At 41.3% G+C, this 57,671-nt stretch carries 41 protein-coding genes (2 of these 41 running past the window's edge); 24 read left to right on the forward strand and 17 right to left on the reverse strand.

All coding sequences use genetic code 11. The features are described 5' to 3' along the window. Nucleotides 1–1,193 carry the beginning of a DEAD/DEAH box helicase gene (locus tag C2869_RS05225; protein ID WP_199915630.1) on the reverse strand. It extends 3,043 nt beyond the left edge of the window, so the window shows 1,193 of its 4,236 coding nt (coding positions 1–1,193); the start codon lies at nucleotides 1,191–1,193; its stop codon lies off the left edge, out of view. 336 nt (nucleotides 1,194–1,529) lie between these two features. Between C2869_RS05225 and C2869_RS05230 the strand changes: the two genes are divergently transcribed. From C2869_RS05230 to C2869_RS05265, 7 genes are all read left to right on the forward strand, one after another. Continuing rightward, nucleotides 1,530–2,030: a CinA family protein gene (locus C2869_RS05230; protein ID WP_108601952.1), complete on the forward strand. Its 501-nt coding sequence runs from the start codon at nucleotides 1,530–1,532 to the stop codon at nucleotides 2,028–2,030. A gap of 129 nt (nucleotides 2,031–2,159) precedes the next feature. Further along, the gene (gene recA, locus C2869_RS05235; protein WP_108601953.1) at nucleotides 2,160–3,188 is read left to right on the forward strand and encodes a recombinase RecA; all 1,029 of its coding nucleotides are present in this window, start codon (nucleotides 2,160–2,162) and stop codon (nucleotides 3,186–3,188) included. 1,072 nt (nucleotides 3,189–4,260) lie between these two features. Continuing rightward, nucleotides 4,261–5,001, forward strand: coding sequence for an HNH endonuclease (locus tag C2869_RS05245; RefSeq protein WP_108601955.1), 741 nt, complete (start codon nucleotides 4,261–4,263; stop codon nucleotides 4,999–5,001). 326 nt (nucleotides 5,002–5,327) lie between these two features. Then, nucleotides 5,328–8,771 (forward strand): exodeoxyribonuclease V subunit gamma, encoded by a 3,444-nt coding sequence (gene recC / locus C2869_RS05250; RefSeq protein ID WP_159084046.1) that lies wholly within the window; start codon nucleotides 5,328–5,330, stop codon nucleotides 8,769–8,771. Beyond that, nucleotides 8,771–12,664, forward strand: a complete 3,894-nt coding sequence (locus C2869_RS05255; RefSeq protein WP_108601957.1) for a UvrD-helicase domain-containing protein — start codon at nucleotides 8,771–8,773, stop codon at nucleotides 12,662–12,664. The genes recC and C2869_RS05255 overlap by 1 nt, the downstream gene beginning before the upstream one ends. After that, nucleotides 12,664–14,799 (forward strand): exodeoxyribonuclease V subunit alpha, encoded by a 2,136-nt coding sequence (gene recD / locus C2869_RS05260; protein WP_108601958.1) that lies wholly within the window; start codon nucleotides 12,664–12,666, stop codon nucleotides 14,797–14,799. The genes C2869_RS05255 and recD overlap by 1 nt, the downstream gene beginning before the upstream one ends. Before the next feature lie 110 nt (nucleotides 14,800–14,909). After that, nucleotides 14,910–15,908, forward strand: coding sequence for a DUF6807 family protein (locus tag C2869_RS05265; protein WP_108601959.1), 999 nt, complete (start codon nucleotides 14,910–14,912; stop codon nucleotides 15,906–15,908). Here the strand turns inward: C2869_RS05265 and C2869_RS05270 are convergent. After that, nucleotides 15,894–16,616: a ThuA domain-containing protein gene (locus C2869_RS05270; protein WP_108604968.1), complete on the reverse strand. Its 723-nt coding sequence runs from the start codon at nucleotides 16,614–16,616 to the stop codon at nucleotides 15,894–15,896. The genes C2869_RS05265 and C2869_RS05270 overlap by 15 nt on opposite strands. 178 nt (nucleotides 16,617–16,794) lie before the next feature. On the opposite strand from C2869_RS05270, the gene C2869_RS05275 reads away from it, so the two are divergent. The 6 genes from C2869_RS05275 (at nucleotide 16,795) to C2869_RS05300 (ending at nucleotide 24,247) form a co-directional block, all read left to right on the forward strand. Further along, complete coding sequence (locus C2869_RS05275) at nucleotides 16,795–17,808, forward strand: AraC family transcriptional regulator (protein WP_108601960.1); 1,014 nt, start codon at nucleotides 16,795–16,797, stop codon at nucleotides 17,806–17,808. Between the two features lie 108 nt (nucleotides 17,809–17,916). After that, complete coding sequence (locus tag C2869_RS05280; protein ID WP_108601961.1) at nucleotides 17,917–20,643, forward strand: PQQ-dependent sugar dehydrogenase; 2,727 nt, start codon at nucleotides 17,917–17,919, stop codon at nucleotides 20,641–20,643. A 196-nt stretch (nucleotides 20,644–20,839) separates the two neighbouring features. Beyond that, entirely contained in the window at nucleotides 20,840–21,940 is a 1,101-nt protein-coding gene (locus C2869_RS05285) for an SMP-30/gluconolactonase/LRE family protein (RefSeq protein WP_108601962.1), read from the forward strand. Between the two features lie 182 nt (nucleotides 21,941–22,122). Next, nucleotides 22,123–23,004 carry a DMT family transporter gene (locus tag C2869_RS05290; RefSeq protein ID WP_108601963.1) on the forward strand — a complete coding sequence of 294 codons (882 nt, stop codon included), beginning with the start codon at nucleotides 22,123–22,125 and terminating at the stop codon, nucleotides 23,002–23,004. Nucleotides 23,005–23,157: 153 nt separating this feature from the next. Further along, nucleotides 23,158–23,583 carry a cytochrome b562 gene (locus C2869_RS05295; RefSeq protein WP_108601964.1) on the forward strand — a complete coding sequence of 142 codons (426 nt, stop codon included), beginning with the start codon at nucleotides 23,158–23,160 and terminating at the stop codon, nucleotides 23,581–23,583. A gap of 19 nt (nucleotides 23,584–23,602) precedes the next feature. After that, nucleotides 23,603–24,247, forward strand: a complete 645-nt coding sequence (locus tag C2869_RS05300; RefSeq protein ID WP_108601965.1) for a cytochrome b/b6 domain-containing protein — start codon at nucleotides 23,603–23,605, stop codon at nucleotides 24,245–24,247. Nucleotides 24,248–24,297: 50 nt separating this feature from the next. Here the strand turns inward: C2869_RS05300 and C2869_RS05305 are convergent, their stop codons facing one another. Both C2869_RS05305 and C2869_RS05310 read right to left on the reverse strand, forming a co-directional pair. Beyond that, nucleotides 24,298–25,758, reverse strand: coding sequence for a hypothetical protein (locus C2869_RS05305; protein ID WP_108601966.1), 1,461 nt, complete (start codon nucleotides 25,756–25,758; stop codon nucleotides 24,298–24,300). Between the two features lie 5 nt (nucleotides 25,759–25,763). After that, entirely contained in the window at nucleotides 25,764–27,140 is a 1,377-nt protein-coding gene (locus tag C2869_RS05310; protein WP_108601967.1) for a c-type cytochrome, read from the reverse strand. 346 nt (nucleotides 27,141–27,486) lie between these two features. On the opposite strand from C2869_RS05310, the gene C2869_RS05315 reads away from it, so the two are divergent. Continuing rightward, complete coding sequence (locus C2869_RS05315) at nucleotides 27,487–27,897, forward strand: hypothetical protein (RefSeq protein ID WP_159084048.1); 411 nt, start codon at nucleotides 27,487–27,489, stop codon at nucleotides 27,895–27,897. Between the two features lie 45 nt (nucleotides 27,898–27,942). On the opposite strand, the gene C2869_RS05320 is transcribed toward C2869_RS05315, so the two are convergent. The 4 genes from C2869_RS05320 to C2869_RS05335 form a co-directional block, all read right to left on the reverse strand. Then, nucleotides 27,943–28,812, reverse strand: coding sequence for a DMT family transporter (locus C2869_RS05320; RefSeq protein WP_159084049.1), 870 nt, complete (start codon nucleotides 28,810–28,812; stop codon nucleotides 27,943–27,945). Between the two features lie 323 nt (nucleotides 28,813–29,135). Beyond that, nucleotides 29,136–29,774 carry a glutathione S-transferase family protein gene (locus C2869_RS05325; RefSeq protein ID WP_108601970.1) on the reverse strand — a complete coding sequence of 213 codons (639 nt, stop codon included), beginning with the start codon at nucleotides 29,772–29,774 and terminating at the stop codon, nucleotides 29,136–29,138. Between the two features lie 10 nt (nucleotides 29,775–29,784). After that, entirely contained in the window at nucleotides 29,785–29,994 is a 210-nt protein-coding gene (locus tag C2869_RS05330; RefSeq protein ID WP_108601971.1) for a tautomerase family protein, read from the reverse strand. Nucleotides 29,995–30,011: 17 nt separating this feature from the next. Continuing rightward, a complete protein-coding gene (locus C2869_RS05335) occupies nucleotides 30,012–30,431 on the reverse strand; it encodes a nuclear transport factor 2 family protein (RefSeq protein WP_228710769.1) in 420 nt (139 codons plus the stop codon). Between the two features lie 51 nt (nucleotides 30,432–30,482). Between C2869_RS05335 and C2869_RS05340 the strand changes: the two genes are divergently transcribed. Continuing rightward, nucleotides 30,483–31,346 carry a LysR family transcriptional regulator gene (locus C2869_RS05340; protein WP_228710770.1) on the forward strand — a complete coding sequence of 288 codons (864 nt, stop codon included), beginning with the start codon at nucleotides 30,483–30,485 and terminating at the stop codon, nucleotides 31,344–31,346. Between the two features lie 45 nt (nucleotides 31,347–31,391). Here the strand turns inward: C2869_RS05340 and C2869_RS05345 are convergent, their stop codons facing one another. Then, nucleotides 31,392–31,823 (reverse strand): GNAT family N-acetyltransferase, encoded by a 432-nt coding sequence (locus C2869_RS05345; protein ID WP_108601974.1) that lies wholly within the window; start codon nucleotides 31,821–31,823, stop codon nucleotides 31,392–31,394. 123 nt (nucleotides 31,824–31,946) lie between these two features. Here C2869_RS05345 and C2869_RS23115 point away from each other — a divergent pair, with 123 nt between their 5' ends. Then, nucleotides 31,947–32,189: a DUF2986 domain-containing protein gene (locus tag C2869_RS23115; RefSeq protein WP_108601975.1), complete on the forward strand. Its 243-nt coding sequence runs from the start codon at nucleotides 31,947–31,949 to the stop codon at nucleotides 32,187–32,189. 56 nt (nucleotides 32,190–32,245) lie between these two features. On the opposite strand, the gene C2869_RS05355 is transcribed toward C2869_RS23115, so the two are convergent. From C2869_RS05355 to C2869_RS05370, 4 genes are all read right to left on the reverse strand, one after another. Next, the gene (locus C2869_RS05355; RefSeq protein ID WP_108601976.1) at nucleotides 32,246–33,787 is read right to left on the reverse strand and encodes a DUF7133 domain-containing protein; all 1,542 of its coding nucleotides are present in this window, start codon (nucleotides 33,785–33,787) and stop codon (nucleotides 32,246–32,248) included. After that, nucleotides 33,787–35,139 (reverse strand): c-type cytochrome, encoded by a 1,353-nt coding sequence (locus C2869_RS05360; RefSeq protein WP_108601977.1) that lies wholly within the window; start codon nucleotides 35,137–35,139, stop codon nucleotides 33,787–33,789. The genes C2869_RS05355 and C2869_RS05360 overlap by 1 nt, the downstream gene beginning before the upstream one ends. 249 nt (nucleotides 35,140–35,388) lie before the next feature. After that, complete coding sequence (locus C2869_RS05365; protein ID WP_108601978.1) at nucleotides 35,389–36,462, reverse strand: NHL repeat-containing protein; 1,074 nt, start codon at nucleotides 36,460–36,462, stop codon at nucleotides 35,389–35,391. Between the two features lie 715 nt (nucleotides 36,463–37,177). Further along, a complete protein-coding gene (locus tag C2869_RS05370; RefSeq protein WP_108601979.1) occupies nucleotides 37,178–37,954 on the reverse strand; it encodes a phytanoyl-CoA dioxygenase family protein in 777 nt (258 codons plus the stop codon). Nucleotides 37,955–38,498: 544 nt separating this feature from the next. Between C2869_RS05370 and C2869_RS05375 the strand changes: the two genes are divergently transcribed. The 5 genes from C2869_RS05375 to C2869_RS05395 all read left to right on the forward strand — a co-directional run bounded on the left by C2869_RS05375 (nucleotide 38,499) and on the right by C2869_RS05395 (nucleotide 45,308). Next, complete coding sequence (locus C2869_RS05375; RefSeq protein ID WP_159084050.1) at nucleotides 38,499–39,224, forward strand: diguanylate cyclase; 726 nt, start codon at nucleotides 38,499–38,501, stop codon at nucleotides 39,222–39,224. A gap of 135 nt (nucleotides 39,225–39,359) precedes the next feature. Further along, complete coding sequence (locus tag C2869_RS05380) at nucleotides 39,360–40,130, forward strand: IclR family transcriptional regulator (RefSeq protein WP_108601981.1); 771 nt, start codon at nucleotides 39,360–39,362, stop codon at nucleotides 40,128–40,130. 316 nt (nucleotides 40,131–40,446) lie between these two features. After that, on the forward strand, nucleotides 40,447–41,748 hold the full coding sequence (locus tag C2869_RS05385) for a hypothetical protein (protein WP_108601982.1): 1,302 nt from the start codon (nucleotides 40,447–40,449) through the stop codon (nucleotides 41,746–41,748). Nucleotides 41,749–41,988: 240 nt separating this feature from the next. Next, nucleotides 41,989–42,921 carry a cytochrome-c peroxidase gene (locus tag C2869_RS05390; RefSeq protein ID WP_228710771.1) on the forward strand — a complete coding sequence of 311 codons (933 nt, stop codon included), beginning with the start codon at nucleotides 41,989–41,991 and terminating at the stop codon, nucleotides 42,919–42,921. Beyond that, nucleotides 42,921–45,308 carry a hybrid sensor histidine kinase/response regulator gene (locus C2869_RS05395; RefSeq protein ID WP_108601984.1) on the forward strand — a complete coding sequence of 796 codons (2,388 nt, stop codon included), beginning with the start codon at nucleotides 42,921–42,923 and terminating at the stop codon, nucleotides 45,306–45,308. Before C2869_RS05390 ends, C2869_RS05395 begins: the two co-directional genes overlap by 1 nt. A gap of 14 nt (nucleotides 45,309–45,322) precedes the next feature. On the opposite strand, the gene C2869_RS05400 is transcribed toward C2869_RS05395, so the two are convergent. Both C2869_RS05400 and C2869_RS05405 read right to left on the reverse strand, forming a co-directional pair. Then, nucleotides 45,323–45,928, reverse strand: coding sequence for a GntR family transcriptional regulator (locus tag C2869_RS05400; RefSeq protein WP_108601985.1), 606 nt, complete (start codon nucleotides 45,926–45,928; stop codon nucleotides 45,323–45,325). Nucleotides 45,929–46,204: 276 nt separating this feature from the next. After that, complete coding sequence (locus C2869_RS05405; protein ID WP_108601986.1) at nucleotides 46,205–46,882, reverse strand: putative glycoside hydrolase; 678 nt, start codon at nucleotides 46,880–46,882, stop codon at nucleotides 46,205–46,207. 616 nt (nucleotides 46,883–47,498) lie between these two features. On the opposite strand from C2869_RS05405, the gene C2869_RS05410 reads away from it, so the two are divergent. Next, the gene (locus C2869_RS05410) at nucleotides 47,499–48,245 is read left to right on the forward strand and encodes a YbaB/EbfC family nucleoid-associated protein (RefSeq protein ID WP_159084051.1); all 747 of its coding nucleotides are present in this window, start codon (nucleotides 47,499–47,501) and stop codon (nucleotides 48,243–48,245) included. 300 nt (nucleotides 48,246–48,545) lie between these two features. Here C2869_RS05410 and C2869_RS05415 read toward each other — a convergent pair whose 3' ends face one another. Further along, nucleotides 48,546–50,927 carry a 2OG-Fe(II) oxygenase gene (locus C2869_RS05415; RefSeq protein WP_108601988.1) on the reverse strand — a complete coding sequence of 794 codons (2,382 nt, stop codon included), beginning with the start codon at nucleotides 50,925–50,927 and terminating at the stop codon, nucleotides 48,546–48,548. A 431-nt stretch (nucleotides 50,928–51,358) separates the two neighbouring features. Continuing rightward, nucleotides 51,359–53,539 (reverse strand): OsmC domain/YcaO domain-containing protein, encoded by a 2,181-nt coding sequence (locus C2869_RS05420; RefSeq protein WP_108601989.1) that lies wholly within the window; start codon nucleotides 53,537–53,539, stop codon nucleotides 51,359–51,361. 554 nt (nucleotides 53,540–54,093) lie between these two features. Between C2869_RS05420 and C2869_RS05425 the strand changes: the two genes are divergently transcribed. Further along, nucleotides 54,094–55,854, forward strand: a complete 1,761-nt coding sequence (locus tag C2869_RS05425) for an alpha-amylase family glycosyl hydrolase (RefSeq protein WP_108601990.1) — start codon at nucleotides 54,094–54,096, stop codon at nucleotides 55,852–55,854. A gap of 126 nt (nucleotides 55,855–55,980) precedes the next feature. After that, nucleotides 55,981–57,671 carry the beginning of an FG-GAP-like repeat-containing protein gene (locus C2869_RS05430; RefSeq protein ID WP_159084052.1) on the forward strand. It continues 5,329 nt past the right edge of the window, so only the first 1,691 of its 7,020 coding nucleotides appear in the window; it begins with the start codon at nucleotides 55,981–55,983; its stop codon lies beyond the right edge, outside the window.

Consider the following 57,671-nt stretch of genomic DNA (forward strand, 5'->3'; position numbering starts at 1 on the left):
TCTTGGTTGACCCAATAGGCAAGTAAGGAGTTAGTGAGTAAAACCACGGATTCAGCCAATTTATACTGGGTAAGTCTATTATTGTAAGCCCCTTGACGGTCACTATATTTATTACCGTTAGATAAACAAATAATACCTCTCATTAAACTATGGTTAACGGCTGCCCAGCCTCGACTCATATTGCGGTAGTCATCTTCTTCATAATCAATTTGCTTGAGGACTTTTTCGTATAAACTGCCGTCTTGTTGGTTAGCTTGAATGACTAAACACAGCTTATAAAATAAACCCAAGGGGCCGGATAAGTACTGCTTTTTGCGCCGCGAAATTTTGTTTTTCGCTTTAAAGGCGAGTTCAAAGGTTTGCAACGCGTTGGCGAATTGGCCTTGTAAAAACTGCATGCTAGCCCGCAGTTGCAAACCCCAACAAGAGGGATCGTCATCAGTTAATAATTGCTGGCAAGCGTAAATATCGCCGCGTAATAATAGGGTTTCTGCCAATAAATGCTGCAATGCTTGGTTGCTTGGGTTGTGGTTAATAACCTGTCGCATTAGTTGGCAAATGTAATCGCATTCAACTCCAGCATCTTTTTTAGCAATTAGCCAAGTCGCAAAACTTTGATACTGAATGGAGTTGGGTAGCTTTAAAAATGTATCTAAATTGAAGGGAATAAAAAACAAGTGCACCAAAAGTTGGTTTTTGTCGACATTAATTATTTGAGGGTTTTTGTTGAACTCAAGCACTGATTCGAGCTGTTCAAGCGAACCTAAAAAGTACATGTCGCGAAATATACGCTGTTCATTAATTTGCTTGTTTTGCCACTCCAAGGTTGAAGCAACTGGCACAACTTTCTCACCGTAATGCAATATGCTTTTATAACTATCTTCTTCAATACTTATTTGAGTTAAACGATTGGCCAGCAGTAAATTAATACGCAATCCCATCTTGTCATTGGTTATGAACCCCAGTTGCACTAAGTGCTGTTTTTGCTCCTTGGATAGCGGCTTGATACTGGGCTGGGTATTAAAAATGCCTGCGCGCTGCAACTCCTTAAGTAATTCATTAAATTTGCCTGCCCCAACGGGTTTATAGATCACCGCTAATATTTTAATGATTGCTTGAATATCTTCACTCAAGGTTAAGTATTGTTGGAATAAATCTTCTATTTGCTGATGGAGTGATTGGTTAATTAACATGAGGAGCTTTTTGTTACTGTGGTCAACGCGCATAATTAGATGGAAACGCAAACTAGCATTGTCTATGGCAATGAACAAGTTACATTTATAAAAGTACCCAACATGCATAAAGAGGGTTGGCATTTTTGGCGTACGGATTGAGCTTTAAATAACCTTTAGTTATTTAAAGACAGCACTAGGTTTCAGTAAATGTTTTGTTATTTTGCTCAATCGTATGTGCACAAACATTAAGGTTAAAAAGGCTTAAAATCTCAAGGTAAGCAGCAACAAATGATTGAGTCGGCACCATAACCTCACTACAATCGCTGCCAAATAAATATTGTAGGAATTAGCAAAATGGAAAACTGGTCAGCAATTACTATCCTTTCTAGTGAAGTGGGTGAGTTACTAAAGCAAGATAATAAAACCGTGGCAACAGCAGAGTCTTGTACGGGCGGCGGTATTGCGATGGCACTAACAGAAATACCAGGTAGCTCAGCGTATTTTACTCAGTCTTGGGTAACGTATAGCAATGCAGCGAAAGTTAATTTGTTGAATATTCCTGAAACTATCTTGGAACAGCACGGTGCGGTTAGTGAATCTACCGTCAATGCCATGGCAATATCAGCATTAAGTCAAGCGGAAACAGATTATGCTATCGCCGTTAGCGGAGTTGCTGGCCCAGACGGTGGTACAGAAGCAAAGCCAGTGGGATTTGTTATGTTCGCATTTGCCCAAAAAGACAGTGACACCTTAGTTATAGAGAAAAACTTTGCAGGTGATCGCCAATCTGTACGTGGTCAAGCAATAGAATTTGCCCTGCAACAATTAAAAGAAATCGTATCCAGTAAAAAATAACTTGATACTGGATAATTAAACAGTATACTTACTGTTAATTAATACAGTATATAACAAAGCATATACTGATTAAAAACAGACAGAGAAATTAAGCGTTAGCTTTTTAATAGGTTCACAGCGGAGCGAATAATGAGCGATAACAAAAAACAAGCGTTAACGGCTGCCTTAAGCCAAATTGAACGTCAATTCGGTAAAGGTTCTATCATGCGCCTTGGTGATAACACCACTATGGATATCGAAAGTGTTTCAACGGGTTCACTGGGTTTAGATATTGCATTAGGTATAGGTGGTTTACCTTGTGGCCGTATTATCGAAATCTTCGGCCCTGAATCGTCAGGTAAAACAACCTTAACGCTAGAAACAATCGCTCAAGCACAAAAAATGGGTAAAACCTGTGCTTTCGTTGATGCTGAACATGCACTAGACCCTATTTACGCTCAAAAACTTGGGGTTAATGTTGACGAATTATTAGTTTCGCAACCCGATACCGGTGAGCAAGCACTAGAAATTGCTGACATGTTAGTTCGCTCTGGTGCGGTTGATGTGATTATCGTTGACTCCGTTGCCGCATTAACGCCTAAAGCTGAAATTGAAGGCGAAATGGGTGACTCTCACGTTGGTTTGCAAGCTCGCTTAATGTCACAAGCTTTACGTAAGCTAACGGCCAATATTAAAAAATCAAATACCCTGTGTATCTTCATTAACCAAATCCGTATGAAGATAGGTGTTATGTTTGGTAACCCTGAAACCACTACGGGCGGTAACGCACTTAAATTCTATGCATCAGTACGTTTAGATATCCGTCGTATTGGGGCAGTAAAAGATGGCGACGAAGTCACAGGTAACGAAACCCGAGTTAAAGTGGTTAAAAACAAAGTCGCTCCGCCATTTAAACAAGCCGAATTCCAAATTATGTATGGCGCTGGTGTTTGTAAAGAAGCTGAGTTATTAGATTTAGGTGTGAAAAACGGCTTTGTCGAAAAAGCAGGTGCTTGGTATAGCTACAATGGTGATCGCATCGGTCAAGGTAAAGCAAACTGTACTAAGTTTTTACAAGAGAATGTTGAAATTGCCAACGACATTGAAACTAAGCTACGTAACTTATTGTTAGTTAAAGCGGCACCAACAGAAGAAGACGAAGTCGAAACTGAAGCTTAAGTGAGAGCAAGGTTACTGCTACAGTCAGCTATAATTTAAAAAGCCCCGCTTAAAGCGGGGCTTTTTGGTTAACGGCCGAACGTTTATTTCATAGCAAAGTATCAAGCTCTCGTGGGCGAGCATTTATGCTTGCGGAGCCTGCAAACCTTTCTGACCGAAAGAGCAAGATTACCAAAAGAGTTATTACGAAGACTATTAGGAGGACAGGAATCAGAAAATCCTTATACCAGAACGCTCGGCACTTCCTACATCCCTGTAGGTGCAGATTTATCTGCATAACACCTAAGTATCCGCTAACAGAGATTAAACCACCGCCAGCCGAGGTTTGAATTTAGTGCGGGCTGTTGTTGATGTTTACGTCATTGTAAAGGTATGCCTGATTAAGATATTAGAGTTAATTTGTACAAGATTAAGGCCTAAGTTAATGACTTTTAAATATTTATTAATTTACATAATAGGACATTTGACTCTCGATAATTCTAAGACTCGTTTTCTACAATAAAAATTAGTGGTTGACTTTAATTTTAAATTTACTAAGTTGTTGAAATTTAGTTTTTATAGATGGATTTGTGGTTCGGAATGAACCATAGAAACTACGAATCCTGACCAATAAGTTGTTAGCTTTCAATTTGGATGTCACATATGGAAATCATTCTCGGTGTTATATTCGTTTTTTTCTTATTTTACATAGCCTTATTAGGACGTGAGAATAAACAGCTAACTAAAGAGCAAAGTGAATGGGAAGCTATTCCTACATTAGAGGAATATTTACGTAAATATCCATCGTGTAAAACGAATTTCGGTATCAGATGTAATTATTGTAACTCTAATAGATTTAGAGCTTGGGGACGAAGCTCTAAGCATGATCCTCAAAGAGTTATGATATGTTTTCATTGTAACAACGCTGCTTATAAACTTGAAAGCTAACAAACGCATCAATGCAAGGATTTTAAAAATTGGCTTCATTAGCAACACTGACTATTATAGCCAAGTCTTTTTATGCCCGTTATGCGGAGCGTCAAGTACCAAGAGCAATGTGGGAACTGGTTAACATTCAAGGAATGTAGAGTTTATGAAAATTTCAGAATCTAGTGTTCATTTCATTTACAACGCAGCAAAGAACGTATATGACTCAAAGAGAACTTTGGTGTCAGCAGCTAAAGAAGCGTCTGACAAGGGGTTAATGTCTGATGGCTCTGCGAGGATCTACATAAATATTTTTAGAAGCTTAATGAAAGGTGTTGGGCACACCAGAGCAATGAATGAGTATTCTACGATATATTTTCTTGAGTCAATTTATAAAGATTATGGTTTATACCAATTTGAGCTTGCATTGCAGGCTACAGCGCATCATGTCAATTACTATAACTCTCTAGGAAAAGGGCGTAGAACTTCGATTGAAAAAGTTATTGCAGATATGAAAACCAAGCATAATGTTCAATCAAACGCTTATTCAGTGTACCCTGACGAAGTTGAGTTCATAGAAGGTAAAGTAATACAAACTTACATAAACAAATATGAGCGAAGCGCGAGCGCGAGGCAAAAAGCAATAGTTGTACATGGTGTTAACTGTATTGTATGTGATTTTAATTTTGAAGAAATGTATGGTTCTTTAGGTACTGGCTTTATTCATATCCATCACCTAATTGACTTATCGGAAATTGGTTCTGAGTACAGTTTGAACGTAGAAACCGATCTCGTACCAGTATGTCCAAACTGTCATGCAATGTTACACAAAACTAAACCGGCAATGAAACCTGAAAAGTTGAAAGAGCACTTAACAAAGAGAAATAACAGGACAGCCATCATATAATTATTTCTATTTTGGGGCATAGGACTGCAACATGGTCGTGTCGCGATTCGTTGTACTCATGGCGACCTACGGCTTATTTTAACTAAGTTTGTGTTTAATACTTACGGAAAAAATAGACATCCACGATTTAATAAACTCCCTTAACTGATAAACTCTAAAAATGAATTAGCACCTAGCTTTCGTTTTTCGTTAAGTCTCTTTTCAGTCAATTAGATCCACGCTGAAAAATTCAGTTCTTGATTTAGCTATGTTATTTTAGCGACTTATTATTGGCGGCCATTTTGTTTGTTAAATGGTAAATAATTTGCCAAAAAAGGACGCTATTCTTGTTTAATATTTACCTTTCCAATCGCCTTGAAAACTTAAGCCTAATGTTAGGCAAAGTATTACAACACACCTCTGACTCAACTTTCGAAAAACAGCATATTTTAGTGCAGCATAAAGGTATGCAGCATTGGTTGTTAATGCAGTTGGCTGAGCAAAATGGCATTGCCATGAATATTGCGTTTGAACCGCCCGTTGGCGCGATATGGTCAATATTACGCGAGCTTGACCCCAGCTTAACTAAAGATTCCCCTTATAAAGCCAACATACTTAGTTGGCGTATTTATGATTTATTAAGTTCAAAGCAAGTTGTAGCGGATAGTGCTTTTCAGCAAGCGAATGACTACTGGCAAAACGAGCCTATTAACAAGTTGCAAGGACAAAAGCGTTTTCAGTTGGCCAAGGTATTAGCTGATTTATACGAGCAATATCAAATTTATCGTCCTGACTGGATCTTAGCTTGGAGCCAAGGCGAATTTGCGGTGACCGGAAACAGCGAATGGCAAGCCAAATTATGGTATTACCTTATTCAACAAGAGCCGCGTCATCCGGTTGCTGAAATGCAGCGTTTGATCAACGTGATCAAGCAAAAAACTGAATTTAGACCCAAACAACGAGTATTGTTTGGCTTTAATAGCTTACCGCCATTATGGCTAGATTTTTTTGTCACCTTGGCTGAAAAGCAAGAAATGCATTTATTTTTGCTCAGCCCTTGTAACGAATTTTGGCAAGATATTCAAAGTGAAAAACGCATTGCGCGGCAACGGGTTAAACATCTGGATCTTGCCGATGGTATCGACAAACACTTTTATGAGCTGGGCAACCCGTTATTAGCGGCATTAGGTCAACAAGGACAGGCGTTTTTACGCTTACTGTATGATAGACCTCAGTATGAACTCGCGGCATTTGAGCTGACAGAAGCGTCACATTTGTTAAGCCAAGTGCAAAATCATGTTTTACAAATGCAAGAGCCGCAAGCTGGACTGGTGACGGATGTCAACGACCAATCTATCAATGTGGTGTCTTGTCACAGTGCGTTGCGCGAAGTACAGCATTTACACGATTGGTTGTTACAACAAATGGAGCTTGATCCGAGTCTCACGCCAAAAGACGTATTGGTTATGTGCCCGTCAGTGGAGGATTATGCGCCTTACATTGAAGCTGTATTTACCCGCGCCCGTTTTGCTTTGAGTGATAGCCTGCGTATCCCTTGTTCTATCGCTGATCGTAGCTTTTCATCTAACATGACTTTTGTGCAGTTGTTTACCCAAACGTTGCAATTGCCAGACAGCCGTTTTGCGGTTAGCCAAGTGATAGAAATGACCCGTTCGCCATTAGTGCAAGCCAAGTTTGATTGGCAAGAGGCGGATATTGAAACCTTGCTGCCTTGGTTAAAAAATGCGGCGATCCACTGGGGGTTAGACGGTCAACAAAAAGGGATGTTTGCCTTACCTGAAAGCCAGCAGTTCACTTGGTTAGCAGGCTTAGAAAAACTCTTGTTAGGTTTTGCCTATAGCGATGCGACTCATGTATTTGGCGACACAGTCGCTTTGCCAGATGTTGAAGGCGATTTAGGTGTTCTGCTAGGCAAGTTGATGTGGTTTATTGATGTGTTGCGCAACCATATGCAACAACTGTCGCAGCCGCGCGATGCTAAAACTTGGTCGGAGTATTTATTGTCCTTGTTAGACGACCTGTTTGTTGATGAACAACAGGGGTACGAATATCGCGTTGTGCAAAATGCCATTGTTGATTTAGTTAAATGGACGCAAGATGCAGGCTTTGCTGGTGAGTTTGATTTAGGTGTAGTGCAAGCCTATTTTGACATTAGCTTTAACCAGCCTATGCAAAGTCAGCACTTTATGACAGGCCAAGTGACCTTTTGCTCGTTGATCCCCATGCGTAGTATTCCGTTTAAAGTTATCGCCTTGCTAGGCATGAACGACGGTGATTTTCCGCGGCAAAAGTCGGTTAACAGTTTAGATTTATTAGCGCAAGACCAACCTAGGTTAGGTGATCGCTCACGCCGTGGTGACGACAGATACTTGTTTTTAGAATGCTTATTATCAGCCCGCGATAAACTTTATATTAGCTATCAAGGTCGGCAAATCAAAGACAACAGCGAACGTCAGCCTTCCAATGTGGTGATTGAGTTAATTGATTATTTAGAAAAATATCATGCGTGGTCGCCATCACGAATTCAGCAAACACCATTACACCCATTTAGTGCCAGTAATTATGTTAGTAGCTATGTCAGTAGCCATGTCAGTACCCGAGCTCAACAAGCGGCTGATACTAATATTGATATAGCGAGTGACGGCGAGCCGGCGGCTAATTTAGTTGATAAATCAGTCGATAAACCCGTTGGCAAATCACTGCAAAGCTATGAATCGGGTTGGTTAAATTTACTTAAACTGCCTCAGCAAGAGCATGATCAACTTTCAGCAAGCAATATTACCTTGCCAACCGTCAGCGAACCTTGTTTGTATGTTGATCTGGAAGATTTAATTCGTTTTTATGCTGAGCCGAGTCGTTATTTTGCCAACAAGGTGTTAAACCTGTACTTGGCAAACGGCAGTCAAGAACTGCAAGACAGCGAGCCATTTGCCGTTGATTACTTACAACGTTATCAAGTACAAAATGATTTAGTGGCGTTCAATATCAATACGGCGCAAGGCCAAGTTCAACAGGGATATGCCGACGAGTATATACAAATTGTTAAACAAGCTGGCCACTTGCCCGACAATGCGTTAGCGCAACAAGCGGTGAACGATTGGCAAGCCGTCGCTACTGACTTTGCGCAAAGTGTATTGGCGCAGGAGTCATGCGTAACGCAATTGACGGATCTGCAGTTATCCCTCACTAGCCAACAGCAAACTGAGTTTGTGTTAAGCGCGGGTTTACCTTTAGTAAGCGGTGCGCTGCTTAATTTTGAAAACACCCCAGACAGCGGTATAACCGCCGATAGTCGCCAAGTGTTCTGGCGTTTAGCCGATGCCAAAGGTAAAGATAAATTACGCCTGTGGCTGAGCCACTTAATGGCTAACAGCCAACAAAATGTCAGTACCTTAGGCTATTATCGCAGCAGTAAAGATATCGCGACCCGTATTGAATTTGCGCCATTGGATAACGAGGTTGCGCTAGATCAATTGAGCCGATTAATTAATGGCTTTGAGTTAGGCTTAAGCCAGCCTTTGTTAGTGGATGTAGCCATTGCCGAACAGTATTTTACTAAAGATCGCAAAGGTCAGCTTAAAGTCATGACGCAAGAAGCTTGGCAAGCATTGTGGCAAGGCAATCAATTTGTCTCTGGTTTATATGACAGTCCTTATCGTCAACACTTTTGGCCGCAGATCCCAGCGTGGACAGATGAACTGGTTTGGCAGATAGCTGAGCTTTATCAAGACATGTTTGCCTTAATGCAAATTCAACAGGAGGCTTGCTAATGACCTCATCACCCTTAGCTTACTTGCAAGTCGAAAGCCTACCGCTTAGCGGCCGTCATTTAATTGAAGCCAGTGCTGGTACAGGTAAAACCTATAATATTACCCGCTTATATTTGCGCTTGCTGCTTGAAAAGCAGTTAACGGTAGAAGAGATCCTCGTGGTGACTTTTACCCAAGCGGCAACAGAAGAATTAAAAGGGCGTATTGGTAAAGAATTACGCGCTGCGTTAAGTCATTGGCAAAAACCTGTATCTGAGCTAGAACCTGTATTTGCTAAACTGGTGCAAACCGTGCCAGAGCAGGAAGCCAAAGCGCGCATTGAGTTAGCCTTGTTGCATTTGGATGAGGCGGCTATTTATACCATTCATGGCTTTTGTTCAAAAGCATTAGCGGAATATAACCTGTTGGCAGGTTTGTCTTTTGATATGCAATTGGCAACAGATACCCGCAAAATGCTGATCCAAGTCATTGAAGATCAGTACCGGCGTATTAACCTTGAGCCGCAAACCTTGCAACTTTTACTAGAAATGGCACCAGATGCTCAGCGCTTTTTAGCCAAGTTTCAGCGCTTAATATCTGACAATTCGCCAATAGAAAATAATAGCCCAACAACGGTTATTGACGATGCGATAGCCAGACAACAAACCACTTATCAAACCTTGTTGGACAACCAAGCCCTGATTGAACAAGAGTTGGTGAATGGGGTAAAAGATCAAGACAAGCATCAAGCCGCATGGCGTGAACTACTGGCCTATTTTGCCAATAGTACGAATTTAACCGAGTTAAAAACCTCGTTAGATAGACAATCTGTAGCCAGCTTACCGCCTTTGTCTAAAGCGATAAAAGACTTTATGCATGGTCGGCGTTTTACCCGCAAAGCTGACGATATAAAACAAAATTTAAAAGCCTGTTTTGATTTAGTAAAAGAATTTGAAGCTAAGGTAATTAAACGCCTTGGTGATGATATTTGCACCGCACAAAAGAACCAACTTGCCGCCCGCCTTATTTTAGCCATCCGCCAGCAAATGGCAGACAATAAACGGCAGCAAGGGGTGATGGATTTTAACGATTTGATTTTGCACTTGGCGCACAGTTTGGCTTTGCAGCCGGAACCGAACTCGCTGCCAAAAACACAGCAAAACCCACAGCAAAGCTCACAGCGTGTGCAAGATGCGGACAATACATTTGCTCAATTACTAAATCGTCAGTACCCCGCCATTTTAGTTGACGAGTTTCAAGATACGGATCCTGAACAGTATCAAATATTTAATGCGATCCAAGTGGCAAACGAGAGTCATTTACTCTTGATGATAGGTGATCCTAAGCAGGCGATCTATAAGTTCCGCGGTGGTGATATTTTTACTTACTTGGCCGCCCGCGAACAGGCCAACTACCAGTGGTTTATGGATACCAACTATCGCTCGGCACAATCTATGGTTACGGCGTATAACCGAGTGTTTTATGGTCAAACCTTGCCCCACAATTACCAACAAGACAACGGCCAACAAGACAACGGGCAAAAAAACAATGCGCAAAAAGAAAATGAGCAACAAGACAATATCAGCGGCACAGACAAGGTGTTTGGTTACGACATTCAATACACGCCAGTTAAAGCCCATCATCAAGATTTATTTATACAATGTCCACAAACTAATGGGTTAGATTCAAGTATAGAATCGCCGACTCAGCCAAGTAGCAACGCCGCTTTACACCTTGTTTGCTTTGATGACGGCCAGCAAAAAACAGAAACTAAAAACCAATCTTACCGGCAAGTGATGGCGCAGTGGTTTGCTAATGAGATCGCTAACTTGCTAGGCCGACAAGAGAGTCCCGCCGCGCAAATGATCGAAGGTCAGCATACTCAGGTTGTGCGCGAACAAGATATCGCCATTCTAGTGCGTGATTTCGGTGAAGCACAGGACATGCAACAAGCCTTGCGCGAAAAAGGTTTAAGTGCCGTGTACCTAAGTAACCGAGAGAATATTTACCAAACTGCAGAAGCTGGATTTTGGTTGCGTTGTATACAAGGAATATTGCATTTGGAGCGCGACAGTGAATTTGTCGCCGCGTTGGCGACGCCACTATTAGGCGTATCTGATCAAATGTTATACACCTTACAGCATGATGAAACCTTGTGGGAAAGCTGGCGAGAGCGCTTAGTCGAGCTACGTCGTCTTTGGTTAAATCGTAGCTTTATCGCTATGGCGTTTAAAATACTGCATGAATACTGCCAAATAGGCCAAAGTGCTGGTGCAAAGAGCCGCGACAGACAAATAACCAATCTAATGCACTTAGTTGAGTTGATCCAAGCGCAAAGTCAGCAAACGGCTAACCCACAGCAATTGGTTGATTGGTTGCAACGCCAAGTGACGGATCCTGATTTAAATAGCGAAGCTGAACTTAGGTTGGAAAGCGAAGACAATTTGATACGTATTGTTACCTTACATGGCAGTAAAGGCTTGGAGTACCCGATTGTTTTTGTGCCCTTTGCTACGCGAGCCAAGGCGCAAGTCAATATGGCTTATTATCAATATTTTCAAAGTCAGGCGCAGCGTTCAGTTTTTTATTTGGGTAACGATGGCAATATTATTCAACAAGCGCAGCAAGAACAAAATGCCGAAGATGTTCGCTTGCTATACGTGGCACTCACTCGACCTGTATTTCGTTGTTACATTGGGGTGTGCCAATTTAATGGCTATGATTCATCGCCATTAGGTTTAACCTTAGGCTTAAACAAACAAGATGATCTTTTTGCTGCCGTTGCGCAGTTAGCTAACAGTTGCGATGCCATTTGTACGACATCGGTTAACAGCGATGAGTTACTTGAGTTGTCATCCTCTAGCGAGGTTAAGCAACAAGAGAGTCAGCCTGTTGTGTTACAAGCGGCAACCTTTACAGGCCAAATTGAAAAAGATTGGATGCTGCATTCCTTTTCGGCATTAACCAAAAATGCTCATCATCAGCATGTTGACGAGACTAGCTCGGTTATTGATGTTAAGCCTGAAGACGAGCACATTATTCCGGCTGATTTACCCGCTCCAGAGCCTGAAGCACCGACTGATATTAAAACCTGTTTTAGTTTTATTAAAGGGGCGAATGCCGGACTCTTGTTGCATGAAATTCTAGAGCTAATGGATTTTTCCCAACCTGATTTTACGGCGGCTTGGCAATTACTGGAAGCCACCTTAGCCGAAGCGGATAGACCCGATCAAGCCGGTTTTATCGCTTGGTTACAAGATATATTAGCCACCCCGCTAAGCAGTGTAGTGCAACAAACTGAATTGTTAAGTGACGAGGTGTTTTGTTTGGCGGATTTATCAGCAACGCAAATCCTGCGCGAAGTGGCCTTTTATTTTCCAATGCACAAACTGAATAGCCAACAATTGCTGGCCGTGTTGGCGCATCACAGAGGCAAGCCGGTCGATTTGCAGCTGTTTAATCAACAACTGCAAGGCATGATGAACGGGATAATAGATTTAGTCATCGAGTGGCAGGGTAAATACTATGTGGCAGATTATAAGTCTAATCATTTGGGGGGCTCTTACGCCGATTATCATTACGCTGCCATGTTACAAAGTGTGGAGTCTAGCTATTACGACTTACAGTATTTGATTTATAGTTTGGCGCTTCATCGATATTTGCGGCAACGCCTAGACGATTACGATCCTGAACAGCATTTTGGTGGCGCGATTTATTTATATTTACGCGGCTTAGCGGCACCGCAAAAAGCACAATATTGCCCTAGTGATTTTACCGGTGTCTACGGCACTCGGATCAGTGTCCAAATGTTGGACTGGTTAGATGCAACCTTTAATGGTGAAGAAATACCCGAGCTACAGCACAACCCAGCAGATCAGAATGTTGCAGAGATCCGGCAAGGAGATCAAATCTAATGGAAAATCTTGATTTATTTGACGACTTACCGGCAAGCCCGCGTTCGCCGCAAAAAGAACTGAAAGCAGCACAGCAAAATCAGCAACAATCATCAGCGGCAAGTTGTTTAGTGGCACAAAGTTATCGTCATTTTGGCCAAGCACAAGCGATGTTGGAAGCGATTCAGCCAATTGATTATTATTTGGCAGACAAGGTGGTGTTTTGTCAACGCCAGCAAGTGCCACTTAACAACATAAGCCCGGCCGAGTTTGATTTATTGTTTCATACCGTGGTGTTGTTGTCTGAGCAGTTACGTTGTGGTCACACTTGTATTTATTTAAGTGATTACGCACAAACAACGTGTTGGCAAAGTGCCAGTTGGCAGAAAAATAATCAGGATGAGTTAGCAGCAAAGCCGGGTTATACGTTTCCCACTATGGCGATTTGGCAACAGGTTTTGCAACGCCTACAGTTAGATTTACCGGCTTTGTCTACAGAGCAGGAGTCATTAGAAGCGGATAGCCACGGATCACAAGAGAGAGCGCAAGAGAAATCACAAGAGAGATCGCCAGATAAATCGCAAATTAGTTCGCCAGTTAATTCGCAGAGCTCAGAGGCAGTAAAACCACAAAATGGCCAATTGATTGTGCTTGAACAGCAGCGGGTTTATTTACGCCGTTATTGGCAATTTGAAGTTGAACTAGCTCAAGCTTTGCAACAAAAACGCCAGTTAAGCTTTGCGATTGATCTCGCTAAAGCTCAGGCTATTTTACAGGCGCTTTTTCCTCAATCAACACAAGTTATTGATTGGCAACAAGTCGCGGTAGCCAATGCGTTAAACAAAGGGGTGGCTGTGATCTGTGGTGGCCCAGGTACAGGTAAAACCACGACGGTTGTCCGTTTGTTAGCGGCGCTAATTAGCTTACAAACGGCAGATTTAAAAATTGCCATGGCTGCGCCTACTGGTAAAGCGGCACAACGCTTATCTGAATCTATCATTAATGCCAAAGGTAAATTAAGCCAAGTTGATCCGGCAATTGTCAGTCAAATTCCTGAACAAGCCCAAACCTTGCACCGCTTATTGGGGATCCGCCAGCAGCCGCATCTAGTTAAGTACGACCAACAGCGGCAGTTAGACTGTGATCTCGTGTTGCTTGATGAAGCCTCTATGGTCGATTTACCACTAATGGTTAGGCTTTTTCGGGCTTTGCCAACACATTGTCGCGTGATTATGTTAGGCGATGCGGATCAACTTCCTTCGGTTGCCGCAGGCTCGGTATTAGCGGATATCGCCCCGCTACCGCATCAAGGCTATAGTCAAGCTAATGCCAGCTATATTGCGCAACTCACCGGCTCGTCAGTCAGCGGCGTAGCCAATGCATGTGACTATTTAAGCCAATTAAAATTCAGTCATCGTTTTAAAGGTGATGAAGGCGTCGGCCTGCTAGCCAAAGCCGTGATAAATGGCAATGTAAAAGACGCGTGTGCTTTATTAGCCAGCCAACGGCAAGATATTTACAGCAGCCAAACTTTGGATGATCAGCAATTAGCCCATCTTGTACGGACCTATTTAAAACCTGTGTTTAATGCTGACAACGTGCAAACTGCATTTAATGCTTTGAGTCAATTTCGACTATTGGCTGCCGTGCGCCAAGGGGAGCAAGGCGTTGAACAGCTTAATCATAAAGTGGAAAGTCAGCTAAGGCGTCAAGGCTTAATTAAGCGTTTAGCTGGTTACGCAGATAATTTATATGCCGGTAAGCCGGTGATGATCACCGAGAACAGCTATGGTTTAAATTTGTTTAACGGTGACATTGGCCTATTGTGGCTAAATCAAGGCAAATTAATGGTGGCGTTTGAACAAGCCGATGGCATTCGCTGGTTAAGTTTAGCGCGCTTACCTGCCTACGAAACCGTATACGCCATGACCATTCATAAAACTCAAGGCTCAGAGTTCACCCATGTTGCGTTAGTATTGCCAGATAAGGACTCAAAAGTGTTGTCGCGCGAGCTGCTTTACACAGGTATCACCCGCGCCAAACAAACCGTGCAAATCTATGCCAATGATCAGGTATGGCACAATAGTGTTACTCGCAAAGTAGAACGCAGCTCGGGGTTAAGAGATAGGTTGTGTTTAACTGAAAATATGGAATAAACCACCACCGAGGTTTGACTATACTTTCAAATTTACCGTATTAGCTGGGTGGTAAATAATGAAAGTGCTCGCTTTGACTAATTGATACTGTAACGCTTCTGGTTATTCTGGTGGGGTTATTTGTTGTGCGTTGTTATCCGTTTTGGGGTGTAATACTTGGCGGTTCTTTAATCAGTCAGGCTGCTGCTAGTGAGTACACTTGGCTTGAGCGTGACGGGGTTATTGCCTTAATGCAAGGTAAGCGCACCGTTTGGGCATTAAATTATGGTGCTCAAGTTGCTAAGCCGTATTTTCATCCGCTGAGCTTACAAGATGGCTCTGTCATAACGCGGTACGAGCCGCACTCGCCTGAGCACCCTTGGCATAAAGGTTTGTGGTTTAGTTTTAAATATATTAACGGCGTGAATTACTGGGAAGAAAATAAGCAAACAGGCAAATCAGACGGGTTAACTCAAGTTACCTCTCATCATTTTTTTAAGCATCCGGATAACAGTGCTACTTTAATTTTACATTTGCAATATCGACCTCACCATGACGCAGCAGATGCGCTTATTTTTGAACAAAGAACCTTATTTATCTCGGCACAAGATGCGTCAGGGCGGATGAATATTGATTGGCTGTCTCACTTTACCGCCTTAGCCGATGTCACCTTGGATCGCACTCCATTGCCTAGTGAACATAATGGCAAAGTTTGGGGCAAAGCTTGGGGTGGTTACGCTGGTTTATCAATGCGCTTTGCGCCAAAGCTTAAACAAAACAAAGCGGATAATTGGCAATTTTCTGCGCCAATACAAAGCCAATTACTGACTCAAGCTAAGCTAGAGGGGACGCAACTGCACGCAACTCAAAACCAATGGATGTATTATGGCGGTGCTAAAGGTGGCTTGGCGATTTTTGATCATGTTCGTAATTCTTCACAGACGGCAAGCTGGTATGTGGCTCCGAACATGTCTTATTTTAGTCCTGCTTTTTTGTTTAAACGACCGTTGTCCTATGCAGCGGGCCAAACTTGGCAGTTGAGTTACCGAGTCAGTATTTATAGCCAGCCTAGAACACCTGAGCAACTGGCGATGGATGATCGCCAATATCGTTTATTAATCGCTGACTAGAAATGAGAGCCCGTCCAGTAAGTGAGTTTGCATGAGTGGCTCAAAATAGCTGCTACCACTATGGCCAAGTGCAGTATAAAAGGACTTGCCGCCGTCATAATGCTGATACCAAGCAATAGGATGATAATTACCGTGCTTGCCGCCTTGGTAAGATGTTTCATCCAACAATAAAATATCGGTACGATCTGGGTTTAGGTTGGTAAAGTTATACCATTCGTCTGTTAATTGAAACGTCGCGGGTAAGTGATTAAACGCCAAGCCATTAGGTTGCAGATTGATCAGTTTTGCGGCTTGTATTTTGGGGTGGCTGGCAAACGTCCCCCCCACTAATTTAACAAACCATGGCCAATCTAATTCACACCAAGAACTACCGTGGATCCCCATAAAGCCGCCACCTTGCTGAATATACTGTTTAAACGCCTGACGTTGTTGTTGGTTGAGTAACACGCCTGTGGTACTGATAAAGACAACCGCGTCATAGGTATTTAAATTCTGTGGGTTGAAGTCACTGGCTTGTTGGGTTGTGTCGACAACAAAAGCATGCTTAGCTGCCATTTGTTTAAATGCTTGCACCGCGCTGTTTATGGATTTGTGGCGCACTTTGCTTGTTTTCGTAAACAGTAATACACGTTTACCTTGAATAACATCGGCCCGTGTTACATGCTGGTGGTGACTAGAACTAGCTGATGTTTCAGTAAATTGTGTCATGCTGCAGGCGTTTATAAGGCAAGTTACGCCGAGTAACACAGTAAGCTTAATAAGTTTTTTAACCATATCGTTAGTTGTATACCAATAAAATGACCCTAGCTTGGTATGTTTATACCTTACATCTTGAGTGAATTGCATTTAGTATATGCCGATGTGTTTTTAACGGTAAATATTGAACATGTCGAGCGCGTCACAAACGGCTACCTTTTATAGTCAAGGACAACAATACCATGCTGATACTTGTCAGCCTTTAGATGTTGCCGCCCTTAAAAAGCAAATTAGTTTAAAAGCATACTCTCGTGGTAATTATCCAGGACAGAAATTGCCGAATGAATTTTTAACTGAATTATTGTCAGTTGGGGTTTGGGACAGTCGACGCGCGCAAACATGGGGGCTGGCTCGGCACAGAAACGAAGGGATCGAAATTACCTATCTTGCCAAAGGTCATTTAGCGTTTGGGGTTGATGGTGCAAAGTACCAACTTAAAAAAGGCGATTTAACACTGACTCGCCCATGGCAACCCCATTATGTGGGAGAGCCGGTTGTCGGTTATTCAAAACTGTTTTGGCTAATTATCGATGTTAAAGTTCGTCGGCCGGATGATACTTGGCAATGGCCCAGTTGGATTGCCCTAGCGCCCAATGATTTAGCTGATCTGACTAATCGTTTACAACACACAGAAACACACGTTTGGTTATCTGACGAGCCTGTAAGGCAAGCGTTAGAAAATTTAATGAAGATCATTGATGTTCCGCCTGCGCAGCTATGCTTATCGCAATTAGCACTGGCTATCAATTTTTTATTGTTGGCGTTGTTAACTTTGCTGAAAAACAATGCTTATCCGCTTAATCGCCAGTTATCGAGCAAAACGCACACAGTTGAACGTTTTCTGAATGCCTTACCTGAAATTTGCAGTCAGGACTGGCAGCTTGACAATATGGCGGCTGAATGTGGTTTGAAACGCAGTCAATTTAGTGAATATTGCTATGAGATAAAAGGCTTATCGCCAATGGAATATTTAAAACATTGCCGAGTTAATTTAGCAAAGCAGTTATTGTTGCAAACCGCTTTGTCTATTACTGATATTGCCATGCAGGTTGGCTTTGGTAGTAGTCAGTATTTTGCAACTGTTTTTAAAAATACATGCCATTTAACGCCAAAACAATTTAGGCAACAACAGGCCTCGTCATAGGCTAGTCTTGTTTAAAATTTACCGCCTATTTTTGTTGGTAAATAGCAGAAGCAGATATGAAAAAGATCATTTACATTAAGCTTGAAGATAGTCTCAGCGAGAATTTGAATGATGTTAAACCTGATGTGCCGTGGTTTGCAATTTACCGCCTTGTTAACTCTGATGATTGCGTGTTCAGAGCATCAAGAGCCAAATGAAAAAACCAATGAAGATCTAGCTAAGCCTTTAGCCACTAACAACCCAGTTAATAAAAAAGTGGCAACAGCGCCAAAAAAAGTGGATTTAGTGGCAATAGGTAAAGAAGCATTTACCGCATCGGGTTGCATTGAATGTCATGCCACTAAAGAAAATGACAGCGCATTTAAAACCGGCCCCAATTTGTTTGGTTTGTTTCAACAGCCGGCGATCAAGCGAGAGGTTCAGTTATTTAATGGCGAAAGAACCATGGTTGTTGCCGATGCAGGTTACTTGAGTCGTTCGTTAATTGCCCCTGAAAGCGAGTTAGCTATTCGCCAAACCGGTGTTGAAAAAGGGCAAGCTTATTTTCCTGTTATGCCTAAGTTCAAATGGCCATGGAACGATATTCGTAAAAAAGCTATGTATGAATATTTGCGAACGTTAAATCCGCCAGGTAAACAAGGCCCAGCTCAGGTTTGGCATGCAGCCAAAAAGCATCAAGCGCTTAAACCTAAACAAACTTACGATCATCAAATGTGGGTTGGCGAGCAAGCCAGTATTGCGCGTTTTATGATCCCAGGTGTGTCGACACGGGCTATTCATGTTGGTTTAACCAATGGCGTTAACTACAGTTTTGATACGGTTGATATGTCGATCAAGAAAATTTGGTGGGGTGGATTTTTAGACGCTACACGCGAGCGTACGGGTCGTGGTATGGGCTTAAATAGTTTAGGTAAAGAGGCACTAGACTGGCAAATCGATTATTTAGTTAAACCGTTAGACCAACGCCAGCAAGCGATTGATTTAAGTTTTAAGTCATGGCCCGCTTACCCACATAATCATCAACGAGATACACATAGAATTAATCTGGAAAAATCGGTCAACACACCATACTTACAACAAGTGGCTGCGGCTAACGCGCAATACTTGGGCTTGGACACAACAGATAAACAAAATCCGCAACTTAGGTTTGAAATTGAGGGGGTTAAGTATCGACAAACTACCAAAATTAACAACTTAGGTCATGTAGAAATTCAGTTTGCGGCTAGCCAAGTGAAGCGCGATTTACAATTTTTAGTTAATACCCAAGATAACCAAGTGTTAGCCATTAGCGCCGGTTCAATTAACAACGGTATTTGGCGCATTCCTCAAAAGCAATCGCAGCAATTTACTATCAAATTAAAACCTATTGCCTTGCCGATTCAGCCTAAACGTAATCAAGTGAAGCCAGCTTTTAGTCACGACAAGCAAAAGGTTGTTATTAAAAACTATGAGTTGGCGAGCGTGTTACCCGCTGGATATCGCTTAGAGTCAGTGATGGCACCAAAGGATAGATTTGGACGCGATCAATTATTTGAACCCTTGGCGTTAGACTTTGCGCAAAATGGTACGGCTGTGGTGGCTAGCCGCACCTCAGGTATTTGGCAAATTAAAGATCAGCATTGGCATTTTTTTGCAGAAGGCTTTCATGATCCACTCGGGGTGCATATTGAAGATAAACAAGGTAATCAGGTTGTGGTGGCACACAAACCAGAGCTGACTCGCGTAATAGATAAAAACGCTGACGGTTTGGCTGATTTATTTCAAACTATTAACGACGATTGGCGTTTAGCTGGCAATTATTGCGAATACGTACATGGCCCTGTTATTGACGAGCAAGGTAACTATTACTTTAACCTGAACTTGGCACATGGTGCTGACACCGTATCGGGACAAGCTATGGGAACGTATGGTGGATATGACGGCTGGCTAATGCGAGTTACGCAACAAGGTGAGTTACAACCTTGGGCGAGTGGCTTACGCAGCCCTGCCGGTCTTGGCCGAGGTCCACAAGATCTGTTGCTATACACGGACAATCAAGGTTCGTTTGTCGGTACATCGAAAATGCATGTGGTTGATAAGGGTGATTACTTCGGTTACCCAGCCAGCTTAAAAGATCATGATAACTACTTTGGCAAGCCAATTAACTGGCAACAAGTGAATCAATTGGCTGAAAAACCAGCGGTTTATTTTCCGCATGGCATTGTGGCTAACTCGCCGGGAAATCCCACTTTTGATAATACACAAGGGCAATTTGGTCCATTTGCGGGGCAAATTTTAGTGGGTGATCAAACCATGTCAAATATCTCGCGCGTTGATCTGCAAAAGGTAAACGGCCAATGGCAGGGCGTGGTGATACCTTTTATTAAAGGGTTAAGTTCAGGCGCAATGCGCTTGTCTTTTGCGCCGGATAATAGCTTATGGATAGGGCAAACTGGTCGTGGTTGGGCTGCGCGTGGTGGCGAGTATGAAGCGTTACAAAGGTTAAGCTGGGACGGCACAACTGTGCCATTTGAAATGAAAACCGTTAAGCATGTGCACGGCGGCTTTGTGATTAGCTTTACTCAAGATTTGGCTGAGCAAAACATTAAGCTAGAAGATGTGCAATTGGAGTCATGGAACTACTTAAATTCGCCGGTTTATGGTTCGCCACGCTATTTTCATCAAAAGCATCAAACCCAGGACATTATTAAGTTAAATAACAAGCAAATAAAAATAAAGGTGGCGGGCATGGTGGCCGATCGCATTTATCAAATAAAGCTTAAGGGTTTACAGTCCAGTCAAGGTGATAAGCCGAGCAATAATGCCGCGTATTATACGCTGCATGAGTTGTTGTAGCTGGCGGAATATTTTGAATAATGGACGTCAGTGATTTTTGTTGTAGTTTTCGAATAGGTTTATGCAACAAAGGTCACTGAATCTCGATTTGCGTCAAAATGAACTCAAACGTAATACCTTTATGAAAATCAGATCCTTCTTTTTCTATTCAGTCTGCAATATTCTTTTTTGCGAATTAACTAAAAGAAGATCTTATATGCACTCAAATGTCTTAAAAAACCTAGTTAGCGCCTTATTGTTAACGGGTATAGCCGCCTGTAATTCTACATCCAGTACAACTCAGGGCGCTGTCGAGCAAGAGAACCCCTCTGCTTCTGCATCAACCAAGCCAGTCAATTTACAACCCGCTACGCTTTTCGCAAAGCTACCCAATACTTGTACGACGCCAGATGCATTCGACATAGCGCCAGATGGCAGTTTGACCTTGTCTTGCGTTAACTATGCGGGTGGTAAAAACAAACCAACGGGGCGTTTGTTACGTATAACTGAAGACGGCCAAGTAACCGAGTTAGCGCAATTAACTGGGCCCAATGGCAAGGGTTCTGCTCGCCCAATGGGCATTGCTTATGCCCCTGATGGATCTTTATATGTGGCTGATAACCAAGGGCGCAACCAAGGACGATTGCTAAGGTTAACTTTCAATCAGGGTAAATTAGCCAACACTGAAGTGGTTGCGTATGGCATGAGTTCTCCAAATGGCGTACGTTATTTTAATGGCGCGATATATTTAACTCAATTACGTTTGCCTAAGTTTAAAACGAAAAACATGACCAGTGGGGTTTACCGTTTTGCTGAAACAGATCGCAACGTTAAAGTGGCAAGCGATGGCTCGTCTGATAAATTAATTTTTTCGACTCAAACCGAAAACCCTGAGCGTCAGTTTGGCATTGATGGTTTAGTGTTTGATAAACAAGGGCGTTTGTATGTCGGGGATTTTGGCGATGCTGAAATTTATCGTTTAACGTTAAATACCCAAGGTGTTGTGGTTAATCAAGAAATGTTTGCTACGTTACCGAAAACCGTTGGCATCGACGGCATTAATATTGATGAGCAAGGCAATTTATACTTGGCTGGCTTTTTACAAAATGAAATTTATAAAGTGGACACCCAAGGCAAGGCGACATTATTAGCTCAGTACCCAGATAATAATGGCGCTAACGGCGAAATTGATCAGCCAGCCGATTTAATTGTCTATAAAAATAAGTTGATCATTTCTAATTTTGATTTGATGAAAGGCAAAGGTATTGTTAACTCTGGCCATGGTAAACCTTATACGGTTTCGGCTATTGCTTTATAAAGCCTGCAGCTTACTAGCCTGTAATTGAATTAAGCGGTCGGCCTTGAAAGTAGTTGAAAGTAGCTGGGAGTACGAGTCGACCGTGTGTTTAAGGGCAGACTATTTTATTGGTTTGCTCTAATTTTTAGCCGATTTGCTATACACTAGCGCGTTTAGATACAGCGAGAGTCAATCTTCTTTTCATGCTTTTAGGCCTCAAACAAACTATTCCCGTTAGCGTGGGTTACATGGTGTTATCTGCTCTTGGCTTTGCACTTATGGCTGCGTGTGTTAAACAAGTTAGTACTTATGGTATTCCTGTGCTGGAAATTGTCGCGGTGCGAGCGCTAATTTCAGCCTTGTTAAGCTATGCTGATATCAAACGCAAAAATCTCTCGCCTTGGGGTATAAACAAACCATTGCTATTCGCGCGTGGGTTAGTGGGCGCCATTGCTTTATTTTTTGTTTACTACTCTGTTACCACTTTACCCTTGGCAGAAGCCACCTTGTTGCAATACTTACACCCAGTGTTTACTGCCATTTTAGCCTTAGTGTTTTTGAAAGAAGCTATTCAGCGTTCTACCCTCAGTTGTATCACGTTGAGCATGTTAGGGTTAGTGGTGATGGTGGCACCTAACTTTACGATCAATCAGTCGGGTGAACTAGCCTATTCTTGGTTGAGTATTGGTGCAGCGATTTTAGGTGCTTTGGGTAGCGCGGTGGCGTATGTCATTGTGAAAAAGCTAACTAAAACGGACGATAGCTCGGTTATTGTTTTTTACTTTCCATTTATTGCTTTACCAGTGGCTATTATTTTAGGCGGCAGTGAGTTTGTCATGCCATCGCTGCCTGCTATGGGATTATTGCTACTCGTGGGTATTTTTACCCAAGTTGGTCAAGTTGGCCTGACTAAAGCATTAGCCAGTGCCGATGCCAGCAAAGCGACGGGGTATGCCTACGTTCAGGTGATATTTTCTGTATTAATTGGCTGGGCTTATTTTAGTGAAGTGCCAACTTTGACTACCTTAATTGGTGGTGGACTTATTATTGGCGGTGCCCTCGTCAATGTATTGTGGAAGCGTTAAGCGACAGCTTATAAGTTGCAGCTAGCGATAATATAGAAATGGTTTTTGTAAAGATTATATAAAGATGTTTTTTAGCTATTTATCCTAACCTTAAGAGCTGTTATTTTAGCTCCGTTTACAATACTAATAAGCTAACAATAACGAGCGCTAACAATGAAAAAATTACTTTTAACTTGTCTACTTACCTTATGCTTTTTACCTACGACTTATGCGGCGCATCCGCAATGCGGTAAAACTGAATTGTCTTCCGTAATGAAAGACATGAAAGATGCACTTAAAGGCTATAAAACCGCAATGAAAAAGCAGGATGAAGCGGGCATGAAAACCCACTCTCAAGCCCTTTACGACTTGTCGGTTAAATCTAAAGAGTATGTACCACTTAGCATTAGCGATAAAAGCAGCTTATCTGCAGAAGAAAAAGCCAAATATGCTAAGTATCAAAAAGGTATGGATATGATGGCCAAAGCCGTGAAAAAATTAATGAATGCGACCGATGATGCCACGCGTAAAGCGGCGCTAGCAGTAATTGGTAAGGGTAATAAGCAAGGTCACCGCAACTTTAAAATGAAGTGTAAGTAAGGGCATATCTTTGTCTGATATGAAAATCAAGATCTGGGATAACTACACGCGGATCTATCACTTAAGCCAGCTAATATTGCTGGCTTTATTATGGTACAGCGCCGAAGAAGGTGACTTTGAAAGTCATTTTCTGTATGGCTTTATTTTACTGGGCTTAGTTTTTAGCCGCTTGGTTTGGGGCTTTATCGGTAGTCAAAATTCACGCTTTGTTGAGTTTGTAAAAATGCCATGGCAATTACCTAAACTGTATAAACAGAAAAAATTATTTATTAACGACAGTGGGCATGCGCCGCTATCTGGCTATATGGTAGTTGCCTTGTTACTTTCACTTTGTGTACAGTTAGTTACCGGATTATTTGCGACAGACGACGTGCTAGCTGAAGGCCCGTTAATGTATGTGGTTAGTGAAGATTTAGCCTATTTGCTGGACGATATTCACACCATTAACTTTGATATTTTAACGATATTAATCGGCATTCATGTGCTTGCAGCTATCGTACACTTAATGTTTAAGCACCCTGTTATTGTGTCTATTTTCACAGGTAACAGCAAAGCTAAACAAAGTATTGAACGCTATTGGCGCTCATCATATATAGGTATTGCTGTGTGGATTGTGAGTAGCGCACTGGCGTATTTTTTATTGATTGATATGGCGAGCTACTAAAACGGCTAAAATTAAAGCAGGTGATGACTAAATCACCTGCTGGTTTGCAACTACTTGCGTAGCTGATTTAGCGTATAGTAGGCGGTTTTTACGCTTGGTTTGCGTCCCTTTTTGTCGACTAAACCATTAAAGTTTATTTTCAACACTTTTTCAGCGGTTAAAGGTAAATCAAAGGTCAGCGTTTTATTACCGTTCGACCAAGTTAAGTTGCTTCCTTGTAACTTTTGCTCATTCATTTTAGCTGAGCCGTATTTGTTGGAATAATGATAATTCCATTCCTCGACATTCACTTTAACCTTGTTACGACTATTATTGCTAACTGCCTCGGTAAAGTTGACCTTAAAGCCAGTTTTGGTCAGTTTAATGTCTAAGATCTCAAATGGATTTGTGCCGTCCCACACGACTTTTTGTATACCAAAAGGTTTGCCACCTTTCGAGCCCCAACCGCGAGCGGTTTGCCCAACCCAAAGTTGACCTTGATTATCAAACGATAAGCGGATATTGCCACTTTGAAAGCCGCTCATAAAGTTAATAACAGCACCTTGGTATTCGCCATTAACCTTATCTAATACCACCCTAAAAAGGTTGGATTGAGTCACATCGCTGACAAACATTTGTCCGGCAAACGGCCCAAACTTGCCTTGGCTGGTATCCCATTCTGGATTACCGGGTGAGCTTGCTACTTCAATATGCGGAAACCAAACGACAGGTAATTCACGCATTGCGTGCCACATGTCAAAGTTGTAACTATTCTTTTTAATTTTGTCGACGGACCAATCGGGATGATCTCTTAAGCTCACGGGGTGGCCGTAAAATTTGCCTTTTTTAACAAAATGTAATTTAGAGGTTTCTACCCAGTCGCCTTGGTTATCAGTAAAAAACAGCTCGTCGTTTGGGCTAATACCAATACCCGCTGGCGAGCGTAATCCTGATGCATAAGGAACAAACTCCCCGTCTTTGGTGACTTGGTATGTCCAACCACGATAGCCACCGCCTGATCCCATAGTGCCAATAGCGAGTGAGTTTGGTGCACCATGGCCTAAATTTAACGTGCCGTAGTAATTACCTTGCGAGTCGCGAACAGGACCAAAGTTAAATTCATGGTAGTTATCGTGAAAGTTCCAGTTATCAGCTAAGTTAATGTAGTCATCCATAATGCCGTCACCGTCTAAATCGATTAAACGAGTCAGTTCAGGTTTATGACCGACGATCACACTACCGTCTTCATCAACTAATAGGCCGGTGGGTTCGTGTAACCCGTCGGCCACTTTTAACCAGTTTTCTGCCCGCAAACGCCATACGTCACCAAAGCGTGTAGCAACAAAAATATCACCGTTGCTATGTGCATCGACCCCAGTCGCGTGAAATTTGACTTTAGCCGGTGTTTTGACCGTGATCATTTTATAGCCGTCAGGCTGGTAGCCTTTATTGCTCTTAGCTGAGGTTGAAGTCGCAGCAAGAGAAAGGCCAAGGCAAGCTAACATAGCTGTCATTTTTGTGATTTTAAACATGGTTATTAACCTTCCAACTTAACTGAGACTTGCCACGATGGTGTATTTTTCAAAATGATTAATTGATTATTTTTAATCGTGGCGTTGACGGCACTGATGCTAACTTTATTTGAATTGGGTAATTGCCATTGCAAATTGCTGTGTTCACCTTGCAATAGGGTGTAGGTGAAAGTCAGTGTTTTGTTGTTTGTTGTTTCAGCGCTGAGTGAATACTTAGCCTCACCTAATGTGAAATAAAAGGTTGGATTACCTTGGCGATTGTACTTGCTCAAACGGCAATTATTGTCATTTTGCGGTGCCATTTTTTGCGGTTGCTTAAACTTCCATTCGCCGGGGATCAAGCTACCATCTCGTCCGCGCCCTTCAATATTTGGCCCTATGTTTAACAGCTCACCTGTCCATACGCCTACAATCGAGCAAGATTTAGCATTAAATGCATAATTGACTTTATTGGGGTAACCAACGGCGATGGAATGGCTTGGTAGATCTAAGATTTTTTTGCGCACAACTTCAGGTTGCTGCTCGGCTTTAACAATAACTGTGGCTTGGTTTAAGAAGCTTTTACCTGATGGTGAAATACCAAATAATTTTTGTGTGCCGGCTTGGTTAGCGACAAATAGTTTGGCATCAGGTTGTAAATTTTTGCGGATATTTATTTGGTAGTATCTCAGTGTAAGTTGCTGCTTGCCACGTTTGAGTGGCCATTGAAACTGCATCCAAATTTCTTTGCTGGGGTCAACAGGTTGACCATCTATTTCCACTTCAAGACGTTGTCTTTTGCCTATCATGGCGAAAAGTACTGTGTCTTGATCGAGGGGAGCGTGCAAGGTTCCTGTGTATTCAATGACATAATTCGGAACTTCCGCTATTGAGAAATCAGCTAAGTTATTGTGTGCGATCCCTGTTTTAGCAGGAAGGTCACTTTTGTTATGTTGGTATTTCGTTACCTTTACTTTTTTGTCGACATTGGCGTGGTATATTTTGTAGTTAAGTTGCTCAAAACCTTCACGTTTTGATAAAACGTAAGCCACTATCTGTTTAAGTTGCTCGTCTTTGAACATGGCCCCAAAGCCCGGCATACCTGCGTTTCCAAAGCCCTGTTTTACATTATTTAAAATGTCAGAGGGCTGCGCGCCATGTACCCATTCTTCATCTTTTAAGTTAAAACCCGCGCCTCCGGTTAAATTCTTGGCGTGACAAGCGGCGCAAACGGTATCAAATAACTCTTTTCCTTGTTGGGTTGCTTGTTGATTTTGACTAAGTTGAATTATCTCTTGGTCGAGCGAATTAGCGTTTGCAATATTGCTGACCAACGCAGTCAGTATGCAAAAGCCTAGTCGCCAATTTTTTAGCTGTTTGGCTATTGTGGATAAAAGTAGCATGATGGTTTCTCGTCATTGCAATTGTTGTTATTGTGCTGTTGTTTCTGGTTGTGTCGTTATCTTTGGTCGTAAGTATTGCTAAGAAAGACTTAGCTAATACAAATGAATGTAAACAACTAACAATTTTGATTGTAATGGACTCTTGGTAAGAGCTCAGCTAGCTTTTCTCTTTTTTACACAAAGTTAACATGATCAGGAGTGGTGATTACCACGGCGGATTGCATGAATTGAAATAGGTAGTGATAGTGGAAATCACAGCGCTGCTTTTTGGTGATCTAACTTGGTAGTAAAAACTAGGCTACACTGACATAAAACCATACATTAAGTGTTTTACCTGTTAGAAGATATGAATCTTAATACTATAAACTTAGCTATGCTCGGCGTTTTATTTTCCCTTGTCGCTGTGTTTTTCTATTTGTCTCACAAAACGCCAGAGCAGGCTGAAACTGTTTATGTTCCGGAGCTGTTTAATGGTCATATTTGCGATTTTGGCTGTGGGGTCGAGATAACTTTAGATTATAACGACAAGCTTATTATTAAGGACTTTCAACACAAAATCACACAAGACGAATTTTTTAAGTTGTTACGAATCCATGAATACCAAAGTCATTGTAATGATTCTATATTTAGGATTATTGCTCACCCTGATTTAACCAACTCGCAAGTATTGTCGTTTAGCTCGAAAATTAAAAGCATAATTAAACATACTCGCATTACTTGGTCGTCATGGGATGGCCGCGAGTTTATACCTAATTAATGTCGTTTCGATTACGCCGACTGAATAAATTGTTCGGTGTTCTAGCTAGCTTTTAAATAGCCGCTCTCCGGTAACGCCTAAAACACAGCCTGATATCACAATTACACAACCGACTATTTGCATTGGTGTTAAGGTTTCACCTAACGTGAAATAGCTAATAGTAGCGGTAAGAGGAATGTACATGTATTTGAGTACACCCGATGCTGTGGTCGGCAAGTTGGTTGCGGCATAAACCCACAATGAGTGGGCTAAAACGGTACCGACTAAGCCCAAATACAGTAAACCTATCCAATCATGCTCGGCGAATTGCCAATTTCCTAATGGTACACAAAAGATAAACAAAACAAATGCGCCGGCAAACTGGCCAAAGGTGCGGACATCTCCGCTTAAATGGGTAGATTTTTGGTGTAAAATTGGCAATGCGCCATAAAAGCAGCCGCTAATAATACCCAATACAAAACCGATAAGTGCGTGGGAGTTAAGATCAAACTCTCCGCCGACTAGCAAAGTACCTATTACGCCGAGTAACAAGGCAAACCAATGGTACGGCTTAATGGGGTGTCGTAAAAAATATCGGCCGGCAACGGAAATAAACAAGCCATAAGCGGAAATGGTCGAAATAACCGCGATAGTGGCAGTGCCTAATTTGATGGAAAAGAAATACGCGATCCAATGCAAACCAAAACAGAGACCGAGTGCTGCCAACATGTAATAGTCTTTTAGTGACAATGCCTTGGCTTGTCTAATTGCCGGTCTTAAAAAATACATGGCCGTTGTAGCGATTAATAAGCGAATAAAGCCTATTACCCAAGGGTCGCTGCTGATCCATTTAATGGCAACGGGCACTGTGCTCATGACCGTAATGCCGATAACCCCGATTTGGTATGCGTGGAATAAGTCTTTATTTTGTGACACTGTATTTTGCGACAACGAGGACAACCTTTGAGGCGTTTGTAAACAATTAATGCGCGCATTCTATTTTGAAATGGCCGAACTACAAAATAAATTAAAGTCACTTGTTATGGTTATTTTTGTCGGTTAGACGTTATCCCGCAAGCACCAAAAGCAGGTGCTTTAATCGTGCCTTGACCCAATGCCATTAAGTTAACGATTTCTGGTAGGTTTGCCGTTAAGCGTTTGGAACTGCGTACGGCGACCTACATGGATGTAGGGAATGCCGTTAAACGTCTGGAACTGCGTACGGCGACCTACCAGTGACACTAACATGCCTGTCATGTTTACATTGAATGAAACTGACACTCAGAACGCGGTGGAACTGAGTGAGTAGCCCCTTCACGCTGGTAGGCCAGTTTAAATTCGGGTAATTGAGCGATTTTAGCTACGTGTTTAATGACATTGTCACCTAATGTGATCGTTAATTGCGGAAATACATTTCCCCAGTTGGCGTATATTGCAATTAAGTAATCCAGTACCGACAGTTTGTCGCCAAGTAAATAGTTTTGTTTGGCGAGTTGTTTATCAACAATTTGCCAAAGCTCACTAATGCGGTTTGCCATGTTGTCATAAAACTCGTCTCTTGCTTTTGAATCTGGCATTTTAGTCATGCTAGCAAAAAGCTTGCTATAGGCTGGGTGTAAGGTGGCATAACAAAACATCAACCAATAGTGAAATTGATGTTTATCTCCCCAAGAATCAAGTGGTATTTGGTGTTTTTCTAGTAAATACAAAACGATAGCGGCCCCTTCGGTTAGTACTTTGTCAGCATCGACTAACGCGGGAACTTGCTTAGTAGCGGCAATTTGTTGGTAATCGTTTACTTGATCAAATGGCACAATTTCTACTGGCTGATCCAGTTGATTGAGCAACGCATGTATGGCGGTTGAGCAACTGGCGGGCATGGTGTAAAGCGTATACATAGTTTATCTCCTATTGGTTTTGTTGTAGCTGTCTAAATTGTTTTGCGGTTATCCCTGCAACGCCCCAATTTTCTAATGCGATCTCCTCAATTAACACAAACGTGGTTTGCGGATCTTTGTTGAGTACTTGGCTAAGCATGTCGGTAGAACGTTTAATGAGCTCGGCTTTTTGTTCATGACTGACACCTTCGTCAGTCACTTGAATGGTTACAATGGGCATGGCGACTCCTGATTGCTTTAGTTATCTAGGTGGTAGTGAAAGACTTTGCTTATGATCTGCCAGCGGTTATCCAGCTTGATGAAACTCAGCAAATCGACAAAGTGTTTGGGTTGAATACTGCAAGTGACTTTAGCCAATGCGGTGTGATTACCAATAACGTCAATGTGCAGAATTTGATCGGTTCGTTGTTGCTGCTTACTGGCGGGAGAAGAACGTTGCTCAACCATGGCAAAATATTCTGGCATGGTCAGTTTTAATAATTCGCCTGAGCTGGCGGTGATGTAACTGGCTTGTGCATGGAATACCTGCTTTAACCGAGAAACATCACTGAAATACAGGCCATCAAAGTATTGAATGAGCTGTTGTTCGATTGACTGTTTAATTAAATCCATAACTGTGTTTTTGAGACGAGTGATTGTGTGATTGGCAGTGTACATAGCGGTTGCTTATTGATAAATTCGCATTAAATGCACAATGAGTTTGCAAATATGCACAGCTGGGATGATTTTCGGTATTTTTTACAGGTAGTGGAAACGGGCAGTTTTTCACAGGCAGCGACGAAACTAGGCGTTAATCATTCGACGGTGTCGCGTCGCATTCAAGCTTTGGAAACCGTACATGGTGTTAAGTTATTAGAACGTACTCAAACGGGTTATCAAATGACAGACGCTGGCGCATCGGTATTAGAAATGGCTGAAAAAATGCAGCAAGCTAATTTAGCCGCCTCGCGCATATTACTAGGGCAAGATGCGCGTTTGGCTGGTGAAATAAACTTAACCATGCCTCATGAATTATTTGATCATATTTTGGCTAAGCCGTTACGGGAATTTACCGACAAATATCCCGACATTCGTTTAAATTTGCATGTGTCCAAAGGATTGCGCAATTTAGCTAATCGTGAAGCTGATTTGGCGGTACGCTTTACTGAGTCGCCACCGGATTATTTAATTGGCACTCGTATCACGACTATGCAGCATGGCTTTTATAAGCATAAAGATCTGGCTATTGAGCATTCGACCCCGCTCATCGTTTGGCAACGTGATAAAGGGATCCCGCATTGGGCATCTCAACTAAAGTCACCGCAAGTGGTGATGCAAGTCGATGATTTACAGGCCATGTACAGTGCGGTAGCGGCTGGTTTTGGATTGGCGAGAATGCCGTGCTTTATGCCTGATATTATGCACAACCAAGATATTGAACGTTTGCCAGCGCGTTTACCAAGATCGAATTGGGGAATTTGGTTACTAAACCATGTCGATTTACGCCATACGGCGCGCATTCAAGTGTGTCGTCAATACTTACAACAAGTACTCAATCGCCACATTCCTTTGTTTGCTGGCGAGAGGTCTTGATTACCGGTAGTTACCCCAAGTCACATCAAGCAACTCAGGCTATGTTTAATCTTGCCCTATATTGGTGATTGAAAAATGATGACTAGCAATATTAAAGCGGTTGGTTAAATAAAAGCGGTGCGCCGCAAATTTTTGAATGCCTGAATCTAAATGCAGTTGCTCACAGCCCATTTGTTGGCAATAGTTTTTAAACCAATTTATTAGCAAGGTGCCGACGCCTGTTGAACGGTAGTTTTGATTGGTGACTAAATCATCAATGTATAAATATTTTCCCCAAGCTAATTTTTCTCCAACAATAAACCCAGCAACGCCAAGGATCTGTTGGTCTTTTTGTACGTAAGCTAATTGATACCCTTGAGCTTGTTGTTTTTTTATTTGAGCGACAATCGACTTTGCTGTGTATTGAGTACGCAGTTGCAGCAAAACTTCAGCAATGGCGGATAAGTCGGTATTGGCGTCAGCTAAATAAACTTGCATTAAATTTCCTTATGACAGAGGTAAAGAGTCACTAAATTAATAACCTGTGTTGCTAAAGTCGAAGGCTTTGCGGTGGATTTTTGCTATGCTAGGACAAGATGAAATCGGCGTTTAGAGTTAACGATGAACCGCAAAAAGAAAATATACACCATTTTGAAAAAGAAGCAGAAAAAAGCCAATGCTAAAGGCAATCGGAATGGCAAACCGGTTTATATTTCAAAGGCTGAGCGGGCAAAAATGGCGGAACAAGAAGTTGCTGTTGAAGCAAGTGTTGAAGGTGGTGTAGAGGAAAGCGAAGAGGAAGGTGTAGAAGCAGGTATAAAAGGCAGCGTTGAGCAGCCACTTGACACTGACAGCAAATTGTAACCATTAAAAAAGTCGACCTAAGTCGACTTTTTTACAATTAGAACCTGTTTATCAGTTTATTGAATTAACTGATTCAAGGTGTAATAAACCTTAGTAACGCTTGGCTTACGCTTATCTACCCCTTGTAGTCCAGAAAAATCAATTTCTACGACTTTATCTGCGGTAAGCGGTAGCTCAATATCTAAGGTTTTTTGATCTTCATATAAAGTTGCTTTGCTAATGGCTAAAGTTTGTTGATCAATCTTAGGTGAACCATAGGTTTTACTGTATTTGTAGTGCCATTGTTGTGCACTTAAGCTTTTCAATACAGCCGACACTGAATCAATTTTGTCAGTAAAGGTTAAGCGGAAACCGGTTTTGGTTAGCTTAATATTGTGCAATTCAAATGGGTTTGTACCATCCCATGTTACTTTTTGAATACCGTAAGGTTTACCACCACGAGCGCCCCAACCACGAGCGGTTTGGCCGATCCATAACTGGCCTTTACTGTCGAAACTGGCGCGAATGTTACCGCTTTGGAAGCCGTTAATAAAGTTAATAACCGCCCCTTGGTACTGACCATTAACCTTGTCTAGCAAAACACGGAATACGTTGGAACGAGTTTGATCCCCTACGAAAATTTGCCCTGCGAACGGACCAAACTTACCTTCTGTGGTATCCCACTCTGGATTACCCGGTGAATTTGCCACTTCAAAATGCGGAATATGAACGGTTGGTTTTTCGCGAATTTTGTCGAAAAAGTCGGGGTTATCAGCATGGGCTTTAATCGACTCTACCGTATAACCCTCTACGTCACGCAATGAAACGGGATGACCATAAAATTTGCCTTTTTCCATAAAGTGCATTTTTGAGGTCGGTACCCAATCACCTTGGTTATCGGTAAAAAACAATTCATCGTTAGGGCTAATACCTAAGCCTGCTGGTGAACGTAATCCCCAAGCAAATGGAATAAATTGTCCTTTGGTATCGACTTGGTAAGCAAAGCCGCGGAAGCCACCTAAACTACCCATAGAGCCCATAGAGAATGCGTGCTCACCTTTGTAATTACCGCCGTGACTCAAGTTAAGCGTCGCAAAGTAGTTGCCTTTACTGTCTTTTACCGGACCAAAGTTGAATTCATGATAGTTGTCATGGAAATTCCAACCACTGGAAACGTGGTTGTATTCTTCCGCGACACCGTCGTTATCTGTATCGACTAAACGGGTTAATTCTGGTTTTTGGGCAACAATAACGCTACCGTCGTCATCACACAGTAAGCCTGTTGGTTCATGCAAACCGTCAGCAAATTTAGTCCATTGGTTGTTTGAAAACTTCCAAACTTCACCTAAACGGGTGGCGACAAAAACTTCGTCTTTGGCGTTAGTGTCTAACCCTGTTGCATGAAATAACACCTTGTCTGGCGTGGTAATGGTTTCAATTTTATAGCCGGCTGGCGTATAGAATGCGTTGTTATCAACCCCAGGTGGTTTGCGAGCTGTGATGTCGCCAGTTGCTTGATCGACTTTGAGTACGGCTTGTTCTACCGTGTTTGAAGTAGAGACACAGGCCGCTGTTAGGCAAGCTAAGCTAACGGCAAAAGATGTTGCTAGTAATTTCATTATTTGCTCCCGCTAACGTCTAACTTGATATCGAAAGTTGCATTGTTAGTTAAGTTGATAGTCAATTGCTGTTGTGTAACTTGGCCTTGCGAGCTGCTTATGCTTACGTTTTTCGCTTTAGGTAAAGTAAACACGGCGCTATTGCTGGCTGGTTGACCTAAAACCTTGTAATGCAAGTTTAATGAATGACCATTGTTAGCTGAGCCTGTTAGCGCGTAGGTGGTGCCGTTAAGCTTGTATTGGAATTCAGGGTTACCTTCGCGAGTGTATTTAATAAATTCGCACTTATTGTCTTCGCCTTTTAATCCGACTTGTTGCGGATATTTAAAGTTGATATCACCTAATATCTTACTGGCGTCTTGCCCGCGTTGGTTAATGTTAGGGCCAATATCTAACATGTCGCCTTTCCACATACCGACAACCGAACAAGTACGTGTATTAAACGCATAGTTGATGTTGGTAGGAAATCCAACCGCGATTGAAAAGTGCGGTAAATGTTCTAATTTTTTACGTTGCACTAAAGGTTCGCTTTTCGCTAATACTTTGTATTTATTACCTTTAAAGAAGCTAAGTGAGCGAGTTGAAACAGGGAACTTAGGGGCGTTATTCAAGGTGACGTAGGAGTCTAAATTGCGCTGCCAAGGTTTCATGCCGGTTGCGTAATAGGTAAATTTAAGGTGTTGCTTACCTTCTTTTAACTTCCAAGTGCGCCATGTGTCATGGTTGGGTTTTACCGGTTGGCCATCGATTTCGATTTCGATTGGCATCTTTTTACCATTGGCTTTTAAAATACCGCCTTTAAACGGTACGTAAAAATCACCTTCGAAAACAATGGCGTAATTAGTTTCTTCAGGAATTTGGAAGTCGGCGATGTTTTTCGTTAGCTGACCTGATTTAGTTGGCCGTTTGTTGCTTAAATCGCGATCTTGCTTATTTTTCATTGGAAAGACTTTGTAAGTCAAATTGTCCCAACCTTCACGTTTCGACATCACATAAGCAACTATCTCTTTAATCTCTTGGTCTTTTAACATCATGCCAAAAGGCGGCATACCGGCATTAAGAAAACCATTGCTCACGTTGTTGTATATTTCTGATGGTTTACTGCCGTGTACCCATTCGCCATCTTTTAAGTTGAAGCCCATGGCGCCACTTAAATCTTTGTCGTGACAGCTAGCGCAGCGTAAATCATATTGCTTTTTACCAGCAGCAATGGCAGATGGTTGTTGGCTTAATTTAGTAATTTCTTTGTCAAGTGAACTAGCTGCAACTGGTAGTGCTGATAACGACAGCGTTAACCAAGTTGCTGTTGCCAGCCAAACCTTGCGGTTGGAGTTGTGTGGAGTGGTTGTCATTTTTAATTGCTCAAGTGTTGTGGTCGGCTAATATTTTATACCTTTATGTTAAATATCATACCTTGGTATCATATTTGAATTGTATTTTAGCTTATGCAAAAATGATTTGTCGAGTTAACAAATGAAAAATTAACAATTCTTTAGCAATATAACGATGCGTAAAATTAGTAAAGAGTTATAAGCAGACTAGCCAAAGTTTAATATATACAAAACCTTGGCTATCCCGTTAAGTAGGGTGTGGTGGGTTTTTTAGATCTTTTCTAGTTTGATTGGGTAGGTTTGCTTTGCCCGCCATTGTCCTATGTATAAATTACCTTGTTTATCTATACACATTCCGTGGCAGTGGTTAAAAATCTGCCAGTTGGTGGTCATGGGCTGTAATTCACCTTGGTTATAGACAGGTGGCTCGGCGCCTAAATTGGCGATTACACGATTGTTGCGGTCAAAAATACTAATAAAGCCAGAATCGTCAGCATTTTTATCATCAATATGTGACCAACACACAGGGGCGAAAAAATGCTCGCCAGCAAACACCGGACCATGAATATAGGCACCAGGTGTGTTAATGGTTTGTCGATAAGTCCCGTCTAAACTAAATAGTTTTAGGCATTGTTGCCAACGTGAACTAACGATGAGATGGGGATCATTCGGGTTGCGTAAATCTACACCAATACCGTGGGTGTTAACTAAGTTGTAGTTTTCGTCGCTGTTATTCTGGCCGCCCCAATGGCGAATGTAGCGGCCGTTACTGTCGTATTGAATAACAAAATCAGAACCATAACCATCGGTAATATAAATATCGCCATTTGGTGCAACGGCAATATCTGAAGGCCTAAATGGCATATCAGGTTGATAGATTCCTATCGTTTTAGGATGGCCAATGGTGTGAACTAAGCGGCCGTCTAGGGTGAGTTTGACAACAAAACCTTGCTGCGGGATGACTTTGTTAAATGGCGAGTCCCAATCATCTGTACTTTTACCGTCCCATTTACGATTCAGTACCCAACCATGATCAACAATATATAAAAACTCTTCGCCGTCTTCTTCTACTATTTCGATTGAATGTGCGCCCGGGTATTCGGTTCCCCAAGCTTCTATTAATTCACCGTCTTGGCTGTATACGATAACGTTATTTTGTGTATTGTCAGTCAGCATAATAATGCGACCTTGCTTGTCGATAACCATGTCGTGGCAGTTCTCGACTGGGTATTTTTCAGGATCCAACTGACTCCAATGGCTATTGACGCGGTATTTAAAGTCACCTTCGCCTATGATCATACCATGTGGATCTTGGCCACTTTCAGGAATAGGGTATTTGTTCATGCTTGTCTCAATATGTAATGTGGTAATAGCACTAGCTACATTTAAAGTGGGTTATAGTCTTCTCGCTCAGGTCTTATGGTTCATTGTCAGCGCTTACTCTCGACTTTGGCTCCTGCGTCGTTCTAACACCTAAATCCATTTAGGCGACCCCAATCACATAATAGAGCATATGCTCATGGGGATTCGAAGCTTGCCTGCATGGATGCAGGTAAGGGGCGTTAGCAGGACGCGGTAGCTTTGACGGCTTTGCTTACATGGATGTAAGTACTTAGGTTTCGTCTGGAACTAGAAACCTGCCCCTAAAACCTGATCGCTTTGACTATAGTTGAAATAAGGTTAGCTATTTTTATAGGTTCGACGCTCGCTTCAGGCGCCTACTTTTGGTGCCTGCAGGATAGCAGGTACTTAGGATTTGTCGGGAACAAAATCCTGTGCGTCCTATTTAAAGCCTTTGACGAAGCAGAAGCTTCTACAAACCAAACCCCCAGCAGCTTCGCAGCTATTGTCGAAATAAATTTCGACCTACACGGATGTAGGAAATGCCGTAAAGCGTCTGGAACAGTGTACGGTGACCTACACGGATGTAGGGAATGCCGGCAAAGAACAACTAACCAATTTATACACAACTTAAACGCATAAAGGGGTGTCCTATAAGTCCAAACACTAACTTAGAGGAAACCCCTTGCCATCACTATCTTAAAATCGATTTTTCGGTTTAAGCCGCTGGCTCTTTTTCTTGCCAAGCTAAAATGGCATCGTCTTCGACGCGATCCAGTGGGTAATATACCGCTTCATTTTCTTCAAACGCTTGGTTGCTAACCGCGTTATAGGCACAAATCATAGTCCAACGAGGATTTTCAGAACGGTTTTGGTTTGATTTGTGTAATAAATTACAGTGGAAGAACAAAACATCCCCCGGCTCTAATTCAACCGCAACTAATTCGTGATACTTCATGGCTTCTTCAACCATTTTCAAGTCAGCGCCTTTTTGGTCACCTGTTTTGCTGTGATCGAGTCGGCCAATATGATGTGAACCTTTCAATACTTCTAAACAGCCATTTTCAATCGTAGCTTGGTTAATGGCGATCATGCAGCTAATGGCTTTTGGATAAAGCATTAGGTTATCTTGGTGCCAATAACCGAAATCTTGATGCCATTCCCAAGCACCACCAACACGGGGTTCTTTCATCATGATTTTAGTGCTGGTGTGGTAAGTTTCTTCACCGATCAGTTTTTCACAAGAATCGACTAAACGGCGGCCACGTGAAAACATGCTGTAAAAGTCATCGCCAGTTTTTTGCCAAATACAGACTTTACTGACGGTGCCTGATGCATCTTTTTTATTCCATGCGCGCTCATATAAAGAGTCGTCGTTAAATGCGACATCCTGTAAACGCTGAATTTCTTCTGCGTTGTAATAACCACGCGCGATAACATAACCGTCACGCTCAAAATCAGCCATTTGCTGTTCATTTAATTCGATCTTACTCACAGTGAAAACCTCAATTGTTACTCAATAATGTTTGTTGTTAACAATAATAGCTAATTATTATTCAAGATCAATAAAAATATTTCTATATAAATTGAAAATTTAAATAGAAATATATGAGAGAGTGTAATTAGGGTGTAAAGGAGAGAATAGATAGTTTGCGGTGGTTATTATTTAAGTTATTGATATTAAATATTTTTTAGGTGGTGATCTTACAAAGAAGCTTATTGTTAATAAGTTCAGTTTTTTGCTGGGCAGATCTGTTCGTATTTTTTAGTAACTTGACAACAGATTTCAAAACTGGCGCGTTTTGGCCATAGGATATTTAAAAATAAAGTTGGCAAAGTCTGCAAACTGGCTCAAGATCTAATACAAGTATCAGGTTAAGTGAGTCTGTATAGCAATGAAACTTTGCTATTGTGTGTGGTTTTGTCTCTTTATTTTCAGTTTGGTTAGCGGGTGTGCCCACGCTTGTCAACGCCAAGTGACGCATCCTTTACTTGAGTCGAGTAAAGATATACTGATTAAATCCCTGCTTGAGCTGATCTTGTCGAAAACAACAAGTTCAATATGTTTAAAAGAGATTGATGATGTTGTTACCGAAGCGCGTAAAGGCAAATACATTCAAGATGGGATTATTGATGTGCAATGGGCAAGCGCAGGCTCGCATGCTAGCCAATATACGTTACCTATTACCAAACCGATATTTCTTGGCTTAACTGGTATGCGTGTGTTTGTTATACGTAAAGGCGAGCAAGCGCGGTTTGATAAGATTAACACATTACATGATCTGCGCGGCCTAAAGGCAGGGCAGGGCTTATTTTGGGGCGATACTAAAGTATTGCAGGCCGCAGGGTTGCCGGTTACCACTTCAGCTCAAGCTCGGCGCTTGTGGCATATGTTGTATTTAAAACGATTCGACTATTTACCTTTGGGGGTGCATGAACCATGGAAAGATCTCGCCATGCGGCAGGATTTAGAGTTAGAGGTTGAACGCAATTTACTTTTGGTTTATCCGTCGGGTTTGTATTTTTACGTTAATCAACAAAATAAATCCTTGTACCAACTGATAACTGACGGTTTTGATAAAGCATTGGCAGATGGCAGTTATCAAGCAAAGTTGCGCCAATCAAACATGATCCAATCAGTACTAAAGTACGCCAACCTTGAACAAAGGCGGGTTATTTATTTAGCCAACCCTTTGGTGGCGAGTACAGATAAAGCCGGTAATAATGAATTTACATTGCCCAGGTTTTTGCAGTCGGCGCAATAAAACCTGATTGTTTTGGCTACAGCAAAAGGTATAAGTAGCAATGTGATACTCATATTGTTAACAACATTTAATATTGCTTTAAAAGCCGTTATTATTGGCTTTCACACCTAAGAGTATAAATAAAGAGAAAACGCGTTGACCACCAAAGCTCCAAATAAGTATGCGGTACCAGCCTTAGATAAAGGGTTAGATATTTTAGAGTTTTTAGCTAACCAAGAATTACCACGCTCGCAAACTGAAATCGCCCATGGCTTAGGGCGCAGTGCGAATGAAATTTATCGGGTATTAGTGGGTTTGGAAGCGCGCGGTTACCTTATTCGAGATGAGTTGTCTGGCCGTTATCGTATTTCATTAAAGTTATATAATTTGTCGCGCACGATTTCACCTATTGACCAGGTTCGACAATGTGCATTACCCCACATGGAAGACTTAGCCGTAAAAATTGGCCAGTCGTGCCACTTATGTATGCTTTATCAATCGCAAGCTATGGTTATTGTTCAAGCACGTAGCCATAGCCCTGTATCAATTGATATTGCTGAAGGTTCAATGTTTTCAACCTTGGCAACCGCATCGGGACGGGTTTTGTTAGCTAATAGTACCAATGAAGTGCGCGATATGATTTTAGAGCGCGATAGTGTTTTTGCTAAAATGTCGCAGGCAAAACGCAAAGCCTTGTTTAGTGAGCTAGATGACATTAAAGAGCAAGGTTTTTATGTTGCCGAAAGTGATTTCTCTGAGGGCGTGTGTAATTTTGCAACATTAATTGGCCAACCTGAAGGGTTTGTTGTGGCTTCGTTGGCGGTGCCTTCCTTGTTACAGTATGGTAATAACCAATTCGATCAACAACAAATGCAAGAGTTGGTGATCACCGCAGCGAATAGCATTACCCAACAGTTGGGGTGTTAAAAACTTAACTATTTGGTATAACCAGTATCGGCATTGTCGATACTGACTTTTGTTCACTGTTTCTTATTTTTTTACCTTTTGTTTTTTCTGTTTATTATCTCTAATTAGTCTAAAAATTAACCCGTAATTCCCTTCGTATGTAAATTTCCTCTACTAGGCTAATCGTTGCTAGTTTTGAATATTCTAAATTAGCAAATGTTTGGTTTTGTGCCTCGTTAGGCAACAAAGGGGTTCGCCTATTGAGTACGCCCATTCCCTAAATAACCCGTGAACTAAATATTTAGTTTGATGAAAAAATGTAAGTAAAGGATTTATCATGCGATTTAATACAATATTCAATAGGCTCAAAAGAGTACCTTCACTTTTTATTTTATCTGTTGCGACCATTTTGCTAGCCGCTTGTGGAAGCAGTGACGACGATAAAACCACCAGTATGCAAACGGTTACAATTAAAGGTGAGGCGATAAAAGGCACACTTTCGAATGCCTCTGTTTCGGCATACGCGGCAAGTGATATGAGCACAGCATTAGCCACTACCTCTACAGGTGATAATGGTAGTTATGAATTGCAGTTTGAAAAAGACGCGACTGTAGATTCAGGCTTAATCGTGGTGAAAGTATCTGCTGATTCAGACACAGAAATGACGTGTGATGCTGATAAATGTGGCTCAGTTAATAATGGTGACAAAGTACCAGCGAGTGAATTAAATGGTATCGAATTACTGACATCTATTGCCATAGACAAGGGCGCAGATGTCACTATTGAAAATCTACCGGTCAATGCCTTAACTACCGCAGCGACTGAAATTATTACCCAAACACAAAATGCGGCGGCACTAGGCATGGTGAATCAGTCCGTACTATCTGATTTACAACAAAAAGCTGCGCAAGTGGTGATGTCTGCTTTTGGAGTTGATAGTAGTGGTAGTTCATTTGATTTATTTACAGATAGCTTGCCAGATGCAACGGCTATTGATGCAGGCGTAGCGAGTTTGTCAGCCAACAAAAAAGCGTTGGCAACTCAGTTATCTTTGGTAAACGCATCATTTGCCGGTACAGACGATGGTTTAAAAAACGAGTTAACTAGCTTTGCTAATAGCATTGCTGATGCAGCTAAGCAAGGTAACTTTAGTACTGATTTAAAAGGTATGGTAGCTGATTTAACCTCAGCGTATAACGAATTGTTTGGCATGTTAAATGCTTCAGGCGGTATACCAACAGGCGTTACATTACCTAGCTTTGATAGTATTGAGTGGCCGACTAATATCGACTTTTCTGATCTAAATATTGATAATCCGATTGATCAAGGGGCCGGTGAGTGGACACTAACGGTGAGTGGCACGGCAACAGTGACTCATCCTGTTGAAGTGACTACGGATATTCCTGCTGTTACGATCAATAATGTGACTCCACCTTCTAGTTCAGATACGACAGAAATAGAGAATCTATTTAAGCAGCAAACTGAAGTTCAAGGTATTACGGTGACCAATGTTAGCTTTTCAGTAACAGAAGAAACGAGTACTAAAGTGGTTATTAAATACAGTGCTGATATTTCAGTAACCGTTGCTGGTCAAACTTCCAGTCAAAAACAAAATATTATTTATACTTATACCAGATAAGTAGACAGGGCGAAGGGGCTCCCTTCGCCCTTTTGCTAAATTTAGCAAACGCTGAAATTGCTTCGTCTATTTGTCTTGTCACCTTGTGCTACAGACATACCTTTCTATACTTTATTTATCTACTCACCCTTAAGGCTATTGCGCTTTAGAATGACGAATTATTATCGGGGATTATGCTTGGCACTTTGTTGTTGCTCGCTGGTGCCACTGATTTTTTATCTAGTATCAGTTAAGCCTAGTGTGACACAGGAGTTAGCGCGCCATACCGAATATGAATTTGAGTATGTTGACGGTCCAATACAACCTATTCCTCGTCGTCTTAAAACTAATATTGCTTGGGTCAATTTAGGTAAGGCGTTATTTAATAGTCCATTACTGTCCAAGGACAATACCGTATCTTGTGCGTCGTGCCATATGGTTGATTTTGGTGGAGATGACGGGGTTAAAGTATCAACCGGAGTGGATAGCAAGCAAGGTACGCGTAATGCGCCGACCGTATTAAATGCGGTATTTAATTTTCGTCAATTTTGGGATGGTCGGGCTGCTGATTTAGCAGAGCAAGCCGCTGGGCCAATCCACAACCCTATTGAAATGGCGTCTAATTGGCGACAAGTCATTACTAAGTTGCAACAGGATCGTTATTTTTCTCGTACGTTTGCTGAACTAGGGGTTAAGTCAATAACGGAACAACACATTGTTACGGCTATTACCTTTTTTGAAGAGTCGCTAATTACCCCCAATTCAGCCATTGATCGCTATTTGTTAGGCGATCGCACAGCCTTAAATGCGCAGCAGCAACGCGGTTATCAAAAGTTTATTAACTTAGGTTGCGTGACCTGTCATCAAGGCCGCAATATTGGCGGTAATTTTTATCAAAAATTGGGGCGGTTAGAGCAGATCCCTGCAAGTTTACGCCATGATAAAGGTCGGGCATTAGTCACCGGAGAAGCGCAAGATAAGTATGTATTTAAAGTGCCGTCGCTTAGGAATATTACTGATACAGCACCTTATTTTCACGATGGTTCTATAAATACCCTAGAGCAGGCTGTGACAATCATGGCGGCGACCCAACTTGGCAAAACATTGTCAGACCAAGATGTGGATGATTTAGTCGCCTTACTTGCTGCATTTAGTGCCCCGCCTTTAACGGTAAATGATTTGGGGTCTTTGTAATGTACTTACTTAAACGGTATTGGTTAGAAATTATCAGTTTATTGTTATTTACGCTAGCCAGTACTTTTGCGGTACATAATTACGCGAATCTGACTTTGTATCAGCGCAATAGCAATTTGCTGAGTCAATTAGAAGCCACTTTACCCAAACACACGACTGAGATTTTAAATATTAGTTTTAGTGGTACCCATCACTACGATATGTACGCACAACTACAATTGGAAATTGATAATTTACGTCGACAATTGTCTTTACGAAATGGCTTACTCAAAGCGCTTGATCAATACGATAGCACAACGCAGCACTATGTGCAGTTAGTCACTATGTTGAAAACCTCAAGGCGGATTGTCTCTACTGGTGTAACAACACAAGATCTTAATGAGCAAGAACATGCGCAAATTACGCAAATTAGCTTGCTATTGTTGCAATTATTAAATGAACCTAACGCATTGCGTCAACAAAATTTAATTACTCAACTTCAGCAATTAAATGGCCAGTTACGGCAAATCGCAAAGTCGGAAAGCGCTCATGTGATTATTAGTCATTTGCAGTTTATCAATGACAAAATTATGCGTGCACAAGAGTTGAAAGAGCAAATTAGTGGTTCTCAGATCAATAAAATAACCTCAAATAGCCGAACCCAAGCCAATCGTCTTGTTCAGTTAGCACAAAAACAGCAGTTAAGTAGCTACTTTTTAATTGGCTTAAGCTTTATCGGTTTATTTATTGCGACTTTGTTGAACAAGCAGCGCTTGCTTAACAAGAAAACCCAACAATACAAACAGGCCGCGCTGGTGAAAACCCAATTTTTAGCCAACATGTCGCACGAAATTAGAACGCCGATGACAGGAATTATTGGCTTAACTGAGCTTTGCGCTCAAACCAATTTAAACCCTCAGCAACGTGAATATATTGATAAACTGCATTTTTCTGCCACCGCGCTGCTAACCATCATTAATGACATTTTGGATTTTTCTAAGATTGAGTCAGGTAAATTACCGATAGAGCAAGTTAACTTTTATCATCACACACTGATAGATAATATTGCTGCTATGTTGGGCAAAATAGCAGACGAAAAAGGCATTGAACTGATATTTGATATTGCTCCCGACATTCCTGACAACTTGATTGGCGATCCTGTCAGAGTGAATCAAATCCTACTGAATTTGATATCCAATGCCGTTAAATTTACTGAAAAAGGCCATGTTATTTTAAAAGTGCGGGTACAAGAGCGATTGCAGTACCATACAACACTTAAATACCAAGTTATTGATACGGGTATTGGTTTGAGCGAAGCCCAGCAAGCCAAAATATTTGAGCGTTTTAGTCAGGCTGATGAATCGACCACGCGCAAGTACGGTGGCACAGGACTCGGATTGGCGATCAGTCAATTATTGGCGGGACTCATGCAAGGCAACATTAGCGTGCAAAGCACTTTAGGTAAAGGCAGTACTTTCAGTTTAACTCTGCCGTTTCAATTTCAACAAAACGCACCAGAAATTGGCCATGAGCAGGCCCAACCTCAGTCTGTGTTGCAAGGCCAATCACTGTTGATTGTTGAAGATAACAGCATTACTCAGCAAGTAGTCAAGGCAATGGCTGACTCGTTAGGCTTGCAGGTGGTTGTTTGCTCGGACGTTAAACAAGCGTTACAGGCTTGCCAGCAACAAGTATTTAATTTTGCGCTGGTGGATTGGAGCTTACCTGTACATGATGGTTTATATTTCATTGAGCAGGTAAAACAACGTGCCTGCCCACCACAACGTATTGTTATTTGTAGCGCCTACGGTAAAACCTATATTGATCAATATTCAGAGACGACACAGGCGTTTCAATACTTACCTAAGCCAATTACATTTCAGTCTTTAATTAAGGCGTTAACGGACAATAGTCCATCAGAGGTTATAGCGGACGGTTCGCAGCAGAATGCGTCACTTATTGCGCCATCGATTGCAAAGGGCAATAACACTGCAACTCAGGCTATAGTTGATCAGGAAGACGATTGTCAAATAACTCAGCATAAGGTGTTATTAGTTGAAGACAATGAGATCAACCAAACCATTTGTTTAGCCTTGTTGGCTGATTTAAATATTCAAGCTGACTTAGCGGTTAACGGCCAAGAAGCGATTGAAAAATTCCAATCGCATGTTTACCCATTGGTGCTAATGGATATTCAAATGCCGATTATGGATGGCCGCGAAGCAACTAAAATATTGCGCCAAACTTACAGCGAACAACAAGTGAAAATTGTGGCATTGACTGCCAATGTCACTCAAGAGGAAATAGATCATTACCATAGCATTGGTATGGATCATCATTTGTCTAAGCCCTACAACAAAGACCAAATGAAGCAAATTATTACCACTTGTTTAAGCGCTGTTGGTTAAGCTCAAGCGATCAATTACTTGATGGCGTTCTTTAATGCCTTGAGTGTTTGGTTTAGGTCTTTATTTTTTAATCCTGCAATAAACAGTTCGTATTGATTTAGTTTTTCATCATTAATGCTGGTTGGCTCAAAGTTCATATACATTCGCATGACAATTAAATGCCAAACATTGATTGAATCCGATGTGTCTTCTAAGCCGACAATTAACCGGTGAAAGTCAATTAAACTAACTGTCATGTCGTCAAACGCTTGGTTGGCATAATGTTGCTTTATGACGGTTAAAGCGTCTGCTAGCTGTTTGATTTCGGTGGCGCGGATCGTTTTAATATTTGCGCGGATCACTTGCTCTTCAATACTAATGCGCAGCGACGAATACAGTTTACGAGAACTATCATCAAGTGTGTTGGCTACACTGGCTCCACAATTGTCTTTACATTCGACTATCCCTTCTTTATCGAGACGCAAGAGCGCATCACGCACGGGACCACGAGAGACGCCAAATTTTTTGGCTAGTTGATATTCATTAATTTTACTGCCAGGGGCCATAGCGCCGGAGATAATTTCTTCGCGAATAATGGTAGCGATTTGGCTTCTTACAGATGTAATCACGGGTGCATTCATCTAGGTTACCTTGTTACAGTGAATTCATATTTTTTGGCTTTCATAAATACAATGTAAACAGTGCAACAAATTAACACTTAAAATTTAATTTTTATTGTTAACTATTGTTGGTAACTTGATAGCAATGGGTAATTTAGCAGTATTGTGTATTGCAGAAAGAAAAATTGGTGGGTTAATCAGCTGTTATCTGCTGCACAAAATAAAAACGCCAGCAAATTGCTGGCGTTTTTATTAACTAGTTTTTATAACAAATACGGGTTGGTAAATCTAAATGGGTTATTTAGCGCAACCTTTATCACCTTGGGCGAGAGGGGCTAAGCCAACATTGGCAATTTCCATTTCAAGCTTACCTTTGGTGGATAATGAAAATTCTGTGATTTGTGTAAAATCAAAGTCATCTTTGCCAAGACAATTTAGCGGGATAGGCAGGTAAGACCATTTCTTTTTCTTTAAGCGCTTAAGTAAAGGTTTGATAGACATTGAGCCTTTACATTTATGATTCCATTTGCAAATAGCGGTTAATTCTACCGCGTCGCTGGGTGAGCGTAGCATTTTCACTTCAAAAACTAATGCGGCTGCATTTTTAACAGCATCAATATCTAATTTTTTACCGTTGATTTTAAAGGTGGTTGCTGATGTACCGCCCCACTCATTTTGTATTTTCCGGCCGCGCCATTTTAGATGCAGCGCATCGCCATTTTTATTTTTTTTACCCGGTTTAACAATTAAATTGCCTTTTGCGGTTTCCGCTGCTTGGTTTTTAACCTTGATATTATTATTAAGCGGGTTGCCAATGCTCATTTTCCAAGGTTTAACCGCTTTACCGTTATGAATATAACTAGAAACCGAGTCATTACTAAACGCATTAGTATGCGAGCAGGCAATAAGAAGAGAAGAAAGTAGCAATCCTTTGGCTGTTGTTTTAGTCAGTATGTGTTGTTTTATATAAGACATTTGTTTAGCTACCTTTAAATATATTTACGTAATTATTCAATTCGTTGCTTTATGTTTAAAAAGAATAGGTATTGTTAATTTACATTTAAACGTACTTGTCTTGTATAACGCTTTGTTATTGTATGTTTCTTATATAGCAATAAATTTTGATTGTCTTTACATATATTAACCAAAAGGTGGGTTTTTTAGCTCAACTGACACTTTTATATTACTGTTCATTGTTAATATTTGTTATTTTAAATCGAATTAGTCTAAGCGTTTTTTCGGTATTTAACTGAAGGCAAATATCGTCATTTTTAATTAAATGGTGGATATATTGTGTTTAGCCTCCCAATTAGAAGTTTTCGTTTTTACTATGCGAATTATTTTAAGGTTGCAGCGCTATGTTTGATTTTGAAAGTTAAGCCACATTGTGTAGCAGATTAAGAATGTTTGTTTTTGTTGCTGTATAAGTTACGAATTTTATTTGATCTTGCAGGTTAACTGATGGCTATTCCGTAACGCTAGGCACTTCTTCCATTGGCTAGGTTTAACCCGATATGTGTATTTGAGTTGGTTTGTTTTGCGTACCTATCGGCCTAAAGGCACGACCTACAATTTTTGTGGGCGAGCATTTATGCTTGAAGAGCCTGCAAACCTTTCTGCCCTAAGGGATCATTTGAGTATTAACAGGACTGCCATGCTAGCCTTTTTATATCCTTATTCCTTCTTAATGAAACTAGTTGTACGTGTAATAAATTGGAGTATTTATTGCCACAAAGCGGTAATGAATGTCCCTTGCAAGTTTCATGGTTTATTTAAAAACCCCTATTTATTGGTGTTTTTGTTTGGCATAGTATTTGCTGGATTTAAAGGGAATCAAACATATAAGGACGATTTTATGGATATTTCAATTAATGGCGCGGGCGTCATACCACTGACGGCAAATAAGGAAGTACCAACTTCAACCAGTATAGACCCTCAGTTGGTCGATCTATCTAACCATGACGTTCTCAAAGACCGGATTGCATCGGCAGAAGATCGAGAAAATAAGCGAATTGCAGATGCTCAGAAAGCAGCAGAAAGTTGGCATGAACAGCAAGCCTCTCCGCAGCATACTGTGATCGAAAAAAATGGTCAGGTTATTGGCAGTTTTGGTGAAAATGGCTTTAAATTTTTTGCATCGAATGGCGATGGTGTTCGTAATTCTGATGATAGCATTAATGTTGAGGCAACATTGGAGGCGTTAAAAGAGAAGTATGGTGCGAGTTTAGAGATTAAGCAGTATGAGCTAGGCGAAGGGCCGACATGGGCCGAAATCTACGAAAAAACTTATGGGTTTAAGGCAACTCCGCCAAAACTGGATTTAAACTTAATCGCATAACATGCATTATCTTGCTGCTAATTTAGTACTGAGTTCACCATTTATTAACTTTATTGATGGCTTTTACTTTGTCTACCTATCGGCCTAAAGGCGCGACCTACAATTTTTGTGGGCGAGCATTTATGCTTGCAGAGCCTGCAAACCTTTCTGTCCAACGGGATCATGAATACTAACAGGACAGCCATGTTAGCCTTTTTGATTAGGTTTAGCCTTGAGTCGATTTATCTTGCGTACCTATCGCTCAGCACAGATTAAACCAACGCTAGCTGAGGCTTGCTTCTAGCGCTGATTTTTTGCTGCTTATAAGTTTTGTAAGGCAAATTGTTTTAATTTGTCGGCTTCTTGCTTGCGTAGTGTGTGTAATTTGCACTTGAGCTCGTCGTATCTTTTGTCTTTTTCTATTTGTACATAGGCTTGTTTACCACGGCCTTTGGCTTGCATCGTTGCCGAGAAGCCGTAATGGCTTTTAGGCAACTGAAAATCGCCATTAGATTCAATATAAAACTCTGGCAATATCCAGTTAGGATCGACGCTAACCACGTCGTTTCGAGCCATAGCGATACCGTCATATCCGGTGATCTGCGCCTGTTGTTTTACACTTCTTAAAAACACAACCATATCATGTTTGTTGGCTTCGGCTTGTGGCATAGACCAAGAAAAAACTGGGGTTGGTTTGCTAATTTCCTTGTCTAAATAGTCTAAGCGAGTGCTGATCAAGGTTTTTAGCCAAGGCTTTTTATTGTCGGCTGATGTATCGTTAATTAAGTTTTGAATCAATGCCGCTAAAAAGGCTGGGTAACTTTTACCTTTTTCTAAACAAGCTGTTAAAAACTGTTGTCGAGTATCGCTTGATGCGTACCAGTCTGTTTGGCAAAGGTTCACGGCCAGTGGTACAAGCGTTTTTTTAAAGCAGTTGTCATATTGCCAATCATTTTGCTCGCGGCAAATGGCGTTAACACATAGGCTGATTAACTGCGCTTGCATATCGCTGTCAGGATTGTTGGTTGCCAAGGTAGTCGATACTTGGAAAATGGCAAAGCTGTTTAATTGTTCAAGCGTTGGTGTGATAAGTGGTGCAATAGCTTGCCAGCCAAAGCAGGCTATTGAATCTTTGAGTAAGTTTACTATTTCTGCTGCGTGCGATTCACTCGATAGATTGTCTTTAAAACAGTGGCTGACTGTGCGGATTGCGGTTTGGCACAATTCAATATTTTTGGTGAAGATAGCGGCTTGAACTAAATTAGTAAAAATAGCCAGATCTTGCTCACCTAAGTTTCGATGCCAATGGTTGTCGCTCTTCTGCTCGACCAGCCATTGATTGAGTAATTGTTTAAGTGCTAAATCGTAGTGGTTTTGTAACCATGCGTTATTTGCGTGTTGATTTAAGTCTTGTGCCATTAGCCCTATTTTATGCGCCTGTAAAACTTGACTTTGCGTGCCCGCGTGAGTTGGGTAGGCGGGTAAAATAGCGAGTAAGTATCTTGCGTAGGTTGTTTCTTTACTTGGGCCGTAATTGCCCATAAAGCCTTCAATTTCTTCATCGCCTTCGCCCCAGAACATTTCATCTAGCGTATCGATAGTCATTGGCTTGATATCATGGCTGTTTAAGTCATAGATTTTATCGACACTAAAATCACCCATGGGGATTAATTGGCCTTTTGAGTCAAAACAGAGATCGAAGTCGGGATCACTTTCATCAATCTCTTCCCAATTCATATCATCGTCATCATAGCGGTCGCCATAGCCACCATAGCCTTGGCTCGACACTGAATAGGTTAATCGACTAATGATAAAGTCGAGTTTGTGTTCTAGTGGTAGTTGATTATTAACGGCTAATAGGGCTTTGATTAGTGCTCTGTCTTGACCTTTGGCGGCGGCAAAACCTAGTTCAGATAAAGATTGCTCTGTGTATTCGTGTTGTAACAATAATGCGTGTTGTTCATTTTCAAGAGCAGAGAACACTTGCGGCACTAAGCTTTGGGTTTCTGCGAGTAATTCTTGATGCAGGTTTGCGCTTATTTGTCTCTCATCAGCGGGCTGCACAAGATTGTATACCAGAGCTAAGCGAGCGCCTTGCTCGATTTTTTCAACTTGATGATGAACGTCAGCATAATGAGCTGCGTAGTAAATATTAAATTCTGAATCTGCTTGTTGCGTACCAAAATCGAAACAAAACTCTTGGTCGGCAAAGCGGCATATGAGTGCGCCACCTTGATGCCGCGAGGGGAGCTGGACAATTAGCGAGGCAAACATACCTTGCGATTTTTCTGTGTCTTGATGGAACTTAAAGTGCCCGCCTTCTTTATAAACCAGTAGTTTAAACAGCTCGGCTTTAATTTGAAAATCGATGGCCATTTGGTTGGCGATAGTTTCGGTTAATGCTTGTAATGCAGGTTGCCAATTAGGATTTAATAGGTCGATATCTTGAGCTTCAAATTCGATAGAGTTGCGGATTTCACTATCTAATACAGTATCGTAACCTTTACCAAAAGGTGATGGATTACCTTGTTGGCAAAGCCATTCAAGATCTTGTTGCACGACAGGTAAGGAAATTTGCCGACCTTTAACTTTTAAGCCAGGTTGGGTTGGTAATTCCGAACGCCCGCCAATACAAGGGATCAGTTCAGTGTCGGCAAAATGTTGGAGCGATTGCAGAAAATTATTGATATTGGCAGCTGTCATTGTTTACCTATTAATTTATTGTTACTAAGTAAGCTTGTTTATTAATGTTGTGGCAGACGAACAAGAAACTCGTCTATTTTCAATCAAAGAAATGATCAGCTGAAAACTTAACGTTCGCTGAAAAACCAAACCAATGTAGGTCGAAATTTATTTCGACAATAGCAGCGAAGCTGCAAAAAATAGGGTTTTCGGTAGCCACTTTGCCGTAGGTTTTGAGCCTTTGTTGGGTCACCAAAAGTAGGCGCTTTAAGCGAGACTCGACAAAACGATTTTCAACTAATCAAAATTTAATTGAAACAGCACTGGTTTCAGCAAGCATTATACCGCCCTGTTTTGTACTTATCTCAGCACTTATCTCAATATTAGAGAAAGGGCGGCATTAAATGTTTATCGGTTTTTTACTTAACCAGCGCGTTTTTATTGCGTCATTTTTAATAAGAACTACGACGAGATTGATGTAATTTTTTATAGCTATCAATTAAACGTAAATGGCGATCTAACCCTTCCAATTGCATCGAGGTTGGGGTTAAGCCGTAAAATTTAACACTACCGTCGACAGAACCTACTACAGCTTGCATGACTTCTTCAGTGAACATGCGAGTAAAGTTATTGATAAAGTCGTCTAATTCTAGCTCGTCATCCAGTACCACTTCGAGTACGGCATTGACGGCTTGGTAGAATAAGTTGCGTTGGACGGTGTTGTCGTTGTATTGCAAAAATTCCCCAACTAATTCAATAGCTTGTTCTAGCTCGCCTAGGGCAAGGTAAATGAGTATTTTCAGCTCGAGTATGGTTAATTGTCCCCATACCGTGTTTTCATCAAACTCAATGCCGATCAAGGTGATAATGTCGATATAGTTATCAAGTTGGCTTTCTTCTAAGCGCTCGACCAGTGCAACTAATTGCTCATCGGACAGTTTATGAATATTTAAAACGTCTTCGCGGTACAGCAAGGCTTTATTGGTGTTGTCCCAAATTAAATCTTCAACTGGGTAAACTTCGGAATAACCCGGTACAATAATGCGACAGGCGCTGGCTCCGAATTGCTCCATATTGAGTACGTAAGCTTCTTTACCTAAGTCGGCTAAAATAGCAAATAAGGTTGCGCATTCTTGCTCGTTACTGCCTGAAAAATCCCAGTCGACAAATTCATACTCGGCCTTGCTGCTGAAGAAGCGCCATGAAATAACCCCAGTAGAGTCAACAAAGTGCTCAACAAAGTTTTCTGGCTCTGTTACCGCCATGCTGTTAAAGGTTGGTTTGGGCACATCATTCAAGCCTTCAAAACTGCGGCCTTGCAACAATTCGGTTAAGCTGCGCTCAATGGCCACTTCCATACTGGGATGAGCACCGAACGAGGCAAATACGCCACCGGTTTTTGGGTTCATTAAGGTTACGCACATAACAGGGAATTGCCCGCCTAATGAGGCGTCTTTTACCAAGATAGGAAAGCCTTGTTTTTCAAGCCCTTCAATACCGGCTACTATATGAGGATATTGGGCGAGCACGTCTTGCGGTACATCGGGCAACACAATTTCTTGTTCGATAATTTCGCGTTTAACTGCGCGCTCAAAAATCTCTGACAAACATTGTACTTGGGCTTCGTAAATATTATTGCCCGCGCTCATGCCGTTGCTTAAAAACAGATTTTCGATAATGTTGGATGGAATATAAACAGTTTCACCGTCGCTGTGGCGACTGTACGGAATACAACAAATACCGCGCTCGACGTTACCTGAATTAGTATCAATTAAATGCGAACCTTGTAGTTCATCTTCAGGATTAAAAATAGATAAACAGTAGTCGTCTAACATGCCAACTGGCAGTGAGTCGTCAGCGGTTAATGTAAACCATTTTTCATTTGGGTAATGGACAAAGTCGGCATTGGCGATCTCTTGGCCGAAGAATTGATCATTGTAGAAAAAGTTAAAACTGAGGCGTTCAATAAATTCGCCCAAGGCACTGCATAAGGCGCTTTCTTTACTGGCACCTTTACCATTAGTGAAACACATAGGTGAAGCGGCATCACGAATATGTAACGACCAAACATTAGGTACAATGTTACGCCAAGAGGAAACTTCGATTTTCATGCCTAAATCGGCCAATATTTTTGTCATATTGGCGATGGTTTTTTCCAGTGGTAGATCTTTACCCAAAATAAAGGTTTGGTTGTTTTCATCGGCGTCGACCATGATCATGGCTTGCGCGTCTTGCTCTAAACTTTCTACCGCTTCTACAATAAAATCTGGGCCGGCTTGTACCACCTTTTTAACCGTACAGCGGTCGATTGAGCGCAAGATACCTTGGCGATCTTTATCTGAAATGCTGTCTGGTAATTCAACCTGAATTTTGATTTGTTGTTTATATCTGTCTTCTGGATCAACAATGTTGTTTTGCGAAACACGGATGTTGTTGGTCGGAATATCTCGCGCTAAACAATATACTTTAACAAAGTACGCTGCACACATGGCCGAAGATGCTAAAAAATAGTCGAAAGGACCCGGCGCTGAGCCGTCTCCTTTGTAGCGAATGGGTTGATCCGCGATCACCGAAAAGTCGTCAAACTTGGCTTCAAGGCGTAAATTGTCTAAATAATTAACTTTGATTTCCATCAATCGATCCAACTGGCAATAATTTTGCGCGTATTATCCTATGTTTTCGGTTATTTGTGCGGAAAATTTGCAGTTGATTGTACTAAAAAGGTAGTGGTGCTTTTAGAAAGAAATGAATCAGTTCGATTATATAAACAACCTCAGGCTGAGCTTGCTTAAGGCGCTTACTTTAGGTGGCGAATTTTTGTTACTCATTCCTGAGTTACATGTACTTCAATAGGCTAAAAATCGTAAATGATACCTTGGCTTTTAAAAATGAGAAATCCACTTGTTTTAATAAGTATTCGTATAAAAATTTAATTAAATAGCCAGTTCACTTTCCTTCGTTAACCTGCTTTTACAATACTAAATGACACTCTTTGAGCGCGGATATTTACTTTATTACGTCTACTCCCTATAAAACCAAAACCCTATTAAGACACTATATCTAATTTGCGGATTGAATTTATATACATATTTTACGAATACGTATTCATATATATATTTGTAATTTTTTTTGAAAGAATTCCGGTGATTTATATATAAAAAACCAATAATTAAAAAAAGGGAATGTTGTGCGCCAACGAATAGTAGTCACAATTGCTGTCATTGCAGTCGTGTTTTTAATAGGCTCTCAAATTAATTTAAGAGGTAGTGATCCCTTCTTTACACAAGATGACAATACTGTTTCAAAGCCTGAAAATGTAGAACCCCAAAGCTTATCTACCACCACTCAAGAGCCAACGCTAAAAGCCAACATGCTAGTGGAAAACAAGCTAAATAGTGTTTATCAAATTTGGGTTCCGTCGTTTTATGATTCAAATAATGACGGTACGGGTGACTTGAGAGGGGTGATCGAAAAATTCGACTATATTAAAGCCTTGTCTGTTAATACTGTTTTGCTGAGCCCAATATTCGAGTCGCCGTCTTTCCACGGTTATGATCCAACCAATTTTTTCAAAGTTGACGCTGATTTGGGAAATCTTGAGGATTTCAAAAAATTAGTTAGTTTGTTTGAACAGTCTAATATCAAGTTATTACTTGACTTACCATTAAACCACACTTCTGAATATCACCCTTGGTTTAAATCGTCATTGAACAGCGAAGAAGGTTTCAAAGATTTCTACGTTTGGCGAACAGAGCTTCCCACGGGTTATGGATTACCTTGGAGTGAAGAAGAGAACAATTACGCGGTTTGGCATTCTAAGCCCGAAAGAGAAGGTTGGTATTACGGCGTTTTTGGTTATGGTAACCCTGATTTAAACTATGCTAACCCCGCCGTTGTGCAAAAGATTAAGTCAGTATTAAAACACTGGTTAGCGCTAGGGGTAGATGGTTATCGTATCGATGCAGCTAGGTACTTAGCAGAAGAAGGCCCGTATCCATTACAGGCAGACACAAAATTAAACTATGGTATTTTAACTGATCTAGTTACATATAGTAAAACTATCAATCCAGACGTGTTGTTTATTGGCGAAACGTTTACGGATATTGCAAGCTCAATGCCATATTTGAGTGATGGTAACCTAGACGCTATTTTCAACTTTGAATACTTTAACTCTGTACGCAGTATTTATGAAGATGAAGCAATACTCACTTCGTTAGAACAAGGTGAGTTTAATGCCAAACAAGCGTTGTTTGATATTTTCCAAAACATCTCCCCAAAGATTGATACCAATAAAAGCCTGTATATATTTTTAAATAATCATGATATCGGTCGTTTAAGCGAAAAGGCTGAAGTCCAAAAGATACTGGCGACTCTTACCATATTAAGCCCATACGATATGGCGTTATATTATGGCGAAGAGCTTGGCCTGAATCAGTTTAATCAACACGGGGCTATGTATGTTCGTGGGTTAATGCCATGGAATAGCGATTTAGCCAGTTATGGAGGGTTTAATCAAGGGCACCAACCTTGGGTTGACGATAGAAACCGTTTTCCTTGGTTAAATGAGCTAGAACCTTGGGCACAAACACACTTATCAAGTTTAACAGCAACAGTTAGCAGTGCAGAGCATAATGCAGACTCTGTGCTGACTCACTATCAACAGCTATTAAAACTTAAACTTAGCGATTCAGTGTTCTCACACTCCGGCTCATTAGAGCTGTTGCCTTCATCTGATTCAGTATGGTTTGTTAAATATTCAAACTCCCAGGGTGAACGTTGGATCATTCAAAATTTAAACCCTTCGTCGCCACAGAAACTGATTCTACCGAACGAGCTTCAAGTCGAAAGCTTTGATGTTGTTAGTCAAGTGTACTTAGACAATATAGCTGAATTAGAGCTGGCAGCAGCACAAACGTTAATACTCTCAACTTCACCCAACTATAAGTAATCAATAATAATGAACATGGATAATATTCAGCGCTTTTCAAAAGTGCTATGCATTTTTGCGTTTTCAATTTTAGTTTTAGCTAGTCATAAAGCGATGGCATATATCTCTGGCCCCAAGGTTGTGAACGTGCCGTTTTTTACACTGACATGGACAAACAACAGCACACCATGTTCAGGTGGTCTGCACTACAGAGTTTACGAGTATTACAATGGCTCTTATACACGGACTATTAACGCTTATTCAAAAAGCCATAACATTAACGCTTTTCAAAACGGTGAATATAAATACGCCTTGTATTACGCTAGCTGTAGTTGGAGTGGAGAAAGTTGGTTTTATGGCGGCTCTACTACTGTGCTAATGGAAATGTCAAAAAGCTCTACCAATCGTTATGGTGAGTCCGTTGATATTAAAGATTTAGACCAAAAAGAAAAAAGCTTTAAAGTCGTTTGGGGGCTAGATCCAGAAGACAACATTACCAGTATTCAAGTCGCCCAAGAGTTCAATGGAACGCTAAGTAGTTGGACATCATACTCCAACACCACAACTTCAATTTCTAAATCTAACATGGCCAATGGTGTATATCGTTACCATGTTAAAACATATGGTACAGGCGGTTATAATACGCGAATATCAGCTTCTGTTCGAATTTCAGATGTAGATACATTTACCAGTGTTAATGAAGGCGCAGCCTCTGTAAGTAATGATAATGTTGCAGTTACCGCCGGTAAATTTAGAGTCAACGAATCGGGGGCGGCAACTTATAGTGTGCCTATTCAGCTTCCTGAAGGTACAGCAGGTGTTAAGCCTAGCGTTTCTCTCAATTATTCCAGCCAAGGTGGTAATGGTCAATTAGGCATAGGTTGGAGCCTAGCTGCTGGTGGCGCCATTACGCGTTGCCCAAAAAATATCGCTTTAGACGGTGAATTAGGCGCTATTACTTATACAGACGAAGATAGGTTCTGTTTGGGTGGCGTTCGTCTTGTTGCCAACTCCGGCTCATATGGAGGAAACGGCACTAAATACCATAAACGAATCGATGATTTTTCCGAAATCCAGTCATTTGGTTCTGCTTCTGTATCCGGTCCGATGTCTTTTGAAGTAAAAACTAAATCCGGTGATACCTATTATTATGGCAATACAAAAGATAGCTTTGTTGAGCCTCATGACGCCGCAACAGAAAACGATGTTGCGAAATTTTGGGCACTTAGCCGTATAGAAGATGTTAAAGGCAACACAATTGACTTCTTTTACTCTGAAGTAGAGGAAGACGGTAAACATCAATTAGATCGAATTGAGTATGGTGGTAATTCAACTCAAGGTACAAGTCATTACAACAAAATTCAGTTCCATTACACCGAGAATCCTAAGCCTAGCGCTGGCTATTATGCTGGCTCTAAATTTAGAACTGATGAACTTTTGGATGCTATCGAAGTCACCATCAACGAGGATAGCTTTAGGTATTACCAACTAAACTATTTTACATCGGATGTTATTGAAGAAAATAACCACCTGTTAGAAATTCATGAGTGTATTAGTTATTTAAAAACCAACTGCTTATCACCACTTTCATTTAGCTGGAATAGAGCTGTACCTAAAGGCACGATCACAAATTTTGTTCCGTACTATGATCCAATCATTGGTGCTTACGTCACTGTGCCCGATAGTGACTTATATAATTTTATACCTTTTAAGTCATCTGTATTGCTAAATGCAGTAGTCCCTGCCGCCGCATTGCCTACTGCAAAGGTAATTGATATGAATGGCGATGGTCATGTTGATATTGTATATGCTAACGATGGTTGGAGAATCAATTACGG

This window comes from Saccharobesus litoralis (assembly GCF_003063625.1).
Taxonomy (GTDB): Bacteria; Pseudomonadota; Gammaproteobacteria; order Enterobacterales; family Alteromonadaceae; genus Saccharobesus; species Saccharobesus litoralis.

Coding starts and splice junctions, on each gene's coding strand:
- C2869_RS05230 (WP_108601952.1), top strand. CDS start 1,530: ATGGAAAACTGGTCAGCAATTACTATCCTTTCTAGTGAAGTGGGTGAG.
- recA (WP_108601953.1), top strand. CDS start 2,160: ATGAGCGATAACAAAAAACAAGCGTTAACGGCTGCCTTAAGCCAAATT.
- C2869_RS05245 (WP_108601955.1), top strand. CDS start 4,261: ATGAAAATTTCAGAATCTAGTGTTCATTTCATTTACAACGCAGCAAAG.
- C2869_RS05255 (WP_108601957.1), top strand. CDS start 8,771: ATGACCTCATCACCCTTAGCTTACTTGCAAGTCGAAAGCCTACCGCTT.
- recD (WP_108601958.1), top strand. CDS start 12,664: ATGGAAAATCTTGATTTATTTGACGACTTACCGGCAAGCCCGCGTTCG.
- C2869_RS05270 (WP_108604968.1), bottom strand. CDS start 16,616: ATGACACAATTTACTGAAACATCAGCTAGTTCTAGTCACCACCAGCAT.
- C2869_RS05275 (WP_108601960.1), top strand. CDS start 16,795: ATGTCGAGCGCGTCACAAACGGCTACCTTTTATAGTCAAGGACAACAA.
- C2869_RS05280 (WP_108601961.1), top strand. CDS start 17,917: ATGATGTTAAACCTGATGTGCCGTGGTTTGCAATTTACCGCCTTGTTA.
- C2869_RS05285 (WP_108601962.1), top strand. CDS start 20,840: ATGCACTCAAATGTCTTAAAAAACCTAGTTAGCGCCTTATTGTTAACG.
- C2869_RS05290 (WP_108601963.1), top strand. CDS start 22,123: ATGCTTTTAGGCCTCAAACAAACTATTCCCGTTAGCGTGGGTTACATG.
- C2869_RS05295 (WP_108601964.1), top strand. CDS start 23,158: ATGAAAAAATTACTTTTAACTTGTCTACTTACCTTATGCTTTTTACCT.
- C2869_RS05300 (WP_108601965.1), top strand. CDS start 23,603: ATGAAAATCAAGATCTGGGATAACTACACGCGGATCTATCACTTAAGC.
- C2869_RS05305 (WP_108601966.1), bottom strand. CDS start 25,758: ATGTTTAAAATCACAAAAATGACAGCTATGTTAGCTTGCCTTGGCCTT.
- C2869_RS05310 (WP_108601967.1), bottom strand. CDS start 27,140: ATGCTACTTTTATCCACAATAGCCAAACAGCTAAAAAATTGGCGACTA.
- C2869_RS05315 (WP_159084048.1), top strand. CDS start 27,487: ATGAATCTTAATACTATAAACTTAGCTATGCTCGGCGTTTTATTTTCC.
- C2869_RS05325 (WP_108601970.1), bottom strand. CDS start 29,774: ATGTATACGCTTTACACCATGCCCGCCAGTTGCTCAACCGCCATACAT.
- C2869_RS05330 (WP_108601971.1), bottom strand. CDS start 29,994: ATGCCCATTGTAACCATTCAAGTGACTGACGAAGGTGTCAGTCATGAA.
- C2869_RS05335 (WP_228710769.1), bottom strand. CDS start 30,431: ATGTACACTGCCAATCACACAATCACTCGTCTCAAAAACACAGTTATG.
- C2869_RS05340 (WP_228710770.1), top strand. CDS start 30,483: ATGCACAGCTGGGATGATTTTCGGTATTTTTTACAGGTAGTGGAAACG.
- C2869_RS05345 (WP_108601974.1), bottom strand. CDS start 31,823: ATGCAAGTTTATTTAGCTGACGCCAATACCGACTTATCCGCCATTGCT.
- C2869_RS23115 (WP_108601975.1), top strand. CDS start 31,947: ATGAACCGCAAAAAGAAAATATACACCATTTTGAAAAAGAAGCAGAAA.
- C2869_RS05355 (WP_108601976.1), bottom strand. CDS start 33,787: ATGAAATTACTAGCAACATCTTTTGCCGTTAGCTTAGCTTGCCTAACA.
- C2869_RS05360 (WP_108601977.1), bottom strand. CDS start 35,139: ATGACAACCACTCCACACAACTCCAACCGCAAGGTTTGGCTGGCAACA.
- C2869_RS05365 (WP_108601978.1), bottom strand. CDS start 36,462: ATGAACAAATACCCTATTCCTGAAAGTGGCCAAGATCCACATGGTATG.
- C2869_RS05385 (WP_108601982.1), top strand. CDS start 40,447: ATGCGATTTAATACAATATTCAATAGGCTCAAAAGAGTACCTTCACTT.
- C2869_RS05395 (WP_108601984.1), top strand. CDS start 42,921: ATGTACTTACTTAAACGGTATTGGTTAGAAATTATCAGTTTATTGTTA.
- C2869_RS05400 (WP_108601985.1), bottom strand. CDS start 45,928: ATGAATGCACCCGTGATTACATCTGTAAGAAGCCAAATCGCTACCATT.
- C2869_RS05405 (WP_108601986.1), bottom strand. CDS start 46,882: ATGTCTTATATAAAACAACACATACTGACTAAAACAACAGCCAAAGGA.
- C2869_RS05410 (WP_159084051.1), top strand. CDS start 47,499: ATGCTTGAAGAGCCTGCAAACCTTTCTGCCCTAAGGGATCATTTGAGT.
- C2869_RS05415 (WP_108601988.1), bottom strand. CDS start 50,927: ATGACAGCTGCCAATATCAATAATTTTCTGCAATCGCTCCAACATTTT.
- C2869_RS05420 (WP_108601989.1), bottom strand. CDS start 53,539: ATGGAAATCAAAGTTAATTATTTAGACAATTTACGCCTTGAAGCCAAG.